Genomic DNA, 57671 nt, shown 5'->3' on the forward strand with positions numbered 1-57671 from the left:
AACGCGCCGATCACGGGTTTTGAGCGGATTGTCGTGGGGTGCGGCGGGACGCTGCCCGGCCCGCAGAAGCGAAGCGCCGATCAGGAGCCAGGCTGTAAGGCCGAGCAGTTCGACCAGGAAGATATCGACATGAATGGGAATATCGTGGCTCAGGCGGGGTGCCTGAAGCCCGAAGGGGGAAGTCTCGACAATGGCACCGGAGTCACCCTGAATGCCTGCGTTGGTGGCGACAAGAGTCAGAGCTGGAACTTTGGTCAGGGCACAATTGCCACCCTTAAGGACAATGTCCAAAAGTGCCTGGCCATTCAAGATGGGAACACAAGTAACGGCACACCGGTCACCCTGAATGGCTGCTCAAATGCATCGGCGCAGCACTGGGTACATCGGGATGACGGAACCCTGTACAACCCGGCATCCAGCAAGTGCCTGGACATTCCGAATTGGAATGAAAAGTTGATCCTCTGGGACTGCAAAACGGACGATGAGATCGACAATAGCACCCAGAAGTTCGACATTCCGACACAAGCTTACAAGAATCCTAGAATCGATGAGTGCCTTGAAGCCGCTGACGGAAAGACCGACAATGGCACTCCGGTCCGGGCCGGCGCCTGTAACGGCAGCAACGCTCAGAGGTGGAGCGCCATTGGCAGCGGTGCCGGGGCCGTGAAAGTGGAGGTACTGGAAAAATGCCTGGACATCCAAGGAGAGAGCAGGGATAACGGTACGCCGGTTACCCTGTATGAATGCGCCAGGGGTACTACTCCGTGGAACCAGCTATGGACCCATGAGCACTACGGGACCATGCGCGTTCTGAAAAATCCAGAGACTGGCAAGTGTCTCGACGCGGGCGACAAAAAAGCAACGCTCCAACCCTGTAACGGAAACAGTCGGCAGAATTGGGGACGTTATTAGCCTGCGCGTTTCACCTGGGCCTGTATCCGGATCATGAGCGGTAACGCGAAAGTGCCTTCTGGGCTGGGGCGATGAACCTTGTCAACGGGTTCTACCGGTCCAGGCGGAAGGCACTTTCTGCGTGCCGGCTATCGGTTCGCATCCCAGGCTCCAGATGCCGACTGACGGAGCGTGGGTGGTCGGGCGTGCCGGGGCACCACGCCGTCGGGCCCACGGCTCGGAGCCCGCACCCGCTGCCGCGCAGGGGCTCAGACCAGCCGCCGGGCCGCTGCCCAGCGGGTCAGCTCATGGCGGTTGGAGAGCTGGAGCTTGCGCAGCACGGCGGAGACATGGGACTCGACGGTCTTCACGGAGATGAACAGCTGCTTGGCGATCTCCTTGTAGGCATAGCCGCGGGCGATCAGCCGGAGGACCTCGCGCTCGCGCTGGGTGAGGCGGTCGAGGTCCTCGTCGATCGGCGGGGCGTCCGTCGAGGCGAAGGCGTCCAGGACGAAGCCGGCCAGCCGCGGGGAGAAGACCGCGTCGCCGTCGGCGACCCGGAAGATCGCGTTGACCAGGTCGGTGCCCGTGATCGTCTTGGTGACATAGCCGCGGGCGCCGCCCCGGATGACGCCGATGACGTCCTCGGCCGCGTCGGAGACGGAGAGCGCCAGGAAGCGGACCGGGCGCTCTGCGTCGGTCATCATCGCGGCGCTGCGGCGCAGCACCTCGACACCGCCGCCCCCGGGGAGGTGGACGTCCAGGAGGACGACCTCGGGGCGGGTGGCGGTGATGACCGTGACCGCCTGGTCGACGTCGGCGGCCTCGCCGACCACCTCGACGCCGGTACGCCCGGTCTCACCGATCTCGGCCTGGACGCCCGTACGGAACATCCGGTGATCGTCGACCAGCACGACCCGTACGGTCCGGCCCCCGGCCGTCCCGCCGTCGGTCCCGCCCTGCTGTGCGCCGTCGCTGCTCATCTCTTCCGCCCGTCCCTCGGTGTCTGCCCCATCATCATCCCGTGCCCCGGCGCGCGCTGTCGCCTCCGGCCGCCCCTCGCCGGGCCCCGTCATGTCTCGCGCTCCGTCGCCGCGCGCTCCATTTCCAGCTCGACGACCGTGCCGCCCTCGGGGGCGGAGCGCAGCCGGGCGGTGCCGCCGTGGCGCTCCATACGGCCGATGATGGACTCCCGTACGCCCATCCGGTCCGCGGGGACCGCGTCCAGGTCGAATCCGGGGCCGCGGTCGCGCACGGAGACGAAGACCGTACGGCCCTCCACCTCGGCGAACACCTGCACCGCGCCGCCCTCACCGCCGTATTTCGCGGCATTGACCATCGCCTCGCGGGCGGCCTGCATCTGGGCGCCCAGCGGCTCGTCCAGCGGGCAGTCGCCGACGACCACGACCTCAAGGGGGACGCCGTGGTCGTCCTCCACCTCGGCGGCGGCCGTGCGGACCGCCTCCGCCAGGGTGGCCGGCTCCTCGTCCTCCTCCTTGCCGCGGCCCTCGGGCCTGTAGAGCCAGGCGCGCAGCTCACGCTCCTGGGCGCGGGCCAGCCGCGCCACCTCCCGGGGGGCGTCGGCGTTGCGCTGGATCAGGGTGAGGGTGTGCAGGACCGAGTCATGGACATGGGCGGCCACTTCGGCGCGCTCCTGGGCGCGGATGCGCATCAGCCGCTCCTCGGAGAGGTCCTGGGCCATCCGCACGAGATAGGGCCCCGCCAGCAGCGCTATGCCGACGACGACGGCGAGCGCGGCCTGCAGCACCGAACCGAGATGACGCACCGAACCCTGCAGCACCACGATGCCGGTCACCCCGACGCCGACCAGCAGCACACCGGCGGCACCACGCAGCATCGGCAGCAGGCCCTTGCGGCGGCCGAGCTCCAGCCACTGGGCGCGGCGGGAGTTGTCCGCCTGCCGCCACACCAGGGCGACACCGGCACCGATCAGCAGCACCGGCCAGAGATAGCCGTTGGCCTGACCCAGCTGGAAGCGGGAGGCGACGATCCCGGCACCGATGAGCAGCGCGATCAGCGCGAAGACCTGGCCCTTGTCGGGGCGGTGGCGCAGCCGGCGGCGTGTGCCGTCCCCCGGGGCGGGCCGGCGGTGCTCCACGCCGCCGACGCCCAGCGGGACGAAGAACCAGAACGCGGCATACAGCAGGGCACCCATCCCGTCCGCCATGAACAGGGCCACGAACACGATCCGCACCCAGGAGACCGGCAGCCCGAGATGCCCCGCCAGACCCCGCGCGACACCGCCGAGCAGCCGCCCGTCGGCGCTGCGGTAGAGCTTGCGCACGGGCGGGTCATCGGGGTCCGGCGCCGGGGCGTAGCTCGTCTCGGCGCGGGGCGGAGCGGTGGTCATGTCCCCGATCGTCACACGGCACCCGGGCCCGGGACATCAGGGTCGTCCCTGAACCTGTCCCTGACGTTTCCGGGGGGGGGCCGGGCCGGGCGCCGGCGACGGCCCGGCGGGCCCACCGCGCCCGCCCCGGCCCACCGCGCTCCGGTGCCTCAGCTCTCCGGGTCGGTCCTGCGGAAGCCGTCCCTCACCACCGAGAAGAGGGGGCTCCCGAACTTCGTCCAGTCGGCCTCCGGCGTGGTCACGGCGAACGCGTACTCCTTGCCGCCCTCGCGGCCGAACCCGAGGTCGTACGTCCGGAACGTACGGGCCCGGCCCCTGAAGGTGTACTCCCAGACCGCGGCGGGCTCACCCTGGTACACCGTCTGCTGCAAACGCAGCAGCGAGTAGATGGGGGTTTTCGCCTTGAAACCGGCCTCCACGTCCTTGAAGTGCTGGACGTGGTCCCCGGAGGAGAAGTCCAGGACACTGAGTTGCAGCCTGGCATTCTCCGACTCCGAGTAATAAACGATCTCCCGGCCGCTGTCGTTGACCGTCCGCTTCCACCCCTTGGGCACCGGGAGGGTCACGCCGAGGGCGGACTCCGTGGCCTTGCGGTAGCCGTCGGGAAGGGGCGGCGGCGGTCCGATGCTGTTGTCCGGGACCCCGGGCTGCGGGGTGCCCTTGTCCGCCGCCGCGTTGGACGCGCCGGCGTCGTCGGGGCGCATCAGGTACCAGGCCGTGCCCGCACCGCCCCCGGCGAACAGCACCCCGGCGATGCTCCAGACCATGACCCGGGCGGCACGCCGCCTACGGGGGGCCTTGCCACCCGACAGCGCTTCCGTACCGTCCCCGCCGGCCCGCCTGCCGCCCGCCCCGTCCGGGAGAGCCATGGGGCCGGTCACGGCGCCGCCGCCGACGTCCGTACCCGAGCCCGTGCCCGAGCCCGTGCCCGCAGGCGTCCCGCTTCCAGTCCCGGTTCCAGCCCCGGTTCCGGTTCCGCTCCCGGTGCGGTCCGACGTGGCTCCCGCCCCGCCCGAGTGCTGCACCGGACGGGTCGGTGCCTCCGTCTGCTCGCCCGGCGTGTCCTGTTCCGGCGCACCGCGTCCGACCGTGCCCAGTGCCAGCGTCGGCCAGCCGTACAGCGCCGTGTCCGCATCGGCCTCGGCGGCCCGCAGCGCCTGTTCGACGACCTCGGCCGTCGGGCGGTCGGCCGGCTCCTTGGCGAGCAGCGCCTCGATCAGGGCGCTCAGCGACCCGGCGTTGCGCGGCGCCTCGAACGGGTCCATGGCGATCGCATACGCCGTCTCGACCGCGGTGTCCTTCCGGAACGGGGGCCGTCCCTCGACCGCTTGATAGAGCGTCGCACCCAGCGCCCACAGGTCGGAGGCAGGCCCCGGCTTGCCGCTTCTGACCCGCTCGGGCGCCAAGTAGTCGATGGAGCCCACCAGCTCGCCCGTCTTGGTGAGCGTGGAGGTACCACTGGCGACCGCGATGCCGAAGTCGGTGAGCACGACCCGGCCGTCCTCACCGAGCAGCACATTGCCCGGCTTGACGTCACGGTGCAGCACACCGGCGGAGTGCGCGGCACGCAGCGCCGCCACCATGCCGCGTCCGATACGGGCAGCCTCGCGCGGCGTGACCGAACTGTCCTGCCGCGCGGCTTCCTTGATGAGGTCGCCGAGCGTCGTCGAGGGGACGTACTCCATGACGATGCACGGCATCCCGGCGTCGTCCACGACGTCGTGCACCCCCACCACATTGGGGTGGTTGATGCGCGCCGCGGCCTGCGCCTCGCGGGTGGTGCGCTCATAGCGCCTCGCCAGTTCGTCCGCATCGAGATACGGCGCCACATGCAGACGCTTGACCGCGACCTGGCGCCCAAGGACCTCGTCCCGGGCACGCCAGACGGTTCCCATACCGCCCTGGCCTATCCGCTCAACCAGGCGATACCGCCCGGCGACCAGTCGCCCCTCGTCCACCGACGCCGCCTCCGTCACCGCACGCCCCTCCGGAAACCCGTACGTATCCAGGGCGCAACGATAGTCGCCCGCGCCGGTGACAAGCCCAGCGGCCACCGCCCGCGCGCGTCCGTGTTCCGAACGGGCCCAACGGGCCGGGGCATATGCGAGTGCGCGAGGGGTTTCGGGACCCCCCAGGGGCATGGCGGGGACGGCATCAGGGGATCTCAGGGATCTGCCAGGGTTTCCACTGATGCGGGGCGTGCGTGGCCCTTGTCACCATGGGCCCATGAACGATGCAGCCCACGTCGAGGAGTCGGCTCCCTCCGACCCCGCCGGCTCCGCCCCGTCGCATCCGCCGCTGCGCCGCAGCCGGCGGCACAAGGTGATCGGCGGAGTCTGCGGCGGGCTGGGCCGGCAGTGGGATCTCGATCCGGTGATCTTCCGGATCGTGCTCGCCGTGCTGTCCGTCGGCGGCCTCGGGCTGATCGCCTATGGCTTCGCCTGGCTGCTCATCCCCCTCGACGGCGAGGACGAGAACGAGGGCCGCAGGCTGCTCTCCGGCCGTGTCGAGGGCACCGCGCTGACGGCCCTGCTCGTCGCGCTGGTCGGCTGCGGACTGTTCCTGACGACCCTCGCCAAGGGCAGCATGATGTCGTTCGCCATCATGCTGACGCTGGCGGTGGCCGGTTCCGCCTATTGGTCGCGCCGGCGCCGGCTGGTGGAGTCCGAGGGCCCGGAGGCGATGGACACCGCCACGGCCCAGGCAGTCGCCGACGCCCCACCCGAGACCAAAGCGCCCCCCGTACCCACCGGCCCCTCCTGGTGGCGCGCCCAGCGCTCCGGGGAGGGCGCCGGTCCGGGCTATCTGTGGGGGCCCGACACCACCCCGCTCCCCCTCGACATCAGTTACCGGGCCGAGCACGGCACAGCCGCGACCACGGCCCCGTACCGGCACGACACCTGGTCCGAGGCCGGCCGTCCGCCCGGGGCGCCCGTGCCGCCGGGCGCGCCGCCGGCCCGCGACCCGCGCCGAAGCCGCCGCAGCGGACGCCCGATCGGCGGCTGGACGTTCCTGCTCGCGCTGCTCGCCGGCTGCGGCACCGCGCTCGCCGTCTCCCGCCATGACAGCCTGGTGCCGGCCCTCCAGGCAGGCCTGGCGTGCGCGCTGGTCGTCTTCGGTCTCGGGCTGGTACTCAGCGCCTGGTTGGGACGCACGGGCGGCGGCACGGTCTTCATGGTGGTGCTGACAGCTCTGCTGCTGGCGGGCGCGACAACGCTGCCCGACGCCCTCACCACCCACTGGCAGAAGCGCACCTGGTCCCCCACCAGCCTCAGCGCCGTCCCGCCGCAGTATGAGCTGGGTTCGGGAGAGGGGAAGTTGGACCTCACCGGTCTGCCCCTCAAGCCGGGCCGTACGGTCCACACCGGCGTGGGAGTGGGCGCCGGCCGCCTTCAAGTGACGCTGCCGCACGGTGTCACCGCCCATATCCGTATCTCGCTCGGCCTCGGCGATATCCAGCTGCCCGGTGAATCGCCCCGCGACGTGGACCTCACGGCGAGCGGAGAACGGAGGGTCACCCTCCCCGCCGACGGCCTCAAGAAGGGCGAGAAGCCGCGTGGCGAGGTGGACCTGAACCTCGAACTCGGCGCCGGACAGGTCGCCGTCACACGCGCCGAACCGGCCCCCGCTCCGCCGGCCCCCGCCGCCCCGACCTCCCAGGGAGCCTCCCGGTGAAGCGCCACCCCTTCGAACCGGCCCGCCTGATCTCGGGCCTCACCGCCCTCACCCTCGGCACGGCCTACGGCCTCGACGCCCTCGGCCTCTGGCACGCCCCCGGCCCATGGCTCTTCCTCGCCCTCCCCGCCGGCCTGCTCCTCTCCGGCATCACCGCCGCCGTCCGGTCCACGACCCGCCGCCCGCTCACGGACACCCCGTCCCCGAGCCCGCACACGGACGCCCCCTCCCCGACGGACTCCTGACGCCCGCCGGCCGGCCGGCAGCACCGCCACCGCATCCGGCGCGGACGTCCTCGCCCCGCCCGGCACGACCGCGCGGGGACAACACAGCAGGGCGTGTCTTCAAAGTCCCGTCGTTCGCCCGTAGGGCGGGCCTCGCGGTGTCTGGTGCACTGCACTCGCTGCGCTCGCTCCGTCTCGGCTCTTCATTCAGCCGGTGGATGCCGAGCGCGATCGCAAGGCGGAGGGTCGTCCCGGTACCGGGTGCACCGGGATGATCCCGACCACGCGGATGGGGGGCCGCCCCCCCGCGCCGTTCAGGCGTGGGGGAGAGCGTGCGTGCCAGGCGCCGCGAGGCCGACGGGACTTTGAAGGCAGGCCCTAGCCGAACAACTGCGCCCCGTGCCGCTTGCGGCGGCCGGCCAGGGCGGCGTCCAGGGAGAACCTCGGCGTACCGGCCAGCAGGAGCGGGATCCAGGCCATCAGGTAGGCGAGGTCATTGCCGTAGTAGTAGGGCGTGGTCGCCCAGCTCACGGTGAGCCAGAGCGTCAGCGAGATCAGCGCACCGCCGAGCGCCGCCAGCCGGCCCAGCAGTCCCACCAGGGTCCCGAGGCCCACCGCCAGTTCACCGGCCGCGATGGCATAGCCGAAGCCCACCGGACTCTGCTGCGCGATCTCCACCAGCTGCGGCAGCGCCGCCGCGTCATGGACCTGACGCAGCATCTCGCCGAGCGAGCCCGCGCCACCGGCCGCCAGGAACGCCGGATCCGTCAGCTTGTCGATGCCCGCATAGAGGAAGGTGGCCCCCAGAAAGAGCCGCAGAGGGAGCAGCGCATGGCGCGCCAGCTGCCCCCGCAAGCCGGCGCCCGCCCCCTCGACGCCCGCCCCTCCCAACTCGGCACCGATCGTACGATTCGCGTGCACCATGACGTCCGCCTCTCCGTTGCCACCGGGCGCAGACGATTGTGCCCGCGCCCGCGCCTCCTGGGGAGATACGTACGCACGTGCGCAAGAGGTTCAACGGACCGATGCACTTCAGGCGACTGCGGCACACAGAACCGTCACGCAACAACAGCGGCACCACCACCCGCACCACCCGCACCGGCCGACAGGCGACAGGCGACAGGCGACGAGCGACAAGCAACGAGCGACAAGCGCTCAGTCCAGGACGTCGATCGGATAGCCGTCCGTCTCCACACCCGCCGCCGTGACCACCCGGACCTCCACCCGGCCGGGCTCGACATCGACCGGCACGGGGACCGTCAGCACCCCGTCCGTCGGATTGGCGAAGCCACCGGCCACCGGGACCAGCGGGACGGGGACATGCACATCCCCGATCCGTACGACGGTGCGGGCGAGCCGGTCGGGCGTCCCGGCGCCCGGCGGCACGAAGCCGGCGCCGCGGATCTCGATGTCGTCGCCGGTACGGACCGGCGCGGCGAGATCACCCAGCTCACGGGAGCGGACGACCGAGAGGATCACCGGACGGCCGCCCGACATCGCCTTCCCCGCCAGGTACGTCGCCGCGGAGAGCACCAGGAGCACCACCAACCCCCAGGGCAGCTGCGGCAACTGCGCCGGCCGCCCGGCCAGCCGCACCAGCGCGCACCCCAGCACGGCCGCGTTCACCAGGACGTACTGCACGTCCAGGAGGCTGCCCCGCCCCGCGTCGTCCGCCAGCAGATCGGCGGCCCGCGGCCGCTCCGCGGGAACCTTCTGCAGCCGCCCCGACCGCACCCGCGAGGCCACCAGCCCGTGAGCCACCACCGCCACCGCGCACCCGACGGCGAGCGCCACCAGCAAGGCGCCGGACCGTTCGAGCGCCCACCCCTGGAGGAGCCGGCGCCGCTCGCCCGGGGCCGTGGCCGTCGCTGTCGCTGTCGCTGTCGCCTGCTGTACGGCCACCGTCAGGACGGCGTACAGCACCGCGGTCGCCCAGCCCGCCGCCACCGTCCGCGAGGTGGACAACCGCCCGTCCTCACCGATCAGCGGCGCCAGCGCTCCGCCGTGCGCGCGGTGCCGCCAGGCCGCCGCCGTCAGCCCCAGCGCCGGTACGACGGCCGCGAGCAGCCCCGCCGTACGGGCCACCGTCCAGCCCGTACCGAGGGCGGTCAGCGCCTGGCCGAGCAGCAGGGCCACCACCGCGCCCCAGACGGCGAGCACGGTGCGCCACCGCAGGGCCGCCAGCCAGGCCGTCTTTCCGGCGGCGCGCCGCTGGGCGACCTCCCGTGCGGACAGCGTCAGTTCGTCGGAGACCCACTGCCGGGCCGCCCCCGCGGAACGCGCCAGCCCGGCCGGCACCCCGCGCCCGGCGGCGAAGTCCTCGCGGAGCGCGACAAACGCGGCGACCGCCTGCCGGTGCCCCGCACGGGCGCCGTGCGGGCACCGTCCGCACCGGCACTCGCCGCCTCCGGCGCGCTCCGCACCGTCCCCCGGCTCGCCCGTTCCGGCCATTCTGCCCGCCGCATCCACCGACACGTCCGCTACCGCCCGCCACCACTGATGATCATCAACTTGACTTGTCCGATGGGGAATTGTGCCTCACCCCGGCGGGGCGGACAGCAAACGTCCAGTTGGTGGCGGGGTGCGGGGGCAGCGACGCGTTGACGTACGGCGGCAAAACGGGCCCCGCCCGCCGCACACGCCCCAACAGCAGCTCCCGGAACCTGCGCACCGGAACCTGCGCACCGGCACCTCCGCACGGCCCCACCTCGGCAGCGGGGTACGCGCACCCCGCACCGAGGCACCCGCCCCTCCGCACCGAGGCACGAGCCCCCGGCACACCTGACCGCGCGCCGACCACGGAACCCCGGCGCGTCCCCTATTCGGGCGAACCGGGCCACGGCGAAGGCTGAGCGGCCGGCGCGCTGCGCAAGCTTCCGCCGTGCGTCAAATACACGGATTCCACGGATCGCACAGCCGCGATGACCTGGCCAGACCGAGAGCGCCGCGGAGGCCGGACGGACCGAATAGAGGGGAGGGACCGCGTAGAGGGGAGGGGCCACGTAGAGGGGAGGGACCGCGAAGAGGGGACGGACCGCGAAGAGGGGACGGACCGCGAAGAGGGGAGGAACCGCGTAGAGGTGAGGGGCTGCGGCGGCCGGAAGGACCGCACCTGGGTTCCGGGCTGCGGGCCGCCGCCGCGTTCCTTCTGCTGACCGGGGTCGCCGCGCTGCTCGTCCTCGCGCCGGCGGCCACCGCTCATGACCGGTACAACCGCCCGGTCACCGGCGACAACTGCGCCTTCGCCGGCACGGCACCGCCGGTGGACGTACCGACCGGCTTCCCCATGCCGCACGACTGGCACTTCCCCTGCACCAGGACCAAGCCGCCGACGCCCTCCCACACACCGGCACCGCGCCCACACGTCCCCAGGCCCGCACCACCACCGCCACCGCCACCGCCACCGCCCATCCTCGAACCCCGGCCGACACCGCCCCCGCCACCACCACCGCCACCCACTCCACGCGCCCGCCCGACAGCGCCGCCCCCGCCCGAACCGAAGCCGAAACCGAAGCCGAAGCCCGTCCTCCGCCGCCCGGCGTCACCGCCGCCCGCCCTGCCCCGCAGCTACGCGCGGCCGTCCCACCGGCCGCACAGCGGGCGCTCCATGGTGACCACGACCTTGTTGATCACCGCCCCGGCCGTACTGGCCGGCGCCGCCCTCCGTCCCCGTTCGAGCTCCTCGTCCGGTTCCGCCGGGCGCCGTTCCTCGTAGGAGGTCTCCATGTCGCAATGGCTGGTGCTCACCATCGCCATGGCCGCTGCCTGCGGCGTCGTCCTGACCATCACCGTGCTCAAGGAACGCCGGATCACGGAGGACGACGACCCGTCCGAAACACCCGATGTGATCGAGTATCTGACGATGATGGTGGGGGTGGTGTACGCGATCGTGCTGGGTCTGGCCATCGCCGGCGTCTGGGAGGCCAGAAGCGCGGCCGAGGACACCGTACGGACCGAGGCGCAGGCCCTGCACGAGGTCAGCGCGCGGGCCCGGGCCTACCCCGCGCCGGTGCGGGACCGCATCCGCGCGGATGTCGATGCGTATGTGAGCTATGTGGTGCACAAGGAGTGGCCGGTGATGGCCGAGCAGGGGGAGCTGACCCGGCACGGCACCGAGCTGCTGACGAAGGTCCGGGCGGAGGTCACCGACTACCGTCCGCGCAACGACTTCGAGGGGCAGTCGTACCAGCCCCTCGTCGACCAGGTCGCGGTGGCCGACGGGGCCCGCACCGCCCGTGCGGACGCGGCCGATTCGACGCTGCCCGGAGTGGTGTGGTTCGGGCTGATCATCGGTGGCGCCATCTCGATCGGCGTCATGTTCACCCTGCAAATCCGGCGCTCGGGGCGGGAGTTGCTGATGGCCGGGCTCTTCAGCGCGCTGATCGCCTTCCTGCTGTTCCTCGTCTGGGACTTCGACGCCCCGTTCAGCCGGGGCATCTCCGCCACCGCTGCACCGTTCCTCGATCTGTTCCCGCATCCGTGAGGTGGGACCGGGCCCTGCAGGACGGCCGCCCGTCCCGCAGGGCCCGGCCGGCTCGCCAATCCGAGAGGAACAGCCCCGGCGCGCCGTCCCGTGGTTCGCGTGGACACGCACGACTCTGCAGACACTATGAGTGATCACATGGATACAGTGCGCACGCAGAGTCGATATGTCGACCTGCCGTCGTTAAGGAGAGAGCTGTGGAACGAGAAGCCCGACGCGGAGCAGTGACCGATCCCAAGTCCAGGGCTCAACTTCACCTGGCGGACTGGCAGGCTGCCGGCCTGGAGGCCGGCAAGTTCTTCCCCGCGAAGGAAGCCGGCCTCACCGACCCGTACGCGCCGGACGATGTCCCCAACTTCGAGCCGCCCCACGACGGCCGGATCGCCAGCGCAGGGAAGGACTTCGCCGCCAAGCTCGACGAGCCCGACGCGCAGCAGGACTGGCACAAGCACCAGGTGACCGCCGGCCAGGCGCTGGACATCACCTGGAACTACCACGCCCCGCACAAGACCCGCCGCTGGAACTACTTCCTCACCAAGAACGGCTGGGACCCGGGGGCGCGCCTGACCCGGGCACAGTTCGACCTGGAACCGATCGCCACGTACCAGAACAGCGGCCGGCCGTACTGGAGCGCCGACGGCCTCCTCCCCCAGGACCCGACAGTCCACCACGTCACGCTGCCCGATGACCGCAAGGGGTACCACGTGCTGATGTCGGTGTGGGAGGTCGCCGACACCGGCAACGCCTTCTACCAGGTCATCGACCTCAACATCAGATAGCTCGACGCGCAGTCCGAGCTCGGCACCGGCGCCCCGTCGTATTCCTCAGCGACGGGGCGCTGCCCTCGACCGCGTGGCTGAGCCCGGAACCCACCGGACCCGCCCTAGTCGAAGAGATCCGGCTCACTGCGCACGATCTGCTGGTACAGCGGCTGGTAGTTGATCCAGGCGACCAGGTCGTTGCCCAGTTGTTCGCGCGTGTGGACGGCGTTGTGGTGGTCGATCAGTACCGGCTTGCCGGCGGCCTTGGCGGTCAGCTGGACCTGGCAGGAGCGCTCCATCGTGAGGAACCACCACGCCGCCGCGTCCACGGAGTCGCCGACCGTCAGCAGCCCGTGGTTGCGCAGGATGACCGCCTTGTGGGGCCCGAGGGCGGCCGCGATCCGCCGCCCTTCCTCCTCGTCCACCACCACGCCCGTGTAGTCGTCGTAGAGCGCATGGTCCTCGTAGAACGCGCAGACGTCCTGGGTGATCGGCTCCAGCAGCTCCCCCAGCGAGGACAGTGCCCGGCCGTATGTGGAGTGGCTGTGCGCCGCCGCGATGACGTCGGGGCGGGCCTGGTGGACCTGGGAATGGATGGCGAACGCCGCCTGGTTGACGTGGTGGCGGCCCTCGACGACCTTTCCCTCCGCATTCACCAGGATCAGCTCGCTGACCGTGAGGTGCCGGAACGACATCCCGAAGGGGTTGACCCAGAAGCAGTGCGGGAACTCCGGGTCGCGCACGGTGATATGGCCCGCGACGCCCTCCTCGAAGCCATGGCGCCCGAAGAGACGCAGCGCCGCGACCAGGCGCTCCTTGCGGTGGCGCCGCTCGCCCTCGACGGTCGCATGCGCCGGCGGCATCGCGAAGTGCAGCTGATCGGTGGGTATGGGGGTCGGCTCGGGCATCGCGGCTCTCCTCTGGCGCGTACGGCGTGATGCTCGATGCGGAAGGTACCTTCCGCTACCGCAGGTAAACAGGGCCGCGACCGGCGTACTTCCCGCTGCCTGCATGATGAGGGCACCAGGAACGGCAGCAGAGGGGGCACACCATGAGGGCCATATCGGTCAGCAGGGACATCGTCGCCGCACCACGGCAGATCTTCGCCGTCCTCCGGGACCCGGCCCGGCACGCCGAGTTGGACGGCTCGGGAACGCTGCGCGGCCGCCCGGAGGGGCCGTCGCCGCTGGGGCCCGGCGACCGGTTCAGCATGGGGATGGCGCAGGGACGTATCGCGTACCGGTCGGTGAATGTGGTGGTGGAGTACGAGAAGGACCGGCTGATCGCCTGGGAGACCTGGGGCGAGTTCCGCGGCCGGCGGCTGGTCGGCGGTCAGCGCTGGCGCTACGAGCTGACGCCCTTGAACGGCACGGACGGCACGGACGGCACGGGCGGCACGGGCGGCATGGACGGCGCCGGTGCCGGGGGCGGGGGCGCCACCCGGGTGACCCGGGTCACCCACACCTATGACTGGTCGCGCGCCCGGCTCCCCCGGCTCGTCGTCGAACTCCCCGGCTTCCCGCGGCGGATGGGCCCGGCGATGACCACGACGCTGGAGCGGCTGGCCTCGGCGGTACAAGGCTGAGGACGCGGCCGCTCCGCGCCGCCGTCCCCGCGTCCCCGCGCGCCACGCCGCACGCCGGAGGCGATCCCCGCGTCCCCGCGCGCCACGCCGGAGGCCGCCCCCGCGCCCCCACGCGCCACGCCGGAGGCAGTCCCCGCATCCCCGCATCCCCGCGCGCCACGCCGAAGGCGAGGAGGCCCGCGGCGAAGCGGTGGCCCTGGGCGTTCATTCCCCAAGCCGGTCGAGGACGGCCGAGGCGAGCGCCGCGTCGAGCGCTCCGACGCCGGTGAGGTCGGCGACCGTGATCGCGGCGTCCGGCCGGTCGACGGGCGTCCTGAGCAGCAGGCCGGCCGCGATGTCCCCGTCCTCGTCGGCGGCCCCGGCGCGGACGGCATGGCCGAAGTCTCCGTGGTCGAGGCACTGGGCGTGGTCGTCGGTGGCGATGAGCCGTGCGCGGTGGAAGAGCGCGGGCGGCAGCTCGTTCTTGTGCGGCATGTCCGTGCCGATGCCGGTCACATGGGTGCCCGCGCGCACCCGAGCGGCGTCCAGAACGGGCGATGTGGCCGGCGTCGCGGTGATGATCATGCCGGCCCCGGCCGCCTCCGCCGCGGCAGCGGGCCGGGCCGCCAGGCCGTGTGCATCGAGCGCGTCGCACAGCGCCCGGGCCTTGTCCGGGGAGCGGCCATGGACCAGCACCAGGCCGACCGGCCGGAGTTCGGCCAGCCAGAGCGCCTGGAGGCGGGCCTGTTCGCCGGTGCCGAAGACGGCCAGTGTGCCGGCGTCGGGCCGGGCCATGGCATGGGTGATCAGCGCGCCCGCGGCGGCGGTGCGCCAGGCGGTCAGCAGGCCGCGGTCGTCGAGGAGCGCGCGCGGCGCTCCGGTGCGGGCGCTGACGACGCAGACCAGACCGTGGTTGACGGGGAGGCCGAGCGCCGGATTGGCGTAGAAGCCGGTCGCGATCTTGACGGTGAAGTCGGCGGCGCCGTTGATCCAGCCGGCTTTGACATGGCAGTCCCCATCGGCCTCGCGGAAGTCCAGGTGCAGCGGCGGCGGCACATGGGTACGGCCTTCCGCGTGCGCGATCAGCGCGTCGCGGACGGTGTCGAGGACCAGCCGCGAGGTGGTGGCCCGTTCGATGGCGGCCGCGTCGAAGACGGGGAGCGTCATCGGCGTGCCCGCATCCAGTCGGCGAAGGCCGCCAGGCCTTCTTCCGGGTTGCGGCGGCCGACGCCGATGCGGAAACGGTCGGTGGGGGTGGCGGTGATTTCGGAGCGGTAGATGCTCGCGGGCAGCAGCAGGACGCCGGCTTCCTCCACCAGGCGGGTGCAGAACTCCTCCACTCCGTCGGCGCCGAGGTAACGGGGGTAGGCGACGCATCCGCCGTCCGGCCGCTGCCATGCGAAGTCGTCCGCGAACTCGGCGAAGAACGCCTCGAAAGCCGGCAGATTGGCCGCGATCAGGGCCCGGTTGCGGTGCAGGATCGTCTCGCGGGCCTTCAGGGCGATACGGGCCAGGACCTCGCTGGGCGCGGAGTTGCAGATGGTGGTGTAGTGCTTGGCCCGCTCCAGACGGGCGCGCAGCGCACGGTCGCGGCAGGTGATCCAGCCGATGCGCAGCCCGGGAAGCCCCAGGGACTTCGAGGTCACGTTCAACGACAGTGCGCGCTCGGACACATCGGCGGCCTGCGGCAGGGTGCGGGCCGGGTCGCGTTCCAGGCCGCGGTAGACCTCGTCGCTGAACAGGTGGATGCCGCGCTCGTCGCACAGGCGGGCCAGTGCGCGGAAGTCGGCGGCGTCGAGGACCTTGCCGGTGGGGTTGTTGGGGAAGTTCACCGAGACGACCCGGGTGTTCGGCCGGATCGCCGCCGCCACCTCGTCGAGGTCCAGGGCCCAGTCCCGGTCCGCGTCGAGGGCTACGCCGGTGACCTCGCACAGCGCCAGCGGCACGGTCTCGGCGGCCTGGTAGTTCGGGGTCACCACCACCGCGTGGTCGCCGGTGCCGAGCAGCACGTTCATCGCCAGGTACAGGGCTTCCTCGGCGCCCGCGAAGCAGATGACGTCGTCCGCGTCGGCCTGCTCGTACGTCTGGGCGATCACCTCGCGCAGGGCCGGGTCGCCGAAGGTCTCGGTGTAGCCCAGGGACAGGTTCTCGAAGGCCGCGCGGTCCTGGTCGTCGGCCAGCCCGAGCAGCTCGGCGAGCGTCATGGTCTGGACGTCGGAGGCGGTCAGGTGGTGGCGGGCGGTGAACTCCCAGCGGGAAAAGTACGTTTCGAGGCGGAAGTCGGGCAGCCGGGTCATGGTGGTCAGTCCTTTGCGCTGGATGCTCTGAGCTCGGCCAGCAGGCCGTAGACGGTGGACCGGGACACCCGCAGGGCCCCGGCGACGACCGGTGCGGCCCGGCGCACCGCGAACACCCGGGCCTCGTCCAGCCGGCCGAGGACGGCCAGGCGGTCCTGGCGGGTCATGCGCTCGACGGGACGGCCCGTTTCGCGGACATGGCTGCCGACGATGTGCTGGATGCGGTCGGACCAGTCCTGCTCGAACAGCGGCTCGGGACGCTGCACGGTCGGGGCGCCGAAGGCGGACAGCACCGCCGCGGCCTGTTCCAGCGGGGTGCGGTCGAGATTGATGCACAGCACGGCCGACGGACGGTCGTGCGCATCCCGCAGGACGGCGCTCACCGACGACAGCCGGCGGCCGTCCGCGAGCAGCTTCTCGTACGGCCCGTACACGCCCTGCGGTGACGGTTCGAGCTCGTCCAGTTCACCGAGCAGGGAAGGATCCCCCGGGCCGCGGGAGCTCATCGGGTTCCAGACCTCCAGGACCCGGTCGGTGTCCGGATCATGCAGCACCACTTCGGCGTACGGACCGAGCAACCGCGCGACGGCCTGGCACACCGGCGCCCACATCCGCACCCGGGGGTCCGGGGCCTCTTCTGCCTGTCCCATGCTTGGACTGTACGTCCAGACTGGACAGAAAGTCCATGAGAGGTGCCGCCGGGACGGCCCCACCAACGACAACGCCGCCGCTCGGCAGACCGAGCGGCGGCGTCATCAGGCGGCCGGCGGGATCACCCCGGCCCGTGGGATCACTCCCACTCGATGGTGCCCGGGGGCTTGCTGGTGACATCGAGGACGACGCGGTTCACGTCGGCGACCTCGTTGGTGATGCGGGTGGAGATCCGCGCCAGCACGTCGTACGGCATCCGGGTCCAGTCCGCGGTCATCGCGTCCTCGGAGGAGACCGGGCGCAGCACGATCGGGTGGCCGTACGTACGGCCGTCGCCCTGGACGCCGACCGAGCGGACATCGGCGAGCAGGACCACCGGGCACTGCCAGATCTCGCGGTCCAGACCGGCCGCGGTCAGCTCCTCGCGGGCGATGGCGTCGGCCTCGCGCAGCAGGTCCAGGCGGTCCTTGGTGACCTCGCCGACGATCCGGATGCCCAGGCCGGGGCCGGGGAACGGCTGGCGGTGGACGATCTCGTCCGGCAGGCCGAGCTCGGAGCCGACCATCCGGACCTCGTCCTTGAACAGCTGGCGCAGCGGCTCGACGAGCTCGAACTCGATGTCGTCGGGGAGCCCGCCCACGTTGTGGTGCGACTTGATGTTGGCGGTGCCCGTGCCGCCGCCGGACTCGACGATGTCCGGGTAGAGCGTGCCCTGGACCAGGAAGGCGACCTGCTCGCCCTCGGCGCCGGCCTCGGCGACCAGCTCGGCCTGGGCCTGCTCGAAGACGCGGATGAACTCCCGGCCGATGATCTTCCGCTTCTGCTCGGGGTCGCTGACCCCGGCCAGTGCGGTCAGGAAGCGCTCCTCGGCGTCGACGACCTTCAGCTGGACGCCGGTGGCGGCCACGAAGTCCTTCTCGACCTGCTCGGACTCGCCCTTGCGCTGGAGACCGTGGTCGACGTAGACGCAGGTCAGCTGGTCGCCGATGGCCTTCTGCACGATGGCCGCGGCCACCGAGGAGTCCACACCGCCGGACAGTGCGCAGATGGCGCGCTTGGTGCCGACCTGGGCGCGGATCGCGGCGACCTGCTCCTCCACCACGCTGGTGGTGGTCCAGCTGGGCTCGATGCCCGCACCGCGGTAGAGGAAGTGCTCCAGGACCTGCTGGCCGTGCGTGGAGTGCATGACCTCGGGGTGGTACTGGACGCCGTAGAGCTTCTTCTCGTCGTTCTCGAAGGCGGCGACCGGGACCACGTCCGTGGACGCGGTGACCGTGAAGCCCTCGGGGGCGGCGGAGCAGGCGTCACCGTGCGACATCCACACCGACTGCTCGGTGGGGGTGCCCTCGAACAGGGTGGAGCCGGGACGGGAGACGGTCAGCGGGGTACGGCCGTACTCACGGGCGCCGGTGTTGTCGACGGTGCCACCAAGGGTGATGGCCATGAGCTGGAAGCCGTAGCACATGCCGAAGACCGGGACACCGGCCTCGAACAGGGACCGGTCGAGGCTGGGGGCGTCTTCGGCGTAGACCGACGAGGGACCGCCGGAGAGGATGATCGCCTTGGGGTTCTTGGCGAGCATCTCCGCCACCGGCATGGTGGACGGCACGATCTCGCTGTAGACCCGGGCCTCACGGACCCGTCGGGCGATGAGCTGGGCGTACTGTGCGCCGAAGTCGACTACGAGGACGACGTCCGGGGCAGCGGCAGGGGGCGCTGATGGCACTTCGGCGGCCTTCCGGCGGTGTGGAGCAGGGGTTGGACTTTCGATTCTAACGGGCTCATACTGAGCCCCATGAACACGCAGCTGACCTTCGTCTTTACCTATGGCACCGGCCCAACCGGCTGCCATGGTCGTGCTGCTTGATCCACTGACGAGCAACTTCCCAGGCGCCCCGGGCCGACAAGGTCCGGGGCGTCTGCGTCTGTCGGGACCGATCACCGGCTCCGGGGCCACCCACCCCAGGAGAGACGGACATGAGCACCCAGACCAGCACCGCCCCCGACACCGGCGCCCGCTCCTCCGAGGCCGCCGGGATCATCACCGATGCGCGGCAGCGGATCGACGATCTCGACGGCCGGATCATCGGCCTGGTCCAGGAACGGATGGCCGTCTCGGCCGTCATCCAGCACGAGCGCCTCACCTCCGGCGGACGCCGGGTGAACCTCTCCCGCGAGATGGAGATCCTCGACCACTACCGCGGCCAGCTCGGCAAGCCGGGCACCGCGCTGGCGATGACCCTGCTGGAGCTGTCCCGGGGCCAGATCTGAGGCAGGCACGGGTCAGCAGCGTGGCCGGTTCTGGCTGGTGTTCCGTCCGTTTTGGGGGCCGGGTGGGGCGCGTGGCAGAACGCACGCCCCGGCGCAGCCGGCGGATCTGAGTTCGGTTACCGACTCACCCATACGGCGCGTGACCGGCCGCTGCGAGGCTTCGTTGTTCCCGGTGCCACGCCAGCCAGGCGCGGCCTGCAGGACTACGCGTAGACGCCGCCCCAAGGGCGGAAACCCGGAGCGATGAGACGCCGGCCGCCAGCCGTGGCCCGCGTCGTGGGACCTCGCTCCGGTGCCGTGGCCGGTCAGCAGGGGACAGCAGCCCGGTCACATCCGATGGGGTGGTCGGTCCTGGGGACGCCCGGGACCGACCGCATCCGGTCGAAACGGTTGCGCCAGGTGAGGCGCATCCAGGACGATGCTTGACGTACGACACACCGCGTCCGGTAGGGACCTTTGCACTGCCATTGGTCCGGCCAACGCGGGCTCCGCACCATCGCGCACCACCCCGAAAGCCAGCGGCGCTACCCCCCCCCAGCGCCGCCCCTCGGTGCCGGCGCTGCCCTGACGCCGGCACCGAAAGCCAAGGGCCCCGTGACCGTCCGCACCCCCCTCGCGGACGGTGTCCGGGGCCCTTCGCTGTGCCCGGGGTGCGCCCGGCGCACGTCCGCCGTCCAGCCAGTGCTGTGCGCCGCCTTTGTGGAACCTATGAGGCTGCTGTGACGCGTGTGATCGGCATCACGGCGGCGTTTCTGGTTGAGTGGACAACCTTTTTTGGCCATGGCCGGTCATGTACCTGCAATCGCACGGCCATCCCGCGCCCCACCGCGACGGCCCGCAACCCACTGGTGCCGGACATCGGCACTTTGGACCCGAGAGGTCTTCTCGATGAAGCTTCGCCGTGCCCTGACGGCTGCCGCCGCAACGGCCGTCATAGCCCCCGCCGCTCTGCTGGCGGCCCCTGCCGCGTATGCGACCGGTCCCGGGACCGAGCCCAGCGCGAGCGCCGAGCCCACGCCGGGCACACCTGACCCGGAGCCGTCCGACGGGACCACCGCGCAGCCGGAGACCCCGGGCACCGGTAACGGGAACACGACGGACGACACCACCCCGGGCGACACCACCCCGGGCGACACCACGCCGGGCGACGGCACGCCGGGCGACGACACGGGCGACGGCACCGGGCCCGGCGAGGAGACCGGGAGCGGTGACGCCATCGAGCCGTCCACCCCGGACACCCCGGGCGGCAAGACCGGGCCGAGCGGCACCCCCGGGCCCTCCACCTCGGCCGGGCCCACCGAGCCGGGCGAGCCCGGTGACGAGGCCGAGTGCACGGTCGACGACGCCGCCATCAAGGTGACCGTCGCCCACCTGCCCGCCAAGCTCGTCGCGGGCGGCGGCTGGCAGGGCTTCAGCGTGCGGCTGGCCAACACCACGGACCGGGCGCTGGACGAGGTCTACCCGGTCATCTACGCGGTGCCGACCGGCGACATCGACCACCCCACGTCGCAGCTCGACCTGGAGTACCAGAACCCGGACACCGGCAAGTGGACCTCGTTCGACGAGTGGACCGAAGGGGAGTACTTCGGCTGGTTCCAGCTCGACGCGCACCGGACCGCCGAGCTGAAGATGCGGATCCGCGCAGCCAAGGGCGCCACGGCCGGTGACGGCTTCGCGCTGGTGGCGGGCGACTACCAGAACCAGGACGGCTCCTGCGGCTGGTCCGAGGAGCGGTGGTACGACTTCACGATCCTGCCCGCCGGCAGCAGCCCGGGCGAGATCCCGCCGGCCAGGCCCGGCAAGCCCGGCAACAAGCCCGGTACGCAGGGCGGCGGGAAGCCGGTCAGCACCGGCAAGCCCAAGGCCGGCATGGACAAGCTGCCGGTGACCGGCAATCTGGCCGAGACCGGTGCCTCCTCCGCGCTGCCGGCCCTCGGCATCGTGGGCGGGGTCGCCATGGTCGTGGGCGCGGGCGCGATCTTCGCCGTCCGTCGCCGTAAGACGGACGGCGCCGCCGCCGCGTAACGGCAGGCGCTGCAGGGGAGGGAGGGCCGCACCGGGTTCCGGGTGCGGCCCTCCGCCGTGCGCGCGCAGGACGGGCCCTACGTCAGCGACTTCTTCGGCGGTACCGGCGGGACGGTGAGGAACGGCAGGTTCAGTGCGCCGAACGCCTTCTTGGGGACGGCGGGGCGGACCGGCTCGACCGGCGCCAGCCGCCGGTAGGCCCGGCCCGGGGCGGGGCGCGGGTCCGTCTCACCCTTGTTGGGCCACAGCGACATCGCGCGTTCGGCCTGTGCGGTGATGGTCAGGGACGGGTTGACGCCCAGGTTGGCGGAGACCGCGGCGCCGTCGACGACCGAGATCCCCGGGTGGCCGTAGAGGCGGTGGTACGGGTCGATGACGCCGTGGTCGGCGTCCGCGCCGATCGGGCAGCCGCCCAGGAAGTGCGCGGTCAGCGGCGTCCCCATCAGCTCGCCGACGTTGCTGCCCGCGAAGCCGTTGATCTCCTGCGCCAGCAGCGTGGCCGCCTCGGTGGCCTCGGGGATCTGCTCGGGGTTCGGTGCGCCATGGCCCTGGCGGGCGGTGAGCAGGCCCTTCCCGATGCCGCCCGGCTTGCGGTAGGTCGTCAGGGAGTTGTCCAGCGACTGCATCACCAGGCCGATGATGGTGCGCTCCGACCAGCGGCGGTTGGAGAGCGACCGGAGCAGCAGCAGCGGATGCCGCAGACAGTTCGCGGCCCAGCGGCCGGCGCGCGAGCCGCGGCCGTCGACGGGCACCTGGAGGATGGACATCGCGCCCATCGCGTTCGACCCCTTGCCGTAGCGGACCGGCTCGATATGGGTGTGGGCGTCGGGGTGGATGGACGAGGTGATCGCGACCCCGCGGGTGAAGTCGGCCTTGGTGCCGTGCCGCTTGCGGTAGCGGCGGTCGTCGGTCTGCGCGCCCACCAGCGCCTCGGAGTTCGTCCGGGTCAGCTCGCCCAGCTTGCCGGAGATGCCGGGCAGCAGCCCGCTGTCCTTCATCTTGTGCAGCAGCGTCTGGGTGCCGTACGTGCCGGCGGCGAGGACGACCCGGCGGGCGGTGAAGGTACGGCCCCGGCCCTTGCGCTTGCGGTCGGTGGGGAGGGTGGCGACGGCGAAACCGCCGCGCGAGTCCTCGGTGACGGTGACGACCGAGGTCATCGGGTGGATGACGGCGCCGGCCCGCTCGGCGAGGTGGAGGTAGTTCTCGTTGAGGGTGTTCTTGGCGCCGTGCCGGCATCCGGTCATGCACTCGCCGCACTCCGTACAGGCCTTACGGGCGGGGCCCTGGCCGCCGAAGTAGGGGTCGGGGACCTCGGTGCCGGGTGCCGCCTGCGACGTCCCGTCCGCGTCCTCCCCGTCCCCGAAGAAGACCCCCACCGGCGCGAGGTGGAAGGAGTCGCCGACGCCCATCTTGACCGCGGCCTCCTTGAGGTGGACGTCGGAGGGCGTCATCGTCGGGTTGAGGCGCACCCCCAGCATCCGCTTGGCCTGGTCGTAGTACGGGGCCAACTCCTCCTGCCAATCGGTGATTTCGCCCCACTGCGCGTCCTCGAAGAAGGGCTTCGGGGGGACGTAGAGGGTGTTGGCGTAGTTGAGCGAGCCGCCGCCGACGCCCGCACCGGCCAGCACCATCACGTTGCCGAGCAGATGCACCCGCTGGATGCCGTAGCAGCCGAGCGCCGGGGCCCACAGATAGTTGCGGATGTCCCAGGAGCTCTTCGGCAGGGTCTGCCGGGTGAAGCGGCGGCCGGCTTCGAGGACGCCGACGCGATAGCCTTTCTCGGTCAGCCGCAGGGCGGAGACCGAGCCGCCGAAGCCGGAGCCGACCACGAGCACGTCGTAGTCGTAGCCGTCGTCCTGGGCGTCCCGGTCGCCGTTCCGGTCCTGATTCCGGGCAGAGTTCTCCTGGGGCACTGGCTCTCCCTGCTGAGGTGTTAGCGGAGTCGGAACGCCTTCATCGCGCGCAGGCTGCGGCTCATGAACTGCGCGTACTTCTCATCGGTCATGCCGAAGGACGGGGCGAGCGGCATCAGCCGCTGCTGGGCGACGGTCTGTGCCTCGGTGTACTTGAGGATGCCCTCGGAGCCGTGCCGGCGGCCCAGGCCCGAGTCACCCATGCCGCCCATCGGGGCCTGCACACTGCCGTAGCCGGCGGCGTAGGACTCGTTGACGTTGACGGTGCCCGTCCGCAGCCGGGCGGCGACCGCGCGGCCGCGGCGGCCGTCCTTGGTCCACACGCTGGAATTCAGGCCGTACGGGGTGGCGTTGGCGAGCGCCACCGCCTCGTCCTCGTCGCGGAAGCGGTAGATCGAGACGACCGGGCCGAAGGTCTCCTCGCCGCAGACCGCCATCGGGGCCTCGACGCCGTCGAGGATGGTCGGCTCGTAGAACAGCGGGCCGATGTCGGGGCGGGGCCGTCCGCCGGCGACCAGCGTGGCGCCCTTGGCGACGGCGTCCTCGACATGGCGGGTGACGGTCTCCAGCTGGCGCTCGCCGACCAGTGAGCCCATGTCGGCGCCGTAGGCGAGGGAGTTGCCCAGCCGCATCGCCTTCGTCCGGGCGGCGAAGCGCTGGAGGAAGTCGTCGGCGAGGGACTCGTGGACGTACAGCCGCTCGATGGAGATGCACAGCTGGCCGGCGGAGGAGAAACAGCCGCGGACGGCACCGGCGGCGGCCTTCTCCACATCGGCGTCCCGGAGCACCAACATGGCGTTCTTGCCGCCGAGTTCGAGGGAGACACCGACCAGCCGGGCGGCGGCGCCCTGGGCGACCTCGCGGCCCGTACGGGTCGAGCCGGTGAAGGAGACGTAGTCGGCGTGCGCGACGACGGCGGGGCCGACGACCGGGCCCTCGCCGAGCACGACCTGCCAGACGTCCTCCGGCAGCCCGGCCTCGATGAGCTGCTCGCGGGCCCACAGGGCGGTCAGCGCGGTCTCCGTGTCGGGCTTCATGACGACGGCGTTGCCCGCGACGAAGGCCGGCAGGGCGTCACCGACGGACAGCTCGAAGGGGTAGTTCCACGGGGCTATCTGCCCGACGACGCCCCGGGGCTGGCGGAGTTCGGTGACCTTGGTGAGGGTCGGTACGACGCCGGTGCGGGCCTTGGGTTTGAGGTAGGCGTGGGCCTTGCGCCCGTAGTGGCGGGCCGTGACGGCGACCGCCTGCACCTCCTCATGGGCGTGCAGCCGCGCCTTGCCGGTCTCCAGCTGGATCAGGTCGAGCACCTCGGCCTGGCGGCGCAGCACCAGGTCGTGGAAGCGCAGCAGGACGGCGGCACGCTGCTTGACCGGGACCTTCGCCCAGCGCTCCTGGGCGGCGCGGGCGCGCTCGAAGGCGGTGACGACGTCCTCGGGGGTGGACTCCGGCAGGTCGGCCAGCTTCTCCCCGGTGAACGGGGTGTGGTTGGCGGTACGGCCACTGCCGGCCACCACACCGCGGGTGAGCCGGGCGGCGATCTCGGGGGTGACCACCTCCGCGGCGGTACGGGCGCCCGCGGGGGTGGGCGCGACCGGGTTGCCTCCCCCGCCGGGCGCCGCCGGGGCATCGGCGGGGGCGGGGGCCGCCGGGACCGCCGCGGGGGCATCGGCGGAGGCTTCCGCGGGGGCCTCGTCGGGGGCCTCGGCTGCGGAGGCGGCTGTTCCGGTGTCCTGCGAGTCCGTCATGCGGGCGAGCGTATTCCTCCCCCGGCGCTTTGTGTACCCGGCAGTAATGAGTTTTCACGCGGGACGCACAATCGTGCCAGTGTCTGCTGGCCGCAAGGGCGCTGGTCTGGGACGGCAGCGCCCAGGACGGAGACCCGCGCTCACGCCCCGGGCAGCCGGAACGCGTCGAGCGCGGTGTCGAAGTGCCGCTTGGCCTCGGTGCGCGAGGCAACCGGGGAGGAGATCCACACATCGATCATCCGGCCGCCCTCGTCCCAGCTGAGGTCGTAGGTGTACCGCGAGCCGCCGTCCTGTGCGCTGCCGTCCCAGACGAACTCCCAGAGTCCGGCCTGGAGCCCGTTGTGGGTGGTCTCGGTGACCTGCCCCTGACGGTAACCGCGGTAGTCGGCGGGGCCCTTGGCGTCCGCCGAACGCATCGCTCCCAGCGGCCCCTCCGGCACCTGCTGCTGCAGCTGGATGCCGATCCGGAACCGCTTGCCCTGCGAGGAGTAGTAGACGCGGTCGTTCTCCCAGGAGCGGGTGAAGCCCTCTGGTACGGCGAGCGCGAAGCCGGCCGGGTCCCGGACGAGGCGGTATCCGGCCGGGATCTTGCCGGAGCCCCCGGATGCCGGCGGCGGGGTGACGGTGGGTTCCGCCGTGCCGGGGCCGCCGCCCCGCGACGGCGCGGTGTCCGAGGCCTGCTGGGACCGGCTGGGCCGGCCGCCGGTGCCGGTGCCGCCGTCGGTTCCGTTCTGGTTCATCAGCAGTACGGCGATGCCCGCGCCCACGCCGCCGATCACCACCGCCGCGAGCGCGACCAGCAGGGCGGTGCGGGCGCGGCCGGTGTGCGGACGGGCGGCCGCGGCCAGCGCCCGGCCGTCGAGCGCGTCCCGGATCGGCATGCCCGGGGTGCGTCCGCCCGTACGGCCGCCGGATCTTCCGGCGCCGCCTCCCGCGGGTGTCCGGCCGGGAGTGGCCGGGCCCGGGGGTGGCGTACCCGCGACCGGGAGGTCCTCGCTGGGCGGGTGCTCACTGGGCGGGTACTCGCCTGGCGGGTATCCGCCGGGCGGATGTTGGCCAGGCGGATGTTGGCCAGGCGGATGTTCGCCGGGCCGGCCGCCGTTGGGGACGTCGTACAGGGGGGCGTGGACGTCCGGCCCGGGGTGACGCGCGGCGTTCGGGCCCTCGGGGAAGGGGCCGCCAGGTCCGCCCGGTCCGCCCGCGCCCGCCACGGCCTCGGCCGCGAGGCCGGCGGCCCCAGCGCCTCCGCCGCCGCTGTGACCACCGTGGCCGCCGTGGCCGCCGTGGGGACCATGGCCGCCGTGGCCGCGCCCGGCCCCGTGCCCCAGGTGCCCGCCCGCCCCGCGTTCCGGGGCGCGGCCCGACTGCAGATAGCCGCGCAGCAGCCGCTCCGTCTCGGCGACGCCCAGCCGCCGCTCCGGCTCCCGTTCCAGCAGCCCGTCGACGACGGCGTGCAACGGGCGGGCGGATTCCGGGAGTTCGATCTCGTCGTACACCACCGCGTGCAGCACGCCGCCCAGCGAGTCGCGGTGGAACGGCGAGGCGCCGCTGAGCGCGGCGCACAGCAGCACCCCGAGCGACCAGAGGTCGGCCTCGGGGCCGGTGCCGCGCCCGGACATCCGTTCCGGCGCGGTGTATTCGGGCGAGCCGACAAAACCGCCGGCGTCGGTCAGCGTCGTGACGCCGGGCACCTGGGCGATACCGAAGTCGGTGAGCACGACCCGGCCGGTGCCCGACTCCATCAGGACGTTGGCGGGCTTGATGTCACGGTGCAGCACCCCGCGGGTGTGCGCGGCCCGCAGCGCGCCCAGCAGCGCGACACCGATCCGGGCCGCCTCGCGCGGCGCGACCGGTCCGCCGCTCTGCAGCCGGTCGGCCAGCGACGCGCCCTCCACCAGCTCCATCACGATCCACGGCCGGCCGTCCTGTTCGACGACGTCATGCACGACGATCACATTGGGATGCTTGATCTGGGCGACGGTCCGCGCCTCCCGCATCGCCCGCTCACGCTGCACCCGCGCTTCGGGCTCGGCCGTTCCCTCGTCCAAGTGCAGCTCCTTGACTGCAACTTGACGACCCAACAGTTCATCGGTGGCACGCCAGACCGTTCCCATTCCGCCGCGGCCCAGCCGTATTCCCAGGCGGTACCGGCCACCGATCAGTCGGCCCTCGCCCCCGAAGATCCCCATGCCCCCATCTTGCCGCACCGCCGCCCTTCCGGCAGGGGCGGCACCCATGGACCGGCCATGGTCATGCACACCCTGCCGCTGACCTGGTCCGCTGTGGTCCACTGCCCTCATGGAGGCAGTTGTGGCAAGCGTCGTGGCCGTCGTGGGCACCCTGTTGGGTTCCGGCATCACTCATGTCTTCCAGCGCCGGGCGGCCGACCGCAGCGAGCAGTTCGCCCGCGCGGAGCGGCTGCGGCAGGAGCGGATCGATGCGTACTGCGCCTACGCGGGGGCGCTGCTGGAGTACCGGCGGATCCTCGTCCACCGCTGGTTCGTCCTGCACGAGGGCGACCGCTGCGGCGAGGACACCCCGGAGCTGCGCGAGGAGGTCTACAAGACCCGCTACAGTGCCCAAGAGGCCATGTTCCGGGCCCAGATGGTGACCGATGACCCGGAGATAGTCGACCGCAGCGAGCAGGTGATGTCGGCGACGACGGAGCTGCACCGGGCCCGCGACCGGGAGACCCTCACCGCGCTGCGGGCCACCACCCGCCAGGGCATACGGGATTTCGTCGCGGCCACGTCCCGGCAGGTGCGCTGATCAACCGGACGGCAGCCGGACGACACGGGGTGGAACCTCCACCGGCTCTCCCACCGTCCTTGACACAGTGAGGCTGTTGTACGGGAACTGCCGGTACGGCGGCCACGAGAGGCGGATCGGGGGTCGGTCATGGTGATGCAGGACGGTGGAACGGTGGACGCCCGTCCGGGTCCCGATCCGGGCCGGGCCGCTCCGGAGCACAGCGGCGCCTATCTCGCGACCGGGCTGTGTCTGACGCTGTACGCCGGTGTGCTGAGCGCCTGGACGATCTTCGGCATCACCCAAGGGAACGGCGGCACCTGGGACTTCGTCGAGGGCCTCTTCAACCCGGGCGCCTACCCCCCGACCCAGATTCTCGGCCCGTACGAATGGGCCTTCACCATCGCGTTCCTGGTGATCGCCGGGATGACCCTGGCCCAGCGGCGGGTGGCACGCTCCGCGGCACTGCTGTCCGGTTTCGTGCTGCTCGCCCTGTCCCTGCGGGAGGGCGTGGGCCTGCTCCACGCCGCCTACCGCCACCAGTACAGCAACGACCCGCTGGGCAGCTGGGCGCTCGCCACCCGCGGTCTGGGCGTGGTGGTGGCCCTGGTCGTGCTGTTCTCGATGTTCCCGGCCACCGAGCGCGAGCAGGACGGCCACCCGCCCGTGTCCGGCACGACCGGCCCGGACGACCGGTGGCGCCGCCTGTCCCGGATCTGCGGGGTGCTGTTCCTGATCATGGCGCTGGCAGAACTCGGCTGGGCCCTCCGCGACCTGACGGCCAATGGGGTGGACGCGGCCCGCTATCTGCGCGGCGTGGTCGACGGTTCGGTGCTCGGCGCCCTCGATCTGGCCGCGTCCGCCGAGTTCACCACCGTCGGCTCGGTCCTCGTCCTGCTGGTCCTCGGGGTGCTGGCCCTCCGTGGACGGCGGGAAATCCGGGGCGCCCTCCTGGTGTTCGCCGCACTGGAGCTGTACATGACCGTACGCACGGTGGTGTGGCTGACCGTCTCCGACTTCTTCAACCGCTCCTTCGAGACCACCGAGGGCGCCCTGTCCATGGCGACGACGGCCTACGGCCTGGCCGCCATGACCTCGGTCGTCGTCCTGGCCACCGGCCGCGGCTTCGGCCCGTACGACGGCATCCGCACGGAGGGGGTCCGGGCGGCGGCGGTGGGGCGGGAGGGGTGGCTGTAGGGGGCTGCCCCTCCGCGTACGGGTGGGGAGCCGCCAGGAGGTTCAGCCGCCCGCTCCGAGCTCCTTGCTCATGAACAGCGCGGTCTCGCCCTCGCTCGGCGTGCCCCGATAGAGGGTGGTGTCGAGACCACAGAAGCTGAACCCCATCCGCCGGTATGCGCGGATGGCGGGAACGTTCACATTGGTTGTCTCCAGCCAGGCCGTACGTGCTCCCAGGCGGCTCCCGTACGCGCAGGCCCGCTGCATCAGCGCCGCGCCGACACCGCGCCCACGGTGCGTGGACGCCACCGCGATCTGGTGGATGACCAGGCGGCGGTGCCACTCCTCGACCCCGACGGCAACGAACCCGCACACCGTCCCGTCGTCGACGGCGACGTCCACGCGCACGTGCACGTCATCAGCCACCCCGTCGTCCTCGCCGTCGGCCGAGCCACCACGGCGCACTGCTGCGGTCAGTCGTGGGTCCTGAGGACCTCCGCGAGCCGACGCCCCTCCGAAGCGCCTCTGCGCAGCAGTACGGCCGCCGTGGTGTGTAGCTCGTTCCATGCATGGGGGCGCCCGATCTCCGACGCGTCGGGGGCACTCGCCACGGCTGCGGCCAGGGCCTGTTCGGCCTCGCCCGCTGCCGCGTGGGCATGGGCCAGACAGGCGCGGTACCAAGCGCCGTCCCGGCGGTAACCGGCCGGCAGCGCGCTGAGGCCCGAGGCGATGTGGTGCGTGGCTTCCTGCCAGTGGCCGAGATGCATGGCGGCCATGCCCCGCTGGAGCGTGAACCAGGTCTCGTCGTAGAAGTACATCCACGGCGGTTCGTCCTCGGGCCGCTCGGCGGCACGGCCGATGAGGTCCTGGGCCTCGTCCAGCAGCCGACGGGCGTCGTCCGGGGCGTGGCTGAGCGCATGCCCGCGCGCCTCCATCTGCGCGGCCATGCCCTGCACTCCCAGTGACGTATCCGGCGCCGACCAGCGGGCGGCCTCCGCGAGCCGTACGCACCGCCGCCCGCGGCCTCCGGACCAGGCCATATGCGCCTTCATGCTGAGGGTCGTTGCGGCCATGTCGGCGTCCCCGGCCTCCAGGGCCCACTCGTGGGAGCGGTCGTACCACGCCAGGGCGGCGGCCGACTGGCCCTGGTCCTGCGCCATCCACGCAAGGAACTGGGCGTGCTCGGACGCGAGTCGGACCACCCGCTCGGCCAAGAGACCGCGCGCGCCTGCGTAAAGGTTCACGACCGTGCGGAGCTGCTGGCTCATCACCTCGGCCAGCGGGCGGGACCCGATGAAGTCCTCGGCCCTGCGATGTTCGGCCAGGAGACGGTCGAGCCAGTCCAGCGTCGCACTGTCGACCCGGTGCGCACCCTCCACGGTGTGGGTGATGCGCGCCAGCAGGTCCTCGTCGGGGGCGGTACCGGCGAACGCCAGCCCCGGGACCGGCAGCGCCTCCGCGCCCACTGCCGAAACCCGCTCGGGTGGGATTCCGAGCCCCGCGACGATGCGCTGCCGCACCTCCACGGACGTGACCCGTCGACGGCCCCGCTCGATCTCGGAGACATCGGGCTGGACCAGCCCGACCAGCTCTCCCAGCTTCATCTGGCTGGCGCCGGTGAGCCGCCGATAGGTACGAAAGACTGCCCCCCAGTCCCCTTCGGAGACTGCCGCCAGAAGCCGCGGGTGGGACCACAGGTCCGTATCAAAGTCACCCATGCCTCCAATATAGGGCGGCCCTATAGGGAGTTGGGATGGGCTCAATCGGCGTTCGGCGCAAGGGTCGTGCAGGACAGAACCGCACAACCGCCGTGCCGCACGCACTGGAGGCCACCCTCGATGACCACCCCGCCCACCCCCCGTCTCCTCCCCTGGACCACCCCCGACGACAAACCCTGCTATCTCTTCACAGACCGGGAGGGCGGTTACGTCGCCCGGTACGCCGACGACGTCGAGGCGCTGCAACTCGGCATGGGGATCGGGCTGCTGGAGCATGCCCGGGATCTGATCGGTGATCCAGCGGCCGACGCGCGGCAGTTGCGGTATTTGTCGGCTCAGCTCAGTGCCGCGTTACGGGATGCGGTACGGGTCGCGGAGAGTCGGGGGGAGCGGCTCGCGGGCGGCGGTGGCCCCTCTGACAACGCAGGCTGATGGGGTGCCTGCCCCACCGCCCACGGGCGTAGCGTGGCCAGTACGTCCTTCTTGCGGGGGTGGCCATGGAGTTGTTCCACGAGGAACCCGGTATCGGTGAGCGTATTGCCCGGCTGCGCGCACGGCGGAAACTGACGCAGGAGGGGCTCGCCGAACGGGCCGGCCTGTGCGTCGACATCGTCCGCAAGCTGGAGCAGGGCGTACGCCGGACGGCGCGGCTGACGACGCTCAATGCGCTGGCCAGAGCCCTGGACGTGGAGCCGTCCGCGCTCGTCGGGCAGCCCGCCACCTTCGAGGTGCGCAGTGAGGGCGAGCAGCCCTCCGTCCTGGCGCTGCGACAGGCCATCTCGCCGGTGTCCGACCTGTTGGGTGAAGATCCGGACCCCGAGGACCCGCCCGGCATCGCGGCACTGCAGGCTTCGCTGCGTTCGACGGAGCGCATCCGCCGCGACGGGCGGATGGGGGAAATCGGCGCGCTGCTGCCGCAGTTGATCAGGGACGCCAAGGGGGCGGCCCGCGCCGGCAGCGGGGCCGAGGCCGCCGCGGCGCACTCGGTCCTGGCCGAGGCCTACCAGGTCGCCGCGACGACGCTGGCGGCGCTGGGCAAGGAGGACGCCGCGTTCACCGCCCTGGAACGGTCGATGGCGGCGGCGGCCAAGGGAGACGATCCCCGCCTCCAGACCGTCGGCTTCTCCAGCCTCGCCTGGGTCCTCACCAAGCAGGGGCGGCTGGCCGACGCCGAACGCGTCGCGCTGAACGCCGCCGAACGCATCGAACCGGGGTTCCGCTCCCCGCCGGCCGAACTGGCCTTGTGGGGAATCCTGCTGCTGCGTGCGGCGACGGCCGCGGTCCGCCTGGAGCGGCACGATGCGGTACGGGACCTCCTCAGCCTGGCGGGCGCGGCGGCGGCGCGGATCGGCGCGGACCGCCTCGATTACGCGACGCCGTTCGGCCCGACCAACATGGGCGTGGCCAAGGTCAACTTCCTGGTGGAGATGGAGCAGAGCACCGAGGCGCTGCGTACCTCGCGCACCGTGCCCGATCTGGGGGCGCTCCCACCGACCTGGCGTGCGCGGTTCCACGTGGACCGCGCGCTGGCCTTCGCCGACCTGCAGAAGGACGACGGCGCACTACAGGCGCTGCTCACCGCCGAGCGCGCAGCCCCGGAATGGATGCGCTACCACTCCACGAGCCGTCGCCTGGTGGCCGACCTCCGCCACCGCGAGCGGCGGCGCACCTCACCACTCACGGAACTGGCCGACCGCCTCGATCTCGACGGGTAGGACAGGGCGTCCCCGCACCCGTGGAAAGTGGCACAGCACGTCACTGTCCGGGCCGCGGCCTGCTGCCTAGCGTTGCCGCGTCGTCAAGAACGACAGCCACCGCAGCCGCTGCGCCGCACCACCGGAGGCCACCCCATGGACACCCCACCCACCCCCCGTCTCCTCCCCTGGACCACCCCCGACGACAAACCCTGCTATCTCCTGACGGACCGGGAGGGCAGCTACGTCGCCCAGTACGCCGACGACGTCGAGGCGCTGCAACTCGGCATGGGGATCGGACTGCTGGAGCATGCCCGGGATCTGATCGGCGATCCAGCGGCCGACGCGCGGCAGTTGCGGTATTTGTCGGCTCAGCTCAGTGCCGCGTTGCGGGACGCGGTACGGGTCGCGGAGAGTCGGGGGGAGCGGCTGAGGGATGGCGATACCCCGCCTGACCAGCGACTTTGAGGGGACGACAGGTCGCCCCTTGGCGGTGCGGGGGCGATCCCCCTCCGAACCGCCCCCGCACGCCAAAGGCGGCCGTCGCGTGTGGGGGTCGCGGCGGCCGCCGATGTGAACTGCACCGCGTCCTGGGCTCGTGGCCTCTTCAGTGGTGCAGCATGAGAACCACTCTGCCCGTGGGGTCCTCCCCGCGGCATCCTCCAGAGGTCGCGGGCTCACCCCCGCCGAGCGGCGGGGGTGCGGGTCCGCCGGAGGGCGGTCCCGGGTGCGGGGGAACGGAATCGCGCAGCGCCGGGCGGTTCCGCGGGCTCGGGTGGGTGCGAAGGAGAAAGGGGCGGCCGGTGATCCGTGTCGCTGTGGTGGACGACGAGCGGCTGGTCAGATCGGGACTGCGGATGATTCTGGGGACCGCCCCGGACATCGAGATGGTCGCGGACTGCGGTGGCGCCGAGGCCGTGGACACCGTGCTGGGCTGTGCGGCCGACGTTGTGCTGCTGGACATCCGCATGCCGGACGTGGACGGGCTGACCGTACTGCGCCGGCTGCGCGCCGCCCCGGAGCCGCCCGCGGTGGCGATGCTGACCACCTTCGACGCCCAGGAGTATCTGACGGCGGCGCTGCGCGAGGGCGCGGCCGGGTTCCTGCTCAAGGACTCCGATCCGGAGCAACTCGTACGGGCTGTACGGACGCTGGCGGAGGGCGGCAGCGTGCTCGACCCTGGTGTCACCCGTGCGGTGATCGGGGGCTATCTGACCGCCGAGGACCAGGCGTCGGCGGCGCGGGCGGTCAGCGGGCTGACCCCGCGGGAGTCGGAGGTGCTCGCCCTGCTCGGCGAGGGCCTCGGCAACGCCCAGATAGCCGACCGGATGGGGCTCGCCCCCAGTACGGTCAAGGACCATGTACGCGCCCTGCTGGGCAAATTGGGCGGGATCAACCGCATCCAGGCGGCCATCGTCGCCGACCGTGCCGGCCTGGTGACGGGCGCCCCCCGGGGGGCGTGGTGAGGGCCCGGGGCGGGCGGAGCCGCCTGCGGGCGCGCGCGGGGACGGTGGTGGCCCGCGGGGAAGCGAAGGGGCAGGTACTGGCGCGGGGGGCACTGGGGCGGCGGCTGCGCACCCTCGCTCCGGTGGTGGTCCCGGTGCTGCTGGCGATCGCGGACTCGATGCTGGTCAACGGCCTCGAACTCGACCTGGAGGTCGGCGTCTCGATGCTGGCCGCGGCGGCCCTGCTGCTGCGCCGGCGCCTCCCTCTGCTGGTCTTCCTCTTCACGCTCCCCGGGCTCTACATCGGCTATATCTGGTTCGCGCCGATGATCGGGCTCTACACCCTGGCCGTCCGTCGGGCCGGCCGGGCGCGGCTCGGGATCTGTGCGGCACTGCTGATCGCGGCGCACTTCTTCCCGTACCCGATATCCGACTTCGAGCTCACCGTCTACCGCGAGAACACCCAGGTGCTGATCGACGCCTGCGTCACCTCGGCCGCGCCGATCGCCCTGGGCCTGCTGATGCGCACCCGCCAGGAACTCGCCTCCCGCGTCGAGGATCTGACCCGCAGCCTGCGGCGTGAGGACCGGCTGCTCGCAGACCGGGTCAAAACCACCGAACGCGCCCGGCTGGCCCGTGAGATGCATGACGTGGTGGCCCATCAGGTCAGCCTGATCAGCCTGCAGGCGGGGGCGGTGCAGGTCAGTACGGAGGACGCGGAGGCGCGCGCGGGCGCGAGGACGATCCGGGAGCTGTCCGTACGGACGCTGGAGGAGCTGCGGCACATGGTGGGGGTGCTGCGGGCGGACGGCGGCGAGGCGGCGGAGGCCCACGGCCTGGCTCCGCAGCCGGACTTGGAGGAGTTGCCGCGGCTGATCGAGATGAGTGCGCTGGACGTGACGTACGAGGGCGGTGTGGCGGCGGGCGCGAGCGGCACGAAGACGGTCGAGCGGGCGGCCTTCCGTACGGTCCAGGAGGCGCTCACCAATATCCGTAAGCACGCGCCCGGGGCGCAGGTCCGGGTACGGGTGGATCCGGTGGACGCGGTGCGGGGTGAAGGTTCCGGACGGAGTGAAGGCTCCGGGCGGGCCGTGGGTTCCGGACGGGGTGAAGGCTCCGGACGGGGCGAAGGCTCCAGACGGGCCGTGGGTTCCGGACCGGGTGAGCGGGCCGGACGGGGTGAGGAGAGCCGCGCGGCGCACGGGCTGCGGGTGGAGATCCGAAACGGGCCGCCGGACGCGACGGCGACGGCTCCCGGGCTTCCCGGCGGCGGGCACGGGCTGGTGGGGCTGCGCGAGCGCGCCCAGAGCCTCGGCGGGACGCTGGAGGCGCGTCACACCTCCGACGGCGGCTTCGTCGTACGGGCGGAATTTCCGTACGGAGCAGGGTGAATCAGGCAGAGCCGGGCGTACGGGGGCGGAAGGGGTGCTCCCCGGCAGACGAGGTGCTCCCCGGCAGAGGGGTGCCCCCGACAGAAGGGTGCTCCCCGGAGGTGTTCAGGCGGAGAGCGGTGCGGCGGCCTCGTCGACGGCGGTGCGCAGGTCCGGGTAGACCTCGAACAGCCGGCGGACTCCCAGCGCGGCCAGCACACGGTTGACGTGCGAGCCGTCCACGGCGCCCTGCGCGGGGAGGATCAGCCGCAGCCGCCCCTGACAGGAGCGCATCAGACGGCGGGCGGCGATCAGTACACCGACTCCGCTGGAATCGCAGAACCGCACCTCGGAGAGGTCGAGTACGAGCGATCTCCGGCCGTCCGCCACCGCATCGTGCACATGCTGGCGCACCGCAGGCGAGGTGACCAGGTCCATCTCCCCGGACACCTGGAGTACGGCCCATGGGCCCTTTTCGTCCTCTGCCACCTTCAACGACACGCGCTCGAAGCCTTTCGCTCGCTTTCGGACCGGACGGGCCCGGGTTGCTTCCGGAACTCATCCTTCCCCGCCTCGACTGCCCGGCCTCTCTCCCCTGAAACTCTTCCGAATCCTTGGCGCAACAGGCAGTCCGCCTAAGGCTATGCCCCAGCGGCCGCACCGTTTCGCCGACATCCGGTCACACACGGATAACACCTCACCGTATACGGACACGAACGATCGGCATCGATCGGCTTCGATCGGGCAGTATCGCCACAAAGCGAGACCATCCCTCGTGAGGTCTTTACCATCCCCGTCCCCCTCGGGGCTCGGTTTGCCGCAAAGGAGCGTGCGTTGTCAGACCCGCGCACTACATTCGAGGGCACGGTGGGTTCTGTGATCGTGCGCACAGCTCCGGGCGTGAGCGCGTGTGCAGGAGTGACGGCTGAGGAGTGAGCCCGGAGGCGACGGGCAGGATGGGGTTCCGATGGGACACGACGCGCCACCGCGCTGGGACAGGCGGATGCAACAGCGGCTCGCCCACGGCGAGGCGGCTGCGCTGGGCGAGCTCTACGACCGCTTCGCCTCGCTCGTGCACAGCCTCGCCCACCGTGTCCTGGACGACGAGGACGCCGCCGACCGCCTCACCCGCGAGGTGTTCGCCTACATCTGGGAACACCCGGATTCCTACGACCCCAAGCAGGGCCCGCTGCGTTCCTGGATCGCCGGCGTCACCCGCCACCAGGCCGTCCAGCGGCTGCGCCAGACCGAGGCGGCCTCGGCGCGCGACTGCGGCGACGGTGCCCCGGCGCCCGCCGAGATAGAGCAGAAGATCCGCGACGCCTCCACCGCCGCCCGCGCCGACTACATCGTCACGTCCATGCCCGCTCCCCTGCGGGCCGCACTGGAGCTGGCCTACTTCCAGCGCCGGGACTACCGCCAGACCGCCGCCGACCTCGGCGTCACGGAGGACGAGGCCCGGCGCCGGCTCCGCCTGGGCCTCCAGCTGCTCTCCACCGCCCATCACCACCAGGCCCTGCCACCCGGCCACCGCGCCTCGTACGCCTCACGCGCCCCGCGCCCGTCCCCCACTGCGCCGTATGCTCCCCGCGGCCCGCTCCCGCCGCACACCCAGCACACCGGCCCGGGGACCTCCGCACCGCCCGGTCCGGGCCATGGACGGTCCCTGTGAACGGCCCGGACGAGTGGGACGGCCGCGAGCTGCCCGGCAGCCCCGGTGAGCGGCCGCGGATACCCTCCCCGCGCTCCGCAGCCGAGGACCACGGCCCCCTTCCGGACACCCCGCCGGTGCCCGTCCACGACCCGGTGGCCGACACCGTCGGCACCCTTCCGGACACCGGTCCCGGGTCCGAGCCGCCCACCACGCCCCTGCCCGTCCCCGACCTGGACCCGGCCCCACCGCACCGGGTCCTCAAGTCGCTGCTCGGCGCCTGGGCGCTGGCGGCCTGCTCCGCCGAGGAGACGGCCGCCGTCGAGGCGCATCTGACCGACTGCGCCTCCTGTGCGGACGAGGCGCTGCGGCTGCGCGATGCCGTCGGGCTGCTGCATCCCGCCGACAGCCTCGACCTCGATCCGCTGCTGCGCTCCCGCGTCCTGGAGGGCTGCCTGGGCGGGCGGCCGGCCCGTATCCCGGTGCCCGACTGGGCGGCACCGTACGACGCGGAGACCGCCAAACTGGATGCGCTGCTGCATGACATGGGCGAGGCGGAGTGGCGTGCTCCGGTGCGGCTGCGCTGGTTCGAGGGCGAGCGCCCGGTCCAGCGGGAGACCACCGTCGCCGGTGTCATGGGGCATCTGATGGCGGTGGACGGCCTGGTCGCGACGGCGCTCGGGCTGACCGACCCGCTCGGCACCGCCGCCCCGCCCGGCACCCCGGACCCCCTCATCCGTACGGAAACGTTCTGGCGCGCGGCGGACGAGAAGCACCACCCGCTCGCCGTCCACGCACCGTGGCGCGACCAGAGCTACGCACTGACGCGACAGGTGTCGTTCGCCGGCGGCAAGGTCGCCGAACTCGCCGTCCCGTACGGCGACTTCCGGCTCGCGCTGCGCGACGCGTTCCTGGACCGCGCCTTCGAGTGCTGGGTGCACGCCGGCGATATCGCGGAGGCGGTGGACTACCCGTACGTTCCCCCGGCCGCCGGGCACCTCCACCAGATGGTCGACCTCGCCGCCCGGCTGCTGCCCAGTGCGCTGGCCGACCGCCGCCGGGCCGGGCTCGCCGCGCCGCCGCAGCGGCTGGTCGAGGCGGGCGCCCCAGGCCGCACGCTCCATCTGGAGGTCGAGGGCAACGGCGGTGGCCATTGGTACATAGCGCTGGACTCACCGGCCGCCCTGGGCACCCCGGACCGCACCGTCGCGCATATCGCCCTGGACAGCGCCGAGTTCTGCCAGCTGGCCGCCGGCCATATCTCCCCCGAGGAGGCCGCCGCCGGTCAGGACGGCGAACGCGACGCGATCCGCGATGTGCTCTTCGCGACCGCGTCGCTGTCCCGCCTGTAGGTGACATCCCCCTGTATGTGACGGCCCCTGTCGGTGGCATTCCCGAGGGGGCCGTCGAACAGGTCCCGTAGGGGGTCCGAACGCCCCCTCGGGCCACAACGGGACGGGGGTGGAGGGCATTCCCGGCGGGACGGGGGGAGGGAGGGCATTCCCGGCGGGACGGTATTCCCGGCAGGACGAAGGTGGAGGGTATTCCCCGGGTGGTGGGAAGGCGTGGTCAGGCGAAGACGACCGTCCGGCTTCCGTTCAGCAGCACCCGGCGCTCGCTGTGCCACTTCACGGCCCGCGCCAGGGCCTGGCACTCCACGTCCCGGCCGATCGCCACGAGCTGGTCCGGCGTGACCTCATGGCCGACGCGCTCGACCTCCTGCTCGATGATCGGGCCCTCGTCGAGGTCGGCGGTCACATAGTGCGCGGTGGCACCGATGAGCTTCACCCCGCGGGCGTGCGCCTGGTGGTACGGCTTGGCGCCCTTGAAGCTCGGGAGGAAGGAGTGGTGGATGTTGATGATCCGGCCGGACAGTGCCTTGCACAGATCGTCGGAGAGCACCTGCATATAGCGGGCGAGGACGACCAGCTCGACGTTCTCCTCCGCCACCAGCTCCAGCAGCTGCGCCTCGGCCTGGGCCTTGGTGTCGCGGGTGACCGGAATGTGGTGGAACGGGATGTCGTACGAGCCGACCAGCTCGGCGAAGTCCGTGTGGTTGGAGACCACGGCCGCGATCTCCACCGGCAGCGCGCCGATCCGGGAGCGGAACAGCAGGTCGTTGAGGCAGTGCCCGAACTTGGACACCATCAGGATGATCCGCATCTTCTCGTCGGCCCGGTGGATCTGCCAGTCCATGCCGAAGGAGTCGCCCACCGCCGCAAAGCTGGCCCGCAGCTTGTCGACGCTCACCGAGGCGTCCGCGCTGAAGTGGACCCGCATGAAGAACAGCCCGGTGTCGTGATCGCCGAACTGCTGGCTGTCCTCGATGTTGCAGCCGGTGATGAAGAGGTAGCTGGACACGGCGTGCACGATCCCCTGCTTGTCCGGGCAGGACAGGGTGAGGACGTACTGATCGTTCCGATCGTGCTGACCGGGCTGGGTGGTGGGCTGCGACTCGCTCATGACCTCATAGGGTCGCACACCTGCGGAGCAGGTCAGGCCGGGGAGTCCGGTCCACCGGTCATGATGGCCAGCACCTCCAGCGAGCGCGGCGCGGCATCGGGATCCTCGCCGTCCGCGGCGGACAGCTGCACATGGGCCTCACGGGCCGCCCGTACGGCCTCCGGCCAGCCCTCGTGCGCCATGTACGCGGCGACCGGGGCGTCCGCACCGACCTGGTGCATGATCCGCAGCACACGCAGGACGGCGACATCGACGAGCTGAGCCTCCTGGGCATCCCGGAAGATGGTGCCGATGTACTTCTCGGCGGACCAGTTGTCCAGCCAGGTGTCCTCGACGAGCCGGTAGACGGCGTCGGTGACATCTCCGTACCCGGGACGGCCGCCCAGCCAGGTCTCCTGCTGGAAGGCGGGGTCGGAGAGCATGTGCAGCGCGGAGCGCACATTGCTGCGCCAGCGCCACCACGGCATGTCGTTGAGTGGCATACCGCCCATGGTGGTCGAGCGGCGCCCGCGACGGGAAGACTTCTCCGAACCTTGCACAGTATTGGATCGTACGTTCTGCACGGATGATCTCAAGCGGCCCCCCGGAATTCACCTTCGCGTCACCATCCGTTGCATCATCGTCACTCGCCCGTTCCTGGCAGGACGGAAGGCTGCGGTGTCATGACCGGACGGCGACGCTTCTCCCCCCGCCCTTTCCCTCATGCTCCCGCGGTCGGTTCGGCGGTGGCATGTACGGCGGTCATCGCGTCACTGCTCTCGGGCTGCGGCTCCCTCCCCGGGGCCTCGGGGGACGGGGAGAAAGACCCGGTCACGGTGATGACCTGGGCGCCGGAGGGCACCAAGGCGACCAATATGCCGGGTATGCCGGCCATGGCGCAGGCCTATGCCCGCTGGGTCAATTCCCGGGGCGGCATCCGGGGCCACCACCTGCGGGTGCTGACCTGCAACGAGCACAACGACTCGGTGTCCGCCGCACAGTGCGCCCAGCGCGCGGTGGACCGGGGCGCGGTCGCCGTCGTCGGCTCCTACAGCCAGTTCGGCCGCTCGTTCATGTCGCCGCTGGAGGTCAAGGGCATCCCCTTCATCGGTGGCTACGGCGCCTCGGTCGAGGAGTTCGAGAGCCCGCTGTCCTACCCCGTCAACGGCGGGCAGGCCTCCCTGCTCGCCGGGAACGGCCGCCAGTTGGCGCGTGACTGCAACCGCGTCGCCCTGGTCCGCCCGGACACCATCCAGGGTGACCAGATGCCGTCCCTGCTCAACTCCGGCCTGGAGAGCGGCAGTCGGCACCCGGCAAAGGACATCAAGGCGCCTGACGACGCCACCGACTACTCGTCCGCGGTGAACCGCGCCCTGGACGGGGTGGGCGCCGACCCGGCCGTCTTCGGCACGTCGAAAGCCGGCGGCAAAGCGGACGGGGCCTGTGTGAGCGCCTCGCTCGGCGATCACACCGATACGTTCTTCGACTCGTTCCGGCGGCTGCAGGAGGACAGCCCCAAGGTGCGGGTCGCCTCCGTGCTCGGCAGCGTCGGCCAGTCGCTGGTGAACCGTACGGGCGGCAGATCCGGGCCGCTGGAAGGCGCGGACATCACCGGCTGGTATCCGGCCGCCGGCGATGCACGCTGGGCGCCGATGCGCAGGGTCATCAACGACTTCGCATTCAACGACAACCGCATCGACCCCGCCGACCAGGGCGTCCAGACGACCTGGATCGCCTACACCGTGCTGCGTTCGCTGATCGAGCAGCTCGATGACCAGGGCGTCGAGGACATCACCCCGCACTCCCTGCAGACGGCGCTGGACCGCGGTGACCGCGCCGTCGACACCGGCGGGCTGACCCCGAAGCTGCGCTGGCGCGAGGACGACATGCTTGCCGTCCAGGACTTCCCGCGCATCGTCAACGGGACGGTGACCTACCAGGTCGTACGGGACGGCGAATTGGTCGCCGCCCAGCACGGCTTCGTGAACGTCACCAAGACGCTGGAACGGCGGCGCACGGACAGCTGAACGGCACCGGGCGGGCAGCTGAGCGGCGCCGGGCGGGCTGAGGGGCACCGGGCGGGCAGCCCGGCGGCGCCCGCCCCGTCCTCCACTCAGAGGTCCTCCGCTCAGAGCTGCTCGGGGCGGCGCTCCGTCAGCCCGTACTTCTTGGCGAGCGGGTTCCAGATCTGCGCCGCCTGCTTCTTGGCCGTGGTCGCCTGACCGCTGGCCGCGTTGCCCTGGGCGGTCTGCCGGGTGAGCCGGGCCTTGCCCTTGTGGCAGCCCTTCTTGCCGCCGACCTGTCCGGCCCAGGCCGCGTAGTGGTTGTCCGCGGACGCCGAGGACTGCCAGGCCTTGGTCAGCGCGGCGGTCAGCTGGGCGTTGTTCGGGATCTTGTCGACGGGCAGCTGCTGCAGCCGCTTCACCAGGTCGTTGCGCTGCCCGGCCGCGCCTCGCAGGTCCTTGGCCGCGCCGCGGAGGTTGTCACAGGACTTGATGCTGTTGACGGCGCCGATCACCGAGGAGCGGCTGTTGTTGCTGTCGCCGAGCAGCGCGTCCAGACCCTTGGCCTGGGCCTTGGCCGGGTCGGTGGTCGGCTCCGGCTTCGGCTTCTCCGCCTCCTTGGCTTCCTTCGGCGTATCGGCCCCGGAGTCCTGCTTCTTCGCGGTGTTCTCGCTGCTGTCGCCGCTCAGCGCCCAGCCGAGGCCGAGGCCGGCGCCCGCGAGCGCCACGACGATGATGCCGACGATCGCGGCCGGGGCGAGCCGGCGGCGTCCGCTGCCGCCGTCGTCGTACGAGGCCTGCTGGTCATAGCCGCCGCCGGGCGGGAACTGCTGTCCGTGGCCCTGGCCCTGGCCCTGCTGTCCGTACGGCGGGCGGCCCGGGTCCTCGAAGCGCGGCAGCTGCGCGGTGGAGTCCGGTGCACCGGCCGGTCCGGCCTGACCGGGACCGCCCGGCCCTTCGCGGAACAGGCCGTCGAACTCGGCGGGGGTGGGACGGTCACCGGGCGCGCCGGGGCGGACGCCGTACGGCGCGCCGGGCGGCGGGGTCGGCGCACCGGCGCCCACCGGGGGGATGAGCTGGGTGGCCTCGGAGTCGCCCGCGCCCTGGGCACCGGGCATCGGCTGGGACTGCGGCATCGGCCGGCCCTGGGGCCCGCCCTGCGTCGGCTTGATCGCGCGCAGCATGGTCGTGGACTCGTCGGGCGTCTCGGGGCGCGAGGCCGCCTCGGGCGGCAGCGGCGCGGCGCCGGGGCCGCCGGACCGGGCGTCGAAGGGCGGAATCAGCGCGGTGGCCTCCGCGTCGCCCGCGGCGGGCGGCAGCGGCGCACCGGTCTGCGGAGTCGCCCGCACCAGCTCTCCGGACGGGCCCTGGGGCGGCTGCCCGTACGGCTGTTGAGGCTGCTGGGCCTGCTGCGGCTGCGGGGACTGCTGGCCGAACGGCTGCTGGGGGGACTGCTGGCCGTAGGGCTGCTGCGGGGACTGTTGGGCCTGCTGCGGCTGCGGGGGCTGCTGGCCGTAGGGCTGCTGCGGGGGCTGCTGGGCCTGCTGGGCCTGCGGCTGCTGGCCGTACGACTGCTGCGGGGGCTGCTGGCCGTACGACTGCTGCCCCTCGGGCGGAAGTGCGCCGGGCGCGCCCGGGCCGGGCTGTGCGCCGTGCGGCATGAGCGCCGTCGCCTCGGCGTCGGAGCCGGCCTGCGGCTGCGGCGCGGCGGGCTGCTGCTGGGGCGCCGAGGGCGGCATGGCCGGCGGCACCGGCTGCTGTTCCTGGGGCGGCGCCGGGAAGCCCTGGCCCTGCGGCTGCTGCGGGACGAGGCCCGGCGGGTTCGGGAGCTGTGGCGGGGCGTACCCCTGCTGCGGGCCCTGGCCGTAACCCTGCTGCGGACCTTGGCCGTAACCCTGCTGCGGGCCCTGGCCGTAACCCTGCTGCGGGCCCTGGCCGTACCCCTGCTGCGGGCCCTGGCCGTACCCCTGCTGTGCGGCGGGCTGCTGCCCCTGGGCGGGCGCCTCACCGTACGGCTGCGGGGCGGGGGCGGTCTGCTGACCGGGTCCCCAGGGCTGGCCCCACGGCTGGCCGGCCGGCGGTGCGGCCTGCTGGTCGGGCACCCACGGCTCACCGTTGGCGGGCAGCACAATGCCCTCTCGCGCGGGACCGGCCGCAGAATTCTGCGGGTCGTGACCCTGTCCGCTCTGCGTCACCGTGACTCCTACCAACGTGCAGACCTACGGAATCGTCGGCTGCACGCTACCGGGTCGCAGCAACGTTCGACCACGTCGCCTGGTCACCGCCCCCGCACGCGCCCGGAACGCCCCGGGCGGCCCCCGCCGACCAGGCCTTACGGCGCCCCACGACAAACCCGGCGCGGCCCAACAAAGCAGTCGCCGCACAACAAAGGAGTCGCCGCCCCCGTCGTGAGGCGTTGCTCACGCCGCTGTGGCCCGCAACTCCAGTCGCGCACTGAACTCCCGCACCACCGGTTCGTCCCGATAAGGCTCCAAACGCAGCTGGAAGTCCTCCAGATACTCCGCGCCACGGTCCGAACGCAGTCCGCTCAGCAGCTCCACCGCCTGGGTGCCCGTATGGCAGGCCTGCTCCACCTCGCGCTGCTGTACCTGGGCGCCGGCCAGCAGCAGCAGACCGATGGCCCGGCGCCGGGCCCGGCCGGCCGGATGCCCGTCCAGCGCCTCCTGCGCCCGCTGCGCGGCGGGTCCGGGCTGCCCCAGGTCGCGGTGGCAGTGGGCGAGTTCATCGGCCAGGTAGGCCGGGTCGAAGTGGGTGATCCAGATCGGGTCGTCGCCCGCCTCGGCGGCCGCTTCGGCGTGCTCCATCGCGGTGGCCGCCCGGCCGGCCACCACCTGGAAGGCCCGGCCGTCGCCCAGCAGCGCGTGTCCGCGCGCCTCCGCGGCGCAGAACATCGCCTCCGCGCGCGGTGTGACATGGCCACGGGCGCCTTCCTGCGCGGCGCGCGCGAGCTGGGCGATCTCCCGTGGATTGCCGAGCGAGGCGGCGAGATGGCTCATGCTCGCGGCCAGCACATAGCCGCCGTAGCCGCGGTCACCGGCCGCCTGCGCCAGCCGCAGCGCCTGGATGTAGTAGCGCTGGGCGAGGCCGGGCTGGCCGGTGTCGACGGCCATGTAGCCGCCCAGTTCGGTCAACCGCGCGACGGCGGCGAAGAGTTCACGCCCGACGGACTCACGGTACGAGCCGGCCAGCAGCCCCGAGACCACGCTGTTGAGGTAGTGCACGACGACCGGCCTGACATGTCCGGCGCCGAAGCGGTGGTCGAGCTCGCTGAGCGCTGTGGTCATGGCGCGGACCGCCTCGACGTCCGAGATCCCGACCCGGGCGCCGGCGTTCCGGGCGACCTGGGTGTCCGCCCCGGTGATCAGCCAGTCGCGGCTGGGCTCCACCAGAGCGGACGCCGCGACCGTGGAGCCACTGAGGAAGTCGCGCCGGCCGACATCGCTGCGCCACAGCTCACAGACCTGCTCGATCGCCCCGAGGACGGTCGGCGAGAACTGCAGCCCCACCCCGGACGCGAGATTCTTGCCGTCGGCCATCCCGATCTCGTCGATGGTGACCGTGCGCCCCAGCTTGCGCCCCAGCGCCTCCGCGATCACGGCCGGCGCGCGGCCCCGTGGTTGCTGTCCGCGCAGCCATCTGGCCACGGAGGTCTTGTCGTAACGGAGGTCGAGACCGTGTTCCGCACCGCACATGTTGACGCGGCGGGCGAGCCCCGCGTTGGAACAGGCGGCTTCCTGGATCAGCGCCTGCAGCCGTTCGTTGGGCTGCCGTGCGACGAGTGGCCTGGCGGCCATGCTTGTACCCCCTGTGTACCGCTGTGCGTTCACCGCCGAACGCCGTTCCCTGTGATCGATTCCCCAGGAATATGCCGGATATCCGAGAGATCCTGAATATGCGCGATAGGAGGGATCGTTGTGATATGCGCTGTGCGGAGGATGCTCGGGCGTGAGCGGTTTGTGCCCTGTCCGGTGCATCTTCGGTGCCAAGTGCCGTTCACAGGTGGGGAAGGGTGCGCGGTGCCGTGCACAGATCACGGCGCCGCCGTGCCGGGCTCCCCCCGGGTGCACTTCGGACTGCCGCCGGGCGGTCCGTCCGCCCGTCACGCAGGTGGCTACCCGCTCCTCGGGCCCCGCCCGCATACGCGCCCCCACCGGTGCACCCATGCGCCCCACGTGCGAGAACGATGCGCCGGGGAGTCCACCCCTGAGCCGTAACCCTTGGTGACGAGGGAAGTTGTCCTCAGCGTGGAAAAGACCATCGGAGTCACAGGAGCCTCGCAGATTCCCCTGCAGCGCGGCGAGCAGCTGCTCGAAACTGCGGTGCGTTACGCGGAAGAACGGCATTGGGACGTGTTCCCCGGCGCATGGCTGGAGCACGACGGTGAGACACCGCGCTGCTCGTGCGACGCCGGCGACTGCGCGGCACCCGGCGCACACCCCACCGGACCCGGCTGGGCCGGACAGGCCAGCGGCAGCGCGACCGCCGTCCGCCGGATGTGGAGCAAGCAGCCGCAGGCCTCGATCCTGCTGCCGACGGGCCGGACGTTCGAGGCGCTCGACGTGCCCGAGACCGCGGGCTGTCTGGCGCTGGCCCGCATGGAGCGGATGGAGCTGGCGCTCGGCCCGGTCACCCGCACCCCCGACCGCCGGATGCTCTTCTTCGTCCTCCCCGGTGCCTCGGTGAAGGTGCCCGCCCTCGTACGCACCCTGGGCTGGGCGCCGGCCGCGCTCGATCTGATCTGCCGTGGCGAGGGCGAGTACCTCGCCGCACCGCCGACCCGGGTGGGCGCGCACGGCTCGGTGCAGTGGGCGCGCCGCCCCACCCCGGCCAACCGCTGGCTGCCGGACGCGGAGGAGCTGATCAGCCCGCTCGCCTATGCCTGCGCACGGGACGCGGTCGCGGTCCGGGGGCGCTGATATCCGGACCGTGCCGCTCCCCTTGCTCCCAGGGCTGCCCGCCCCCCGGACCGTGCCGCTCCCCTTGTCCCCAGGGCTGCCCGCCCCCCGGCCCCCGTCCCGTAACCGCCCGTATCGTGGGATGCCAGACGGGGGCCGGGACCGGCCTCTGCGGGGACGTCGAAGGGCAGGACCGGTGGCGAACGAGCCGGAACACATCGATGAGCGGGGCACTTCGGCACCGCCGCAGCGCACCACGGCCACTTCTCCGGGCGGGCCGGCCGCGGCCCCCGGAGGCGGCGCGGCCGGTCCGCCCGCCGTCCGCATCCAGGGCCTGTGGAAAAAGTTCGGCGAGCAGATCGCCGTCAACGGCATCGACCTGACGCTGCCCGCGGGCCGCTTCATCGGCCTCGTCGGCCCCAACGGCGCCGGCAAGACCACCACCCTCTCCATGGTGACGGGCCTGCTGCGGCCGGACGCCGGGCTGGTCGAGATCGGCGGGCACGACGTCTGGCGCGACCCGGTGTCCGTCAAGTCCCGGATCGGGGTGCTGCCCGAGGGGCTGCGGCTCTTCGAGCGGCTGTCGGGCCGCGAACTCCTCGGCTATATAGGGCGGTTGCGCGGCCTCCCGGGCGACGAGGTCGACAAGCGGGCCGGGCAGCTGCTGGACGTGCTCGATCTGGCCGGCTCCCAGCACAAGATGGTGGTGGACTACTCCACCGGTATGCGCAAGAAGATCGGGCTGGCGGCGGCGCTGCTGCACAACCCCGAAGTCCTCTTCCTCGACGAGCCCTTCGAAGGCGTCGACCCGGTGTCGGCGCAGACGATCCGCGGCGTACTGGAGCGCTACACCGCCTCCGGCGCGACGGTGATCTTCTCCAGCCATGTGATGGAACTGGTCGAGTCGCTCTGCGACTGGGTCGCGGTGATCGCCGCCGGTCAGATCCGGGCGGACGGCCCGCTCGCGGAGGTGCGCGGCGCGGCGCCCTCGCTGCAGGACGCGTTCCTCGAACTCGTCGGCGCGAACGACCGGGGCACGGGAGCGAACCTGGACTGGCTGGGCGGTGGCGGCGCCCGATGAGCACCGAATCCGCCGCGGCGGCCGCACGGCCGGCCGCCGCACCGTCCCTGACCGCCGTTTTCGTACGGCTGAAGCTGACACTGCTGCGCAACGGGCTACGCCAGTCGACCGGGCGCACGCTGGCGTATGTCTCGTCCGTCATCGTCGGCCTGCTGTTCGCCTCGGGTGTCGTGGTGGGGCTGATCGCGCTGCGCGGCAACCCCCATGTCGGCGCGCTGGTCGTGCTGCTCACCGGGATCCTCACCCTGGGCTGGGCGGCGATGCCGCTGTTCTTCCCGGCGAGTGACGAGACGCTCGATCCGACCCGGCTGGTCATGCTGCCGCTGCGGCCGCGGCCGCTGATCGTCTCGCTGCTGGCGGCCTCGCTCGTCGGCATCGGCCCGGTCGTCACCCTCGCGCTGGTGACCGGCTCGGTGATCGCGGTCGCGGACGGCGCGGCCGCCGCGGCCGTCGGCGTGATGGCCGTGGTCCTGGTGGTGCTGGTGTGCGTGTCGCTGGCGCGTGCGATCGCCACCGCCTCGGTGCGGCTGCTGACCAGCCGGCGCGGCCGCGATCTCGCCGTGCTGAGCGGTCTGTTCATCGCCATCGGCGCGCAGGGCGTCAATATCGCCGCCCAGAAGCTGGGGAAGCCGGACGGCCTGTCCGTACTGGAGCCGCTGGGCGACATCCTGCGCTGGGTGCCGCCGGTCTCGGCGGTGGGCGCCGTCGACAACGCCGGGCACGGGGCGTACGGGCGGGCGCTGGCCGGCCTGGGGCTGACGGTGCTGGCGCTGGTCCTGCTGCTGTGGTGGTGGCAGCGCACTCTGACCACCCTGATGACGTCCCCGGACTCCTCCACCCTCCAGGCGGTGGAGAAGGACAGCGCACGCCGGGCCGGCGGCGGGGAGCGGGGCCTTGCGCGGCTGCTGTCGCAGGGGCGCACCGGCACGGTCATCCTCCGTACGCTGCGCTACGGATGGCGCGACCCCAAGTCGAAGATGTCGTGGGCGACCGCGCTCGCCGCGGGACTGCTGGTGCCGGTCGTCTCGGCCGTGCAGGGCAGCGGCAGCATCTACACCGCGTTCTCGGCGGCCACGCTGCTCGGCATGCAGATGTACAACCAGTTCGGGCAGGACACCTCGGCGTTCTGGATGGTCGCCTCGACGATCGCCACCCCGCGGGACGCCTATCAGGAGCTGCGGGCCCGCGCGCTGGCGCTGGCGCTGGTGGCCGTCCCGTACGTCACGCTGGTCGTCGTCGGCAGTGCGGCGCTCATCGGGCCGTGGTCGTCCTTCCTGGAGGTGTACGGGCTCTCGTTGGCGGTACTGGGCGCGCTGCTGGCCACTGGGGTGCTGTCGTCGGTGCTCTTCCCGTATTCGATCCCCTCGGAGGGCAACAAGAACGTCGCACCGGGGCAGGGCTCGATCGCCTGGTTCAGTCTCTTCGGCGGGGTCGTGGCGGGTGCCGTGCTGTGCGCACCGCTGCTGGGGCTGACGATCTGGCTGCATGTCGCGGGTCTGCACCACCTGTTGTGGGTGCTGCTGCCGGCCGGTGCGGTCTACGGCGTGGCCGTCGCGGAGCTGGGGCTGCGGCTGATGGCGCCGCGGGCCGCCCGGCGGCTGCCGGAGATTCTGGCGGCCGTCAGCAAGGGCTGAGCGCGCGCCGGCCGGGCCGCGGCGGCCTCGCCGTGGAGTTGTCCACAGGCCGCACCGGCCGGCGCGCGGTGGCGGTAGCGTCATCCACGACCCGGACGAGGGGTGGTGGGGGCGGTGCCGCGCGCCGGAATGGTGCTGGTGGTGGGCTGGTTGACGGTGCTGTTCTGCGCCGGGGCGGTGCAGGCGGCGCCGGCCGGTCCCGCCACACCCGACGACCCGGCGCAGTACGCGTACCTCGCCGCGCAGCTCCGCAAGAGCCCGGTCCATGTCAGCGACCAGATCCCGCGCGAGGTCCCCCGGTCGACCGCGCCCGCATTCGCCCGGGAGGCCCGGCGCCTGGGTGTGCCGACGTACGTCATGGTCCTGCCGCACACCTCCTACGGCACCCAGGCGGACGGCCTGCTCGCCGGTGTCCATGACCGGCTGGGACGCAAGGGCCTGTATGTCGCCCTGAGCGACACGGGCCTGGAGGCGGCGCAGACCTACGGCGTGGACCTGCCCGGCACGGCGGACGCCGTCACGGAATCGGCGTACGCCCTGCCGTACGACGCCACCCCCCGCGAGGTGTTCCGGCACTTCGTGGAGGTGGTCACCTCGGGGCGGGCCCCTCAGCGCGCCGAGGAGGCGCGCGCCACATATGACAACGGGACGTCGGCCGAACCCCCCGGTCTGCACACCGACACCACCGAGCGCGGGAACCAGAGCTTTGTGACGGGTATCGCCGTCATCGGCATTCCGTTGACCGTGCTGCTGGTCACGGTCCATGCCCTGCAGCGGCGCCGGGTGCGGCGTGCGGTGGCAGCGGGCGGACCGGTGCGCGTACCGGGGGCGCGTGGTGGTCCGCGGGGCGGGGGCGGGAAGGCCGGCGGCGGCACGACGGGGAGCGCCCGGCAGCAGCCGGGTGGCGGTCCCGGCCCGTTCCCCCGCGCGCGGCTGCTGCCCCTGATGCTGGGTGCCGCCGTGCTGGGCGGGCTGGTCGCCTTCACCGCGTCCCAGATCTTCGACGACACGACCAGTGGTGACGGCTCCCGTCCCACAGCCGCCGATATGCGGGCCCGTATCGACCGGGTGTCCGCCGGACTGCGCCGCGATCCGCTCTACCTCGACCCCGAGAGCCGGTCCACGCTGGACGGCGCCGAGCGCGCCCAACTCCGCAAGCGCCTACGGGAGCTGGACGTCCCGGTGGTGATCGCCGCCGTGCCCACCCCGACGGACGACGAGTCGGGGGGCGCCACGGAGGTGCTGGCCAAGGAGTTGCACGGCCGGCTGCACCGCGATGTCCTCATGGTGCTCGCCGACCCGGCGACCGGCGTCATCGAACTCGTCAACTACAGCACCCGCGTCGACGACAGCTACCTCGTCGGCCGCCCGCGCGACCTCACCTACACCGGGCCCGCCGAGGAACAGCTCGGCCGTCATCTGGACGAGCTGCTGACGTACGTCGGCAAGGCCCCACGGGCCACGACGGGCGGCAGGCCCTATGACCCGCCGCCCGCCGCCGACCCCGTCGAGGAGAAGGCGCTGCCCGGTCTGTTCACCGGGGACTTCGAACCCGGGATGGTCATCGGCACCTTCGCCGCGGGGCTGGTCTTCGGGCTGGTCGCGGCGGCCCGTGCGGTGGTCCGTCGGCTGGTGCGGCGCAGGAGACCGGCGGGCCGGGGAGCGGGCGGGGCCGCGGTTCGCGCAGCGCCGGACCGGCCCGCGCTGTCATGGCTGCGGCGCACCGCCCGGCAGGATCTCGATGCCCTCACGGCCGCCCTGGAGGCTTCGCCTTCGCTGCCCGAGGAGGCCCGGCGCAGGGCCTGGGAGTGCCTGGACGCCGCGGCGCTGCTGGTCGACGGCGACAGCGACGGCCGGATCGACGCCGATGCCACGCCCGTCGGCCTCACCTGTGCCGTGGTGCTGGCCCGCGCCGGACGGACCGCAATCGAGGAACCGGCCGCCGCGCGCCATGTCTGCCACCGCAATCCGCTGCACGGCGCGGCCCGCAGCCGCGGACCGGTACGGCCCTCCGACGGCGGCCCGGCGCGGTCGTTGCCGGTGTGCGAGGCGTGCCGGCCGGCGCCCGGCCCGGTGTTGCGGCTGCGCTCCCCGGGGAGCGGCGGACGTGACGCGTATGCCCCGTACCCCACCCTGCCGGGACCCCTGGCCGCGCTCGGCGACGGCGTCGGAATCGATCAACTCACCCGCGATGTACGGGAGTACTTCGGTGTGCACTGACCCCCTTCACCCCGCCGGCCCGCAGCGGGCCCCGGCCACCGCCCGTCGGCTGCACCGGGCCCTCGCTCTCGGCGCCGCTTCCGTCGCGCTGCTGTGCTGCGCCGCGGCGCCCGGTGCGGCCGCCGAGAGCCCGGGGCAGAAGATCGCCGATGCGCTGCGCCGCTCCCCCGTCCATGTCGACCCGTCCCTCGCCTCGGCCGTCGACGCGGAACAGCAGCGGGAGCCGGCCGCGCGGATCCGGCGCACCCCTCTGCCGATCCGGGTGGCCCTGGTGCCGCTGGTCGAGGGCGACAGCTGGGGCGGGAAGCCGGAGCAGCTCGCCGAGGTGGTCCATGACCGGATGGGCGGTGGCCCGTCCCTCCTCATCACGCTCGGGAACCACCCCGATGACACCAGCGCCCGCGAATGGCCCTCGGGTGCGCATCAGGCGTTCCATGCCGCCGCCGCGGTCTTCTTCCAGAAGGACATGAAGGGCGCGGGGCCGGCGCAGCGGGTCGCCCGCGCGATCGACATCATCGAGGCCGGCAACGGCGACGCGGTGTACGAGCGGGCCACCGCCGGTCTCGGCGCCCCGAAGTCGACGCGGGGCACGGGGGACGGCGCGGGCGCGAAGGCCACGTCCGCGCACGGCTCCCCCGTCGTGCGGCTCCTGTCCCTCGTCGTCGGGCCGGTGCTGTTGCTGGCCGCGGTCGGGCTGTTGCTGCGGCGCCGGTCGCGGCTGCGGGACCTCTCGACGCCGTTCGCACTGCCGCGCTCGGTCTTCGCCGCCGCCCGGCAGGCGGACGAGGCGGGGCTGCGTGACCGTGCCGCCGAGGAGGTCGTACGGCTCGGCGAGGAGGCTCGCACCGCACAGGGCGACCCGGCAGCCGTCGAGCGGGCGCTCGATGCCTACGCCGCGGCCGGCACGGTCCTGGACCGGGCGTGTGGAGTCCCGGACCTGGCAGGGGTGTTCGCGCTGGTCGCCGAGGGCCGGGCGGCTCTTTCCGCAGCCCCAGCCGCGGCCGCGCTCCCGCTGTGCTTCTTCCATCCCCTGCACGGCCCGGCCGTCCGCCGCATACCCTGGCGGCCGCTGGGCCGGCGCGAGCAACTGCGGGTGGCCGCCTGCGAGACCTGTCTGCGCGCGGTACGCACCCGGCGTGCCCCGGAGGTGCTGACCGACCGGCGGGACGGCCGCCCGGTGCCGTACTTCGAGGTGCCCGCCGAGGACAGCCTCTGGGCGGCCACCGGCTATGGCTCACTGCTGCGCGGCACCGGCGACTCCCTCGCCGGACGGGTCCAGCGCGGCGACTTCACCCGCACACGGGACTGACCGGCGCGCGGTGTTGGCCGGGCCGGTTCGCCAACTCCGTTGGCACGGCCCGCAACCGGCACCCACCGGCCCGTGCCACTCCGCGCGGCCCCGCGCCGCTCCATGATGTGCCACTGCCTTCGCGAATTTCTCCATCATTTGATGCCACATATCAATCGCATGGAATTCACCCCCAATTGGACAAACGATCAAGAGAACGGCCCCGCTTTTTCGGGAATTTCACGCGAATCACCTGTGCCGGTCCCGGGCCCATCTCACGGCAATGTTTCGACAAATCCGAAAGCCCGCTCCTATGCTCCGCTCACACAGCCGTTCGCAAACACACGGGGAACTGTGTTGTGCGACGGGGGAGAATGTCTGCTAGGAGAATGTTGTGCTGCACAAGAAGACCGCTTTGCTGCGCGCCGCCGCGCCCGTCGCCGTACTGGCGCTGGCACTGACCGCCTGCGGCGGCAACAAGAAGAGCGCCACCGCCACCGACGACGCACCCAAGACGGAAAAGGGCTCGTCGGCCCCGGCGGAGACCAGTGAACTGAAGCCCGGTCAGGGCGGTACGGGGAAGTTCAAGGAAGAGAACGGCACCATCACTTACGAGGTCGCCGCGCAAAAGGTGCATGTGGGCACCGAGGCCGAGACCAAGAAACTGGTCTCGGACCCGAAGCGGGCAAAGGGTCTGGTGGCCGCCACCGCATGGGTGAAGTACACGAACAAGGGCGGCGGTGTCGTCAAGGAATCGCCCGACGTGGCCGATGAGTCCGAGATCTACGCGGACGGACAGCGCGGCGGTCTGCTCATCGGTGCCGCCGAGGACGGTCCGGGCTGTGAGGACACCATCGACATCGAGAACTGGAAGGCGGGGCAGAGCCACACCATCTGCCAGACCTACATGATCCCCAAGGGCGCGAAGTCCGTGGAGGTCCACTGGGCCGGTGAGGGCCAGAGCGGCTCCCCGCTGATCTGGAAGTTCAACAACGCCGGCTGAGTCGACGGCATACCGGCTGCCGTGCGTCAGCCCTCGGGAGCCCTGGCGCACGGCAGAGGGCGCTACGTCGGCATCGTGGCCGCCTGGAGAAACGGTTCAATGGCGGCGCACCATGCGTCGGGCTGTTCCCACGGGAGCAGATGTCCGGCGTCGGGGATCTCGGCGTAGGCGCCGCGGGGCAGGACCCGGACCATCTCCTGGGCCTCGGCGCGGCCGAGTTCGGCATCGAGGCCGCGGACCACGAGGGCCGGGCACGGCACCTGGGCAAGCTCTTCCCAATGGGCGTCATGAACCCAGGTCTCACGGGCGCTGAGCATCTGCCGGCGGGAGAAGACGGGCCGCCAGCCGTCCGCGCGCTCGGCCATCACCTCGGCGAAGAACTCACCGCGGGCGGGTCTGGACCGCTCCAGGGTCGGATCGTCCTCACCGAACCACTTACGGACATCCGCGAGGGTGGCGAACGGCACCGGCCAGGACCGGAACCATTCGGTCCATTCGCGCTGCGAGGCCGCGCCGAGCGCCGACGCCCGCATATCGCAGATGACCAGCGCACTGACCAGATCCGGGCGCCGGGCCGCTAACTGCCAGGCCGTCAGGGCGCCCATGGCATGCCCGACCAGGGCGACCGGGGCGAGGCCGAGCTGCTCGATGGCGGCGATGGCGTCATCGACATACGCTTCGCGGTCGTACGGCCCCTCGGCGGGCTTCTCGCTGCGGCCGTGGCCCCGCTGATCCAGCGCGACCGGGCGGTGACGGGCGCTCAGGCGGCGTGCGGTGGCCGCCCAGTGCGAGGCGCGCCCCATCAGGCCATGGAGCAGCAGCACGCCGGGCCGCTGCTCGCCCTCCTCCAGCCCGCCGCCGACCTTGGGCGGGTCGGTGAACTCCCAGGCGGCAAGCCGCACGCCGCCGGTCCCTGCTACATCGATGCGCCGCACCATGTGCCCTGGCACCCCCAATCGTCCCTTGAGCAGCTCCACACTATCGAACCCCTATTCGAACGCACCGTTCCGACGCGGAACACCCCTCGTTCGAGTGACCTCGCTCAAGGATTGGCCGCGCCCGCCACGGGGAGACATCTGCCGGGAGGCGGGCCCTACCGGGAAGGGGGCCCGTGGGGACAGACCCTGGGAGCTCGGGGCTCCGGGTCTTGGGTGGGGGACATGGGGAGGCAGGGCCCCGGCTGCTCGCAGCGCCGGGGCCCTGACTGTCTCCCGAGCAAGTGGATGCATCCGAGCCCCCTCCCCGGCCAGGACAGGCCGATGCATGGCCATGCGTCAGGGTGGCACGAGACCGGCCGTATCGCACGGATTCGCACAAGTCCGTTCAGCGGGAAAGAACTTGCCGAGCCCGCCGAACGGCGCGTCAGCGCAGCTCAGCGGGCTCGGGGGCGATCTGCGGGCGGGAGTGCGAAAAAGAAACCAGCTGAAACTGCTTTCAGCGCTTGGCGACGAAGACATGCGAGGCGATCTCGGAGTCCAGCTCGGCGGCCTCACCGCTGCTGCCGACCAGCACCCCGGCCGGCGACTCCGTCACGCTCACCACCGCGCCCGGCTGCACACCGGCCCGCCGCAGCGTGTACATCAGCTGGGCGTCCGCCTGGATCGGCTCACCGATCCGGCGCACCACGGCCGTCTTCCCGTCGGCCCCGGCGTCCAGATCCATCAGGCTCACCATGCCGGCGTCCAGGAACGGGTCGCCCCCGGACTTCTCGCCCAGCTCTTCCAGCCCCGGGATGGGGTTCCCGTACGGGGACTCCGTCGGATGCCGCAGCAGTTCGACGACGCGGCGCTCGACCGCCTCGCTCATCACATGCTCCCAGCGGCACGCCTCGGCGTGCACCTGCTCCCATTCGAGCCCGATGACGTCGACGAGCAGGCACTCGGCGAGGCGGTGCTTGCGCATCACCCGCGTCGCCAGCCGCCGGCCCTCCTCCGTCAGCTCCAGATGCCGGTCGCCCGCGACCTGCAGCAGGCCGTCTCGCTCCATGCGCGCCACTGTCTGGCTCACCGTCGGGCCGCTCTGTTCGAGCCGCTCCGCGATGCGGGCGCGCATGGGCACCACACCCTCTTCTTCCAGCTCAAGGATGGTGCGGAGATACATCTCCGTGGTGTCGATCAGTCCGGACATGCGTGCCCCTTGATGTGTGGTGCGGTGGCCCTGGACTCAATTCTGACGCATCCGACTGACAACGGTGGCGCCTCGTCCCTACTCCGGACCCGCTCAGCCGTATTGACAGGGCACTGGTCCAGACCGCAACGTGATCCGCGCCACTGATCAGATACGCCGAGATCCGACGAGAGGGGCCCGCGGTAATGGCTGAGAGCGACCGGAGCGACCGGTTGGCCGGGAAGTACTTCGACGCCGCGATCGACCTGCTGCGGCAGGTCCGCGACGCTGAAGACGACCGGATCACCGCGGCCGGAGCACTGATCGCGGACACCGTCGCGGCGGGCGGCCGGGTCTTCTCCTTCGGTGCCGGGCACTCCTCGCTCCCCGCCCAGGACACGGTCTACCGCGCGGGCGGGCTGGCAATCATGAATCTGCTGTCCGTCCCGGGCGTGGTCGGCGTGGACGTGCGGCCCGCGACCCTCGGCAGCGCGCTGGAGCGGGTCGACGGGCTGGCCGGCGCCGTCCTGGACACCAGCCCGCTGCAGCCGGGCGATGTGCTGGTGATCATCTCGCTCTCCGGGCGCAACGCGCTGCCCGTGGAGATGGCTCGGCACGCCCGCGCCCTCGGCATCAAGGTCATCGGCGTGACCTCGGTGGCGTACGCGGACGCGACCACGTCCCGGCACTCCTCCGGGGACTTCCTCAAGGACCACTGCGATCTCGTGCTGGACAGCCGGATCCCGGTCGGCGACGCGGAGCTGACACTGCCGGGCATCGACGCGCCGTTCGCCCCCGCCTCCACGGTCGTCACCAGCGCGATCATGCAGGCCGTAGTGGCGACGGCCGCGGGCACGCTCGCCGAGCGGGGCATCGACCCGCCGCTGCTGCGCTCCGGCAACGTCGACGGCGGGCACGACTGGAACGCCGGGGTGATGAGCGCCTACGCGGACCGGATCTTCTACCGGCAGTGAGCGGCCGGCGCCGGCCGCCCCTCGGCCGCGCCCGCGAGATCCAGGGCGGCGGCGATCCGGGCCGCGACCTCCTCCGCGTAGTCCGCGTCCGCGCGGTCGAACGGGCGGCGCGCGGGCGCCCGCAGAAAGGTCACGACGCCGAGCCTGCGGCCGCGGCTGCACAGCACCACACACAACCCGTGCACCGAGCCGTCCGGCCAATTACGGGCGGCCGCCCAGCCCTCGGACGAGGCGGGCCCGGCGCTGGTGCGCACCGAACCGCGCCGCTCGTACGCCTGGAGCGCCGGATGGCCCGGCACATAGGGCGCGGGAATGCCGGTCGCCGGCATCGTCTCCGACGGGCCGGGGGAACCGGCCGGGGACGCCAGGGTCCGCACCAGACGGGGCGTGCCCGCTCGCATACGGCGCCCGGCCTCCGCACCGGTGGCGGCGGTGCCCCCGGCGCCGGACGACGGCTCGGCACCGCCCGCTGCGCCCTCCGCACCCGCCACGCCGTACGCGTCGAACGCATCGCCCCCGGCGACCGCCCCGAACGGTGCCGGTGCGGGCGTCGTGGCGAGGTCGACCAGACCGTGGTCGGCGAAGCCCGCCAGGGCGAAGTCGAGGTGGAGCGCGGCCGCCCCGGCCGGGTCCGGGCACTCCGCGGCCGCCCGGCCGGCCCGGTGGAGCTGCTGGGCGCGGAAACGCAGCAGGGAGTTCTCCTGCTCGGCGCGCCGGGCGTCCGTGACGTCCTGGAAGAGCCAGGCCACACCCAGCGGTACCGGCTCCTCCGCCAGCGGGGAGACCAGCCGGACGAAGCCGCTGCGCCAGCACCGGCGCGGCACCCCGGCCTCCGCGGAGCGCAGCGTCACCCACAGCTCGGCGACGGCCGGCGGCGCGCCCTCGGCGAGGACGTGCTGCAGCGCGCACTCCAGCTCCTCGACGCCCTGCGCCAGCAGCTCACCCAGGGGGCGGCCCAGCAGGGCCGTGCGCCCCATGCCCAGGGCGCGGGCGGCGTGCGCATTGACGACCGCGGGCCGCAGATCGGCGTCGATCAGCACCACGCCCCACGACGCGTCCGCGAACAGCGCCTCGCTGAGCGCGATGGACCGCTCCAGGTCCAGCTGTGTGTGCACCTCGCTGAAGGCGCAGTACACGCCCACGACCCGGCCGCCGGGGGCGCGGACCGCGGAGGACTGGGTGCGGACGAGAACACGGTGGCCGTCCTTGGTCAGCAGGGCGAACTCATGGACCTGACGGCCCGGGGAGCGCATGGCGGCCGTCAGTGCGGCCTCGATCCCGTCGGCGTCCTCCTTGCGGACCGCCCAGCCGGTCAGGCCCGTACGGCC

48 protein-coding genes and 1 pseudogene (2 of these 49 cut by a window edge) are annotated in these 57671 nt (G+C 72.3%); 25 read left to right on the forward strand and 24 right to left on the reverse strand.

The genetic code is table 11. The features are described from left to right. A protein-coding gene (locus tag AB0C46_RS28820; protein WP_362831361.1) for a ricin-type beta-trefoil lectin domain protein crosses the window boundary here: on the forward strand, positions 1-912 show its 3' portion. It extends 528 nt beyond the left edge of the window; 912 of the gene's 1440 nt are visible here — the last part of the coding sequence; its start codon lies beyond the left edge, outside the window; it ends in the stop codon at positions 910-912. 248 nt (positions 913-1160) lie between these two features. Here the strand turns inward: AB0C46_RS28820 and AB0C46_RS28825 are convergent, their stop codons facing one another. The 3 genes from AB0C46_RS28825 to AB0C46_RS28835 all read right to left on the reverse strand — a co-directional run bounded on the left by AB0C46_RS28825 (position 1161) and on the right by AB0C46_RS28835 (position 5238). After that, complete coding sequence (locus AB0C46_RS28825; RefSeq protein ID WP_362831363.1) at positions 1161-1874, reverse strand: response regulator transcription factor; 714 nt, start codon at positions 1872-1874, stop codon at positions 1161-1163. An 89-nt stretch (positions 1875-1963) separates the two neighbouring features. After that, complete coding sequence (locus AB0C46_RS28830) at positions 1964-3262, reverse strand: PspC domain-containing protein (RefSeq protein ID WP_362831364.1); 1299 nt, start codon at positions 3260-3262, stop codon at positions 1964-1966. Between the two features lie 149 nt (positions 3263-3411). After that, positions 3412-5238 carry a protein kinase gene (locus AB0C46_RS28835; protein ID WP_362831418.1) on the reverse strand — a complete coding sequence of 609 codons (1827 nt, stop codon included), beginning with the start codon at positions 5236-5238 and terminating at the stop codon, positions 3412-3414. 250 nt (positions 5239-5488) lie between these two features. On the opposite strand from AB0C46_RS28835, the gene AB0C46_RS28840 reads away from it, so the two are divergent. Next, positions 5489-6937 (forward strand): PspC domain-containing protein, encoded by a 1449-nt coding sequence (locus tag AB0C46_RS28840; RefSeq protein WP_362831365.1) that lies wholly within the window; start codon positions 5489-5491, stop codon positions 6935-6937. Next, a complete protein-coding gene (locus AB0C46_RS28845) occupies positions 6934-7182 on the forward strand; it encodes a hypothetical protein (RefSeq protein ID WP_362831367.1) in 249 nt (82 codons plus the stop codon). Before AB0C46_RS28840 ends, AB0C46_RS28845 begins: the two co-directional genes overlap by 4 nt. Positions 7183-7539: 357 nt before the next feature. Here AB0C46_RS28845 and AB0C46_RS28850 read toward each other — a convergent pair whose 3' ends face one another. From AB0C46_RS28850 to AB0C46_RS28860, 3 genes are all read right to left on the reverse strand, one after another. Further along, on the reverse strand, positions 7540-8085 hold the full coding sequence (locus AB0C46_RS28850) for a TQO small subunit DoxD (RefSeq protein WP_362831368.1): 546 nt from the start codon (positions 8083-8085) through the stop codon (positions 7540-7542). 231 nt (positions 8086-8316) lie between these two features. Next, complete coding sequence (locus AB0C46_RS28855; RefSeq protein WP_362831370.1) at positions 8317-9612, reverse strand: hypothetical protein; 1296 nt, start codon at positions 9610-9612, stop codon at positions 8317-8319. A gap of 1116 nt (positions 9613-10728) precedes the next feature. Beyond that, positions 10729-10887: a hypothetical protein gene (locus AB0C46_RS28860; protein WP_362831371.1), complete on the reverse strand. Its 159-nt coding sequence runs from the start codon at positions 10885-10887 to the stop codon at positions 10729-10731. Here AB0C46_RS28860 and AB0C46_RS28865 point away from each other — a divergent pair. Beyond that, positions 10886-11644 (forward strand): hypothetical protein, encoded by a 759-nt coding sequence (locus AB0C46_RS28865; RefSeq protein ID WP_362831372.1) that lies wholly within the window; start codon positions 10886-10888, stop codon positions 11642-11644. The genes AB0C46_RS28860 and AB0C46_RS28865 overlap by 2 nt on opposite strands. 197 nt (positions 11645-11841) lie before the next feature. After that, a complete protein-coding gene (locus AB0C46_RS28870) occupies positions 11842-12423 on the forward strand; it encodes a lytic polysaccharide monooxygenase auxiliary activity family 9 protein (protein WP_362831373.1) in 582 nt (193 codons plus the stop codon). A 104-nt stretch (positions 12424-12527) separates the two neighbouring features. Here the strand turns inward: AB0C46_RS28870 and AB0C46_RS28875 are convergent, their stop codons facing one another. Beyond that, positions 12528-13418 (reverse strand): class II aldolase/adducin family protein, encoded by an 891-nt coding sequence (locus AB0C46_RS28875; protein WP_362831375.1) that lies wholly within the window; start codon positions 13416-13418, stop codon positions 12528-12530. A gap of 38 nt (positions 13419-13456) precedes the next feature. Here AB0C46_RS28875 and AB0C46_RS28880 point away from each other — a divergent pair, with 38 nt between their 5' ends. Next, complete coding sequence (locus AB0C46_RS28880; protein WP_362831376.1) at positions 13457-13990, forward strand: SRPBCC family protein; 534 nt, start codon at positions 13457-13459, stop codon at positions 13988-13990. Between the two features lie 204 nt (positions 13991-14194). On the opposite strand, the gene AB0C46_RS28885 is transcribed toward AB0C46_RS28880, so the two are convergent. The 4 genes from AB0C46_RS28885 to guaA all read right to left on the reverse strand — a co-directional run bounded on the left by AB0C46_RS28885 (position 14195) and on the right by guaA (position 18643). Then, positions 14195-15136: an ornithine cyclodeaminase family protein gene (locus AB0C46_RS28885; protein ID WP_362831377.1), complete on the reverse strand. Its 942-nt coding sequence runs from the start codon at positions 15134-15136 to the stop codon at positions 14195-14197. Next, a complete protein-coding gene (locus tag AB0C46_RS28890) occupies positions 15133-16266 on the reverse strand; it encodes a pyridoxal phosphate-dependent aminotransferase (protein WP_362831379.1) in 1134 nt (377 codons plus the stop codon). The genes AB0C46_RS28885 and AB0C46_RS28890 overlap by 4 nt, the downstream gene beginning before the upstream one ends. Positions 16267-16271: 5 nt before the next feature. Further along, positions 16272-16916: a PAS domain-containing protein gene (locus tag AB0C46_RS28895; protein ID WP_362831381.1), complete on the reverse strand. Its 645-nt coding sequence runs from the start codon at positions 16914-16916 to the stop codon at positions 16272-16274. 140 nt (positions 16917-17056) lie between these two features. After that, positions 17057-18643: a glutamine-hydrolyzing GMP synthase gene (guaA, locus tag AB0C46_RS28900; protein ID WP_362831382.1), complete on the reverse strand. Its 1587-nt coding sequence runs from the start codon at positions 18641-18643 to the stop codon at positions 17057-17059. A gap of 251 nt (positions 18644-18894) precedes the next feature. Between guaA and AB0C46_RS28905 the strand changes: the two genes are divergently transcribed. Both AB0C46_RS28905 and AB0C46_RS28910 read left to right on the forward strand, forming a co-directional pair. Continuing rightward, a complete protein-coding gene (locus AB0C46_RS28905) occupies positions 18895-19188 on the forward strand; it encodes a chorismate mutase (protein ID WP_362831383.1) in 294 nt (97 codons plus the stop codon). A gap of 888 nt (positions 19189-20076) precedes the next feature. Next, positions 20077-21213 carry an LPXTG cell wall anchor domain-containing protein gene (locus AB0C46_RS28910; protein WP_362831384.1) on the forward strand — a complete coding sequence of 379 codons (1137 nt, stop codon included), beginning with the start codon at positions 20077-20079 and terminating at the stop codon, positions 21211-21213. A 77-nt stretch (positions 21214-21290) separates the two neighbouring features. Here the strand turns inward: AB0C46_RS28910 and AB0C46_RS28915 are convergent, their stop codons facing one another. The 3 genes from AB0C46_RS28915 to AB0C46_RS28925 form a co-directional block, all read right to left on the reverse strand. Beyond that, positions 21291-23126: a GMC family oxidoreductase gene (locus tag AB0C46_RS28915; RefSeq protein WP_362831385.1), complete on the reverse strand. Its 1836-nt coding sequence runs from the start codon at positions 23124-23126 to the stop codon at positions 21291-21293. A gap of 20 nt (positions 23127-23146) precedes the next feature. Next, on the reverse strand, positions 23147-24874 hold the full coding sequence (locus AB0C46_RS28920; RefSeq protein ID WP_362831386.1) for a succinic semialdehyde dehydrogenase: 1728 nt from the start codon (positions 24872-24874) through the stop codon (positions 23147-23149). 140 nt (positions 24875-25014) lie between these two features. Beyond that, positions 25015-27063 (reverse strand): serine/threonine-protein kinase, encoded by a 2049-nt coding sequence (locus AB0C46_RS28925; protein WP_362831387.1) that lies wholly within the window; start codon positions 27061-27063, stop codon positions 25015-25017. Positions 27064-27184: 121 nt separating this feature from the next. On the opposite strand from AB0C46_RS28925, the gene AB0C46_RS28930 reads away from it, so the two are divergent. Both AB0C46_RS28930 and AB0C46_RS28935 read left to right on the forward strand, forming a co-directional pair. Beyond that, positions 27185-27643 carry a hypothetical protein gene (locus AB0C46_RS28930; protein WP_362831388.1) on the forward strand — a complete coding sequence of 153 codons (459 nt, stop codon included), beginning with the start codon at positions 27185-27187 and terminating at the stop codon, positions 27641-27643. Between the two features lie 129 nt (positions 27644-27772). Further along, positions 27773-28819, forward strand: coding sequence for a hypothetical protein (locus AB0C46_RS28935; RefSeq protein ID WP_362831389.1), 1047 nt, complete (start codon positions 27773-27775; stop codon positions 28817-28819). Positions 28820-28861: 42 nt separating this feature from the next. Here AB0C46_RS28935 and AB0C46_RS28940 read toward each other — a convergent pair whose 3' ends face one another. Further along, the gene (locus AB0C46_RS28940; protein WP_362831390.1) at positions 28862-29224 is read right to left on the reverse strand and encodes a GNAT family N-acetyltransferase; all 363 of its coding nucleotides are present in this window, start codon (positions 29222-29224) and stop codon (positions 28862-28864) included. Positions 29225-29271: 47 nt separating this feature from the next. Continuing rightward, positions 29272-30516 (reverse strand): helix-turn-helix domain-containing protein, encoded by a 1245-nt coding sequence (locus AB0C46_RS28945; RefSeq protein WP_362831392.1) that lies wholly within the window; start codon positions 30514-30516, stop codon positions 29272-29274. A gap of 120 nt (positions 30517-30636) precedes the next feature. Here AB0C46_RS28945 and AB0C46_RS28950 point away from each other — a divergent pair, with 120 nt between their 5' ends. The 5 genes from AB0C46_RS28950 to AB0C46_RS28970 all read left to right on the forward strand — a co-directional run bounded on the left by AB0C46_RS28950 (position 30637) and on the right by AB0C46_RS28970 (position 35046). Continuing rightward, positions 30637-30948 (forward strand): hypothetical protein, encoded by a 312-nt coding sequence (locus tag AB0C46_RS28950; RefSeq protein ID WP_362831393.1) that lies wholly within the window; start codon positions 30637-30639, stop codon positions 30946-30948. A gap of 65 nt (positions 30949-31013) precedes the next feature. Continuing rightward, positions 31014-32231, forward strand: a complete 1218-nt coding sequence (locus AB0C46_RS28955) for a helix-turn-helix transcriptional regulator (protein ID WP_362831394.1) — start codon at positions 31014-31016, stop codon at positions 32229-32231. Between the two features lie 135 nt (positions 32232-32366). Then, entirely contained in the window at positions 32367-32678 is a 312-nt protein-coding gene (locus AB0C46_RS28960; protein WP_362831395.1) for a hypothetical protein, read from the forward strand. A gap of 335 nt (positions 32679-33013) precedes the next feature. Then, positions 33014-33676 carry a response regulator transcription factor gene (locus tag AB0C46_RS28965; RefSeq protein ID WP_362831396.1) on the forward strand — a complete coding sequence of 221 codons (663 nt, stop codon included), beginning with the start codon at positions 33014-33016 and terminating at the stop codon, positions 33674-33676. A gap of 44 nt (positions 33677-33720) precedes the next feature. Then, positions 33721-35046 carry a histidine kinase gene (locus AB0C46_RS28970; RefSeq protein ID WP_362831420.1) on the forward strand — a complete coding sequence of 442 codons (1326 nt, stop codon included), beginning with the start codon at positions 33721-33723 and terminating at the stop codon, positions 35044-35046. A 105-nt stretch (positions 35047-35151) separates the two neighbouring features. On the opposite strand, the gene AB0C46_RS28975 is transcribed toward AB0C46_RS28970, so the two are convergent. Continuing rightward, on the reverse strand, positions 35152-35526 hold the full coding sequence (locus AB0C46_RS28975; RefSeq protein WP_030087372.1) for an STAS domain-containing protein: 375 nt from the start codon (positions 35524-35526) through the stop codon (positions 35152-35154). A gap of 466 nt (positions 35527-35992) precedes the next feature. Here AB0C46_RS28975 and AB0C46_RS28980 point away from each other — a divergent pair. Both AB0C46_RS28980 and AB0C46_RS28985 read left to right on the forward strand, forming a co-directional pair. After that, positions 35993-36529: pseudogene (locus tag AB0C46_RS28980) on the forward strand (sigma-70 family RNA polymerase sigma factor); the annotation flags it as partial. A gap of 164 nt (positions 36530-36693) precedes the next feature. Continuing rightward, positions 36694-38028: a zf-HC2 domain-containing protein gene (locus AB0C46_RS28985; protein ID WP_362831398.1), complete on the forward strand. Its 1335-nt coding sequence runs from the start codon at positions 36694-36696 to the stop codon at positions 38026-38028. Between the two features lie 217 nt (positions 38029-38245). On the opposite strand, the gene purU is transcribed toward AB0C46_RS28985, so the two are convergent. Together purU and AB0C46_RS28995 are read right to left on the reverse strand one after the other, a co-directional pair. Further along, entirely contained in the window at positions 38246-39139 is an 894-nt protein-coding gene (gene purU / locus AB0C46_RS28990) for a formyltetrahydrofolate deformylase (protein ID WP_362831399.1), read from the reverse strand. 32 nt (positions 39140-39171) lie between these two features. Then, positions 39172-39630: a hypothetical protein gene (locus AB0C46_RS28995; protein ID WP_362831421.1), complete on the reverse strand. Its 459-nt coding sequence runs from the start codon at positions 39628-39630 to the stop codon at positions 39172-39174. A 327-nt stretch (positions 39631-39957) separates the two neighbouring features. On the opposite strand from AB0C46_RS28995, the gene AB0C46_RS29000 reads away from it, so the two are divergent. After that, complete coding sequence (locus AB0C46_RS29000) at positions 39958-41145, forward strand: ABC transporter substrate-binding protein (protein ID WP_362831400.1); 1188 nt, start codon at positions 39958-39960, stop codon at positions 41143-41145. Between the two features lie 101 nt (positions 41146-41246). Here AB0C46_RS29000 and AB0C46_RS29005 read toward each other — a convergent pair whose 3' ends face one another. Next, positions 41247-43316, reverse strand: a complete 2070-nt coding sequence (locus AB0C46_RS29005) for a hypothetical protein (protein ID WP_362831401.1) — start codon at positions 43314-43316, stop codon at positions 41247-41249. 225 nt (positions 43317-43541) lie between these two features. Then, positions 43542-44936, reverse strand: coding sequence for a transcriptional regulator (locus tag AB0C46_RS29010; protein WP_362831402.1), 1395 nt, complete (start codon positions 44934-44936; stop codon positions 43542-43544). A 450-nt stretch (positions 44937-45386) separates the two neighbouring features. Here AB0C46_RS29010 and AB0C46_RS29015 point away from each other — a divergent pair, with 450 nt between their 5' ends. The 6 genes from AB0C46_RS29015 to AB0C46_RS29040 all read left to right on the forward strand — a co-directional run bounded on the left by AB0C46_RS29015 (position 45387) and on the right by AB0C46_RS29040 (position 53263). Further along, positions 45387-46058 carry a bifunctional DNA primase/polymerase gene (locus AB0C46_RS29015; RefSeq protein ID WP_362831403.1) on the forward strand — a complete coding sequence of 224 codons (672 nt, stop codon included), beginning with the start codon at positions 45387-45389 and terminating at the stop codon, positions 46056-46058. 175 nt (positions 46059-46233) lie between these two features. After that, entirely contained in the window at positions 46234-47118 is an 885-nt protein-coding gene (locus AB0C46_RS29020; RefSeq protein WP_362831404.1) for an ABC transporter ATP-binding protein, read from the forward strand. Next, a complete protein-coding gene (locus AB0C46_RS29025) occupies positions 47115-48752 on the forward strand; it encodes a transporter (RefSeq protein ID WP_362831406.1) in 1638 nt (545 codons plus the stop codon). The genes AB0C46_RS29020 and AB0C46_RS29025 overlap by 4 nt, the downstream gene beginning before the upstream one ends. A gap of 114 nt (positions 48753-48866) precedes the next feature. Beyond that, positions 48867-50972 (forward strand): hypothetical protein, encoded by a 2106-nt coding sequence (locus AB0C46_RS29030; RefSeq protein ID WP_362831407.1) that lies wholly within the window; start codon positions 48867-48869, stop codon positions 50970-50972. Beyond that, on the forward strand, positions 50962-52281 hold the full coding sequence (locus AB0C46_RS29035; protein WP_362831408.1) for a hypothetical protein: 1320 nt from the start codon (positions 50962-50964) through the stop codon (positions 52279-52281). Before AB0C46_RS29030 ends, AB0C46_RS29035 begins: the two co-directional genes overlap by 11 nt. A gap of 373 nt (positions 52282-52654) precedes the next feature. Continuing rightward, positions 52655-53263, forward strand: coding sequence for a hypothetical protein (locus tag AB0C46_RS29040; RefSeq protein ID WP_362831409.1), 609 nt, complete (start codon positions 52655-52657; stop codon positions 53261-53263). A 62-nt stretch (positions 53264-53325) separates the two neighbouring features. On the opposite strand, the gene AB0C46_RS29045 is transcribed toward AB0C46_RS29040, so the two are convergent. Then, positions 53326-54201 (reverse strand): alpha/beta hydrolase, encoded by an 876-nt coding sequence (locus AB0C46_RS29045; protein WP_362831410.1) that lies wholly within the window; start codon positions 54199-54201, stop codon positions 53326-53328. Positions 54202-54697: 496 nt separating this feature from the next. After that, on the reverse strand, positions 54698-55390 hold the full coding sequence (locus AB0C46_RS29050) for a metal-dependent transcriptional regulator (RefSeq protein ID WP_362831411.1): 693 nt from the start codon (positions 55388-55390) through the stop codon (positions 54698-54700). Between the two features lie 185 nt (positions 55391-55575). Here AB0C46_RS29050 and AB0C46_RS29055 point away from each other — a divergent pair, with 185 nt between their 5' ends. Further along, positions 55576-56343: an SIS domain-containing protein gene (locus tag AB0C46_RS29055; protein ID WP_362831413.1), complete on the forward strand. Its 768-nt coding sequence runs from the start codon at positions 55576-55578 to the stop codon at positions 56341-56343. Here AB0C46_RS29055 and AB0C46_RS29060 read toward each other — a convergent pair. Then, on the reverse strand, positions 56331-57671 hold the 3' portion of the coding sequence (locus tag AB0C46_RS29060) for a PAS domain-containing protein (RefSeq protein ID WP_362831414.1). 198 nt of this gene lie beyond the right edge of the window; 1341 of the gene's 1539 nt are visible here — the last part of the coding sequence; its start codon lies off the right edge, out of view — the gene reads right to left on this strand; the stop codon is at positions 56331-56333. The two genes, AB0C46_RS29055 and AB0C46_RS29060, sit on opposite strands and share 13 nt — an antisense overlap.

This window comes from Streptomyces sp. NPDC048637, from assembly GCF_040650675.1.
GTDB lineage: Bacteria > Actinomycetota > Actinomycetes > Streptomycetales > Streptomycetaceae > Streptomyces.

Bases quoted from the DNA above. Each gene is read 5' to 3' on its own strand.
- AB0C46_RS28825 (WP_362831363.1), bottom strand. From the start codon at position 1,874: ATGAGCAGCGACGGCGCACAGCAGGGCGGGACCGACGGCGGGACGGCC.
- AB0C46_RS28830 (WP_362831364.1), bottom strand. From the start codon at position 3,262: ATGACCACCGCTCCGCCCCGCGCCGAGACGAGCTACGCCCCGGCGCCG.
- AB0C46_RS28840 (WP_362831365.1), top strand. From the start codon at position 5,489: ATGAACGATGCAGCCCACGTCGAGGAGTCGGCTCCCTCCGACCCCGCC.
- AB0C46_RS28850 (WP_362831368.1), bottom strand. From the start codon at position 8,085: ATGGTGCACGCGAATCGTACGATCGGTGCCGAGTTGGGAGGGGCGGGC.
- AB0C46_RS28855 (WP_362831370.1), bottom strand. From the start codon at position 9,612: ATGGCCGGAACGGGCGAGCCGGGGGACGGTGCGGAGCGCGCCGGAGGC.
- AB0C46_RS28865 (WP_362831372.1), top strand. From the start codon at position 10,886: ATGTCGCAATGGCTGGTGCTCACCATCGCCATGGCCGCTGCCTGCGGC.
- AB0C46_RS28860 (WP_362831371.1), bottom strand. From the start codon at position 10,887: ATGGAGACCTCCTACGAGGAACGGCGCCCGGCGGAACCGGACGAGGAG.
- AB0C46_RS28875 (WP_362831375.1), bottom strand. From the start codon at position 13,418: ATGCAGGCAGCGGGAAGTACGCCGGTCGCGGCCCTGTTTACCTGCGGT.
- AB0C46_RS28880 (WP_362831376.1), top strand. From the start codon at position 13,457: ATGAGGGCCATATCGGTCAGCAGGGACATCGTCGCCGCACCACGGCAG.
- AB0C46_RS28885 (WP_362831377.1), bottom strand. From the start codon at position 15,136: ATGACGCTCCCCGTCTTCGACGCGGCCGCCATCGAACGGGCCACCACC.
- AB0C46_RS28890 (WP_362831379.1), bottom strand. From the start codon at position 16,266: ATGACCCGGCTGCCCGACTTCCGCCTCGAAACGTACTTTTCCCGCTGG.
- AB0C46_RS28895 (WP_362831381.1), bottom strand. From the start codon at position 16,916: ATGGGACAGGCAGAAGAGGCCCCGGACCCCCGGGTGCGGATGTGGGCG.
- AB0C46_RS28905 (WP_362831383.1), top strand. From the start codon at position 18,895: ATGAGCACCCAGACCAGCACCGCCCCCGACACCGGCGCCCGCTCCTCC.
- AB0C46_RS28910 (WP_362831384.1), top strand. From the start codon at position 20,077: ATGAAGCTTCGCCGTGCCCTGACGGCTGCCGCCGCAACGGCCGTCATA.
- AB0C46_RS28920 (WP_362831386.1), bottom strand. From the start codon at position 24,874: ATGACGGACTCGCAGGACACCGGAACAGCCGCCTCCGCAGCCGAGGCC.
- AB0C46_RS28925 (WP_362831387.1), bottom strand. From the start codon at position 27,063: ATGGGGATCTTCGGGGGCGAGGGCCGACTGATCGGTGGCCGGTACCGC.
- AB0C46_RS28935 (WP_362831389.1), top strand. From the start codon at position 27,773: ATGGTGATGCAGGACGGTGGAACGGTGGACGCCCGTCCGGGTCCCGAT.
- AB0C46_RS28945 (WP_362831392.1), bottom strand. From the start codon at position 30,516: ATGGGTGACTTTGATACGGACCTGTGGTCCCACCCGCGGCTTCTGGCG.
- AB0C46_RS28950 (WP_362831393.1), top strand. From the start codon at position 30,637: ATGACCACCCCGCCCACCCCCCGTCTCCTCCCCTGGACCACCCCCGAC.
- AB0C46_RS28955 (WP_362831394.1), top strand. From the start codon at position 31,014: ATGGAGTTGTTCCACGAGGAACCCGGTATCGGTGAGCGTATTGCCCGG.
- AB0C46_RS28960 (WP_362831395.1), top strand. From the start codon at position 32,367: ATGGACACCCCACCCACCCCCCGTCTCCTCCCCTGGACCACCCCCGAC.
- purU (WP_362831399.1), bottom strand. From the start codon at position 39,139: ATGAGCGAGTCGCAGCCCACCACCCAGCCCGGTCAGCACGATCGGAAC.
- AB0C46_RS28995 (WP_362831421.1), bottom strand. From the start codon at position 39,630: ATGGGCGGTATGCCACTCAACGACATGCCGTGGTGGCGCTGGCGCAGC.
- AB0C46_RS29000 (WP_362831400.1), top strand. From the start codon at position 39,958: ATGACCTGGGCGCCGGAGGGCACCAAGGCGACCAATATGCCGGGTATG.
- AB0C46_RS29010 (WP_362831402.1), bottom strand. From the start codon at position 44,936: ATGGCCGCCAGGCCACTCGTCGCACGGCAGCCCAACGAACGGCTGCAG.
- AB0C46_RS29025 (WP_362831406.1), top strand. From the start codon at position 47,115: ATGAGCACCGAATCCGCCGCGGCGGCCGCACGGCCGGCCGCCGCACCG.
- AB0C46_RS29045 (WP_362831410.1), bottom strand. From the start codon at position 54,201: ATGGTGCGGCGCATCGATGTAGCAGGGACCGGCGGCGTGCGGCTTGCC.
- AB0C46_RS29050 (WP_362831411.1), bottom strand. From the start codon at position 55,390: ATGTCCGGACTGATCGACACCACGGAGATGTATCTCCGCACCATCCTT.
- AB0C46_RS29055 (WP_362831413.1), top strand. From the start codon at position 55,576: ATGGCTGAGAGCGACCGGAGCGACCGGTTGGCCGGGAAGTACTTCGAC.